The organism is Micromonospora sp. RHAY321 (assembly GCF_023896955.1).
GTDB lineage: Bacteria > Actinomycetota > Actinomycetes > Mycobacteriales > Micromonosporaceae > Micromonospora.
Genome location: NZ_JAMHIW010000011.1, coordinates 113898 through 170357 on the forward strand (window position 1 = coordinate 113898; position 56460 = coordinate 170357).

The 56460-nt window shown below is 73.3% G+C and carries 55 protein-coding genes and 1 pseudogene (2 of these 56 running past the window's edge); 14 read left to right on the plus strand and 42 right to left on the minus strand.

Translation table 11 applies throughout. From position 1 onward, the window contains the following. The 3 genes in view from M8C17_RS22045 to M8C17_RS22055 are tightly spaced (at most 25 nt apart) and all read left to right on the plus strand, a layout consistent with a single transcriptional unit that may run on beyond the window. Window positions 1–124, plus strand: partial view of an ABC transporter ATP-binding protein gene (locus M8C17_RS22045; RefSeq protein ID WP_252418427.1) — the end only. It extends 635 nt beyond the left edge of the window; the window shows 124 of its 759 coding nt (coding positions 636–759); its start codon lies off the left edge, out of view; it ends in the stop codon at window positions 122–124. Beyond that, window positions 121–876: an ABC transporter permease gene (locus M8C17_RS22050; RefSeq protein ID WP_252418428.1), complete on the plus strand. Its 756-nt coding sequence runs from the start codon at window positions 121–123 to the stop codon at window positions 874–876. The genes M8C17_RS22045 and M8C17_RS22050 overlap by 4 nt, the downstream gene beginning before the upstream one ends. A 25-nt stretch (window positions 877–901) precedes the next feature. After that, window positions 902–1498 (plus strand): TetR family transcriptional regulator, encoded by a 597-nt coding sequence (locus M8C17_RS22055; RefSeq protein WP_252418429.1) that lies wholly within the window; start codon window positions 902–904, stop codon window positions 1496–1498. A gap of 47 nt (window positions 1499–1545) precedes the next feature. Here M8C17_RS22055 and M8C17_RS22060 read toward each other — a convergent pair whose 3' ends face one another. The 3 genes from M8C17_RS22060 to M8C17_RS22070 all read right to left on the minus strand — a co-directional run bounded on the left by M8C17_RS22060 (window position 1546) and on the right by M8C17_RS22070 (window position 6061). Beyond that, entirely contained in the window at window positions 1546–2295 is a 750-nt protein-coding gene (locus M8C17_RS22060) for a DUF2470 domain-containing protein (RefSeq protein ID WP_252418430.1), read from the minus strand. Between the two features lie 98 nt (window positions 2296–2393). Then, window positions 2394–4172 (minus strand): ABC transporter ATP-binding protein, encoded by a 1779-nt coding sequence (locus M8C17_RS22065; protein ID WP_252418489.1) that lies wholly within the window; start codon window positions 4170–4172, stop codon window positions 2394–2396. A gap of 5 nt (window positions 4173–4177) precedes the next feature. Continuing rightward, entirely contained in the window at window positions 4178–6061 is a 1884-nt protein-coding gene (locus M8C17_RS22070; protein WP_252418431.1) for an ABC transporter ATP-binding protein, read from the minus strand. Between the two features lie 174 nt (window positions 6062–6235). Here M8C17_RS22070 and M8C17_RS22075 point away from each other — a divergent pair, with 174 nt between their 5' ends. The 3 genes from M8C17_RS22075 to M8C17_RS22085 all read left to right on the plus strand — a co-directional run bounded on the left by M8C17_RS22075 (window position 6236) and on the right by M8C17_RS22085 (window position 9905). Continuing rightward, complete coding sequence (locus tag M8C17_RS22075) at window positions 6236–6865, plus strand: TIGR03085 family metal-binding protein (protein WP_252418432.1); 630 nt, start codon at window positions 6236–6238, stop codon at window positions 6863–6865. 127 nt (window positions 6866–6992) lie between these two features. After that, window positions 6993–7940 carry a terpene synthase gene (locus tag M8C17_RS22080; protein WP_252418433.1) on the plus strand — a complete coding sequence of 316 codons (948 nt, stop codon included), beginning with the start codon at window positions 6993–6995 and terminating at the stop codon, window positions 7938–7940. A gap of 138 nt (window positions 7941–8078) precedes the next feature. Beyond that, on the plus strand, window positions 8079–9905 hold the full coding sequence (locus M8C17_RS22085) for a long-chain fatty acid--CoA ligase (protein ID WP_252418434.1): 1827 nt from the start codon (window positions 8079–8081) through the stop codon (window positions 9903–9905). Between the two features lie 82 nt (window positions 9906–9987). Here M8C17_RS22085 and M8C17_RS22090 read toward each other — a convergent pair whose 3' ends face one another. Next, a complete protein-coding gene (locus M8C17_RS22090; protein WP_252418435.1) occupies window positions 9988–11445 on the minus strand; it encodes a PLP-dependent aminotransferase family protein in 1458 nt (485 codons plus the stop codon). Between the two features lie 59 nt (window positions 11446–11504). Here M8C17_RS22090 and M8C17_RS22095 point away from each other — a divergent pair, with 59 nt between their 5' ends. Beyond that, entirely contained in the window at window positions 11505–12167 is a 663-nt protein-coding gene (locus tag M8C17_RS22095) for a YitT family protein (protein WP_252418436.1), read from the plus strand. A 101-nt stretch (window positions 12168–12268) separates the two neighbouring features. After that, window positions 12269–12730, plus strand: a complete 462-nt coding sequence (locus M8C17_RS22100) for a hypothetical protein (RefSeq protein WP_252418437.1) — start codon at window positions 12269–12271, stop codon at window positions 12728–12730. 6 nt (window positions 12731–12736) lie between these two features. Here the strand turns inward: M8C17_RS22100 and hisF are convergent, their stop codons facing one another. The 12 genes from hisF to hisD all read right to left on the minus strand — a co-directional run bounded on the left by hisF (window position 12737) and on the right by hisD (window position 21018). Continuing rightward, window positions 12737–13504 (minus strand): imidazole glycerol phosphate synthase subunit HisF, encoded by a 768-nt coding sequence (hisF, locus tag M8C17_RS22105; RefSeq protein WP_252418438.1) that lies wholly within the window; start codon window positions 13502–13504, stop codon window positions 12737–12739. 76 nt (window positions 13505–13580) lie between these two features. Further along, the gene (locus tag M8C17_RS22110) at window positions 13581–14579 is read right to left on the minus strand and encodes a zinc-binding dehydrogenase (protein WP_252418439.1); all 999 of its coding nucleotides are present in this window, start codon (window positions 14577–14579) and stop codon (window positions 13581–13583) included. Between the two features lie 46 nt (window positions 14580–14625). Beyond that, entirely contained in the window at window positions 14626–15057 is a 432-nt protein-coding gene (locus M8C17_RS22115; protein ID WP_256483130.1) for an organic hydroperoxide resistance protein, read from the minus strand. A 5-nt stretch (window positions 15058–15062) separates the two neighbouring features. Then, window positions 15063–15509, minus strand: coding sequence for a MarR family transcriptional regulator (locus M8C17_RS22120; protein ID WP_252418441.1), 447 nt, complete (start codon window positions 15507–15509; stop codon window positions 15063–15065). 78 nt (window positions 15510–15587) lie between these two features. Then, window positions 15588–15977 (minus strand): RidA family protein, encoded by a 390-nt coding sequence (locus M8C17_RS22125; protein ID WP_252418442.1) that lies wholly within the window; start codon window positions 15975–15977, stop codon window positions 15588–15590. After that, window positions 15974–16699 carry a bifunctional 1-(5-phosphoribosyl)-5-((5-phosphoribosylamino)methylideneamino)imidazole-4-carboxamide isomerase/phosphoribosylanthranilate isomerase PriA gene (gene priA / locus M8C17_RS22130; protein WP_252418443.1) on the minus strand — a complete coding sequence of 242 codons (726 nt, stop codon included), beginning with the start codon at window positions 16697–16699 and terminating at the stop codon, window positions 15974–15976. Before priA ends, M8C17_RS22125 begins: the two co-directional genes overlap by 4 nt. 14 nt (window positions 16700–16713) lie before the next feature. Next, a complete protein-coding gene (locus M8C17_RS22135; protein ID WP_252418444.1) occupies window positions 16714–17037 on the minus strand; it encodes a hypothetical protein in 324 nt (107 codons plus the stop codon). A gap of 39 nt (window positions 17038–17076) precedes the next feature. Further along, window positions 17077–17709 carry an imidazole glycerol phosphate synthase subunit HisH gene (gene hisH, locus M8C17_RS22140; protein WP_252418445.1) on the minus strand — a complete coding sequence of 211 codons (633 nt, stop codon included), beginning with the start codon at window positions 17707–17709 and terminating at the stop codon, window positions 17077–17079. Window positions 17710–17788: 79 nt separating this feature from the next. Further along, complete coding sequence (locus M8C17_RS22145; RefSeq protein WP_252418446.1) at window positions 17789–17962, minus strand: hypothetical protein; 174 nt, start codon at window positions 17960–17962, stop codon at window positions 17789–17791. Then, complete coding sequence (hisB, locus tag M8C17_RS22150; RefSeq protein WP_109820540.1) at window positions 17962–18573, minus strand: imidazoleglycerol-phosphate dehydratase HisB; 612 nt, start codon at window positions 18571–18573, stop codon at window positions 17962–17964. The genes M8C17_RS22145 and hisB overlap by 1 nt, the downstream gene beginning before the upstream one ends. A 55-nt stretch (window positions 18574–18628) precedes the next feature. Next, window positions 18629–19699: a histidinol-phosphate transaminase gene (locus tag M8C17_RS22155; RefSeq protein ID WP_252418447.1), complete on the minus strand. Its 1071-nt coding sequence runs from the start codon at window positions 19697–19699 to the stop codon at window positions 18629–18631. Then, entirely contained in the window at window positions 19696–21018 is a 1323-nt protein-coding gene (gene hisD / locus M8C17_RS22160) for a histidinol dehydrogenase (protein WP_252418448.1), read from the minus strand. Before hisD ends, M8C17_RS22155 begins: the two co-directional genes overlap by 4 nt. Window positions 21019–21115: 97 nt before the next feature. Between hisD and M8C17_RS22165 the strand changes: the two genes are divergently transcribed. Beyond that, window positions 21116–21826, plus strand: a complete 711-nt coding sequence (locus tag M8C17_RS22165) for an LON peptidase substrate-binding domain-containing protein (RefSeq protein WP_252418449.1) — start codon at window positions 21116–21118, stop codon at window positions 21824–21826. Here the strand turns inward: M8C17_RS22165 and M8C17_RS22170 are convergent. The 25 genes and pseudogenes from M8C17_RS22170 to mraZ form a co-directional block, all read right to left on the minus strand. Further along, window positions 21741–22589, minus strand: a complete 849-nt coding sequence (locus M8C17_RS22170; protein ID WP_252418450.1) for a DUF2567 domain-containing protein — start codon at window positions 22587–22589, stop codon at window positions 21741–21743. The two genes, M8C17_RS22165 and M8C17_RS22170, sit on opposite strands and share 86 nt — an antisense overlap. A gap of 56 nt (window positions 22590–22645) precedes the next feature. After that, window positions 22646–24373: an AAA family ATPase gene (locus M8C17_RS22175; protein WP_252418451.1), complete on the minus strand. Its 1728-nt coding sequence runs from the start codon at window positions 24371–24373 to the stop codon at window positions 22646–22648. A gap of 74 nt (window positions 24374–24447) precedes the next feature. Further along, window positions 24448–25476, minus strand: coding sequence for a hypothetical protein (locus M8C17_RS22180; RefSeq protein ID WP_252418452.1), 1029 nt, complete (start codon window positions 25474–25476; stop codon window positions 24448–24450). 42 nt (window positions 25477–25518) lie between these two features. Further along, a complete protein-coding gene (locus M8C17_RS22185) occupies window positions 25519–26463 on the minus strand; it encodes an RluA family pseudouridine synthase (protein ID WP_252418453.1) in 945 nt (314 codons plus the stop codon). Next, window positions 26460–27074, minus strand: coding sequence for a signal peptidase II (gene lspA / locus M8C17_RS22190; protein ID WP_252418454.1), 615 nt, complete (start codon window positions 27072–27074; stop codon window positions 26460–26462). Before lspA ends, M8C17_RS22185 begins: the two co-directional genes overlap by 4 nt. 64 nt (window positions 27075–27138) lie before the next feature. Next, window positions 27139–27558 carry a TraR/DksA C4-type zinc finger protein gene (locus tag M8C17_RS22195; RefSeq protein ID WP_074313014.1) on the minus strand — a complete coding sequence of 140 codons (420 nt, stop codon included), beginning with the start codon at window positions 27556–27558 and terminating at the stop codon, window positions 27139–27141. 225 nt (window positions 27559–27783) lie between these two features. Continuing rightward, complete coding sequence (locus tag M8C17_RS22200) at window positions 27784–29283, minus strand: potassium/proton antiporter (protein WP_252418455.1); 1500 nt, start codon at window positions 29281–29283, stop codon at window positions 27784–27786. Window positions 29284–29305: 22 nt separating this feature from the next. Then, window positions 29306–29611 carry a DUF167 domain-containing protein gene (locus M8C17_RS22205; RefSeq protein ID WP_252418456.1) on the minus strand — a complete coding sequence of 102 codons (306 nt, stop codon included), beginning with the start codon at window positions 29609–29611 and terminating at the stop codon, window positions 29306–29308. A gap of 9 nt (window positions 29612–29620) precedes the next feature. Beyond that, window positions 29621–30292, minus strand: coding sequence for a hypothetical protein (locus tag M8C17_RS22210; RefSeq protein ID WP_252418457.1), 672 nt, complete (start codon window positions 30290–30292; stop codon window positions 29621–29623). Window positions 30293–30371: 79 nt separating this feature from the next. Continuing rightward, window positions 30372–31172, minus strand: a complete 801-nt coding sequence (locus M8C17_RS22215; RefSeq protein WP_252418458.1) for a DivIVA domain-containing protein — start codon at window positions 31170–31172, stop codon at window positions 30372–30374. A gap of 44 nt (window positions 31173–31216) precedes the next feature. Then, a complete protein-coding gene (locus M8C17_RS22220) occupies window positions 31217–31522 on the minus strand; it encodes a YggT family protein (protein ID WP_030334503.1) in 306 nt (101 codons plus the stop codon). Window positions 31523–31552: 30 nt separating this feature from the next. Then, the gene (locus M8C17_RS22225) at window positions 31553–32245 is read right to left on the minus strand and encodes a cell division protein SepF (RefSeq protein ID WP_252418459.1); all 693 of its coding nucleotides are present in this window, start codon (window positions 32243–32245) and stop codon (window positions 31553–31555) included. 191 nt (window positions 32246–32436) lie between these two features. Then, the gene (locus M8C17_RS22230) at window positions 32437–33180 is read right to left on the minus strand and encodes a YggS family pyridoxal phosphate-dependent enzyme (RefSeq protein ID WP_252418460.1); all 744 of its coding nucleotides are present in this window, start codon (window positions 33178–33180) and stop codon (window positions 32437–32439) included. Between the two features lie 8 nt (window positions 33181–33188). Beyond that, window positions 33189–34304, minus strand: a complete 1116-nt coding sequence (gene ftsZ, locus M8C17_RS22235; protein ID WP_252418461.1) for a cell division protein FtsZ — start codon at window positions 34302–34304, stop codon at window positions 33189–33191. 255 nt (window positions 34305–34559) lie between these two features. After that, window positions 34560–35378, minus strand: coding sequence for a cell division protein FtsQ/DivIB (locus M8C17_RS22240; RefSeq protein WP_252418462.1), 819 nt, complete (start codon window positions 35376–35378; stop codon window positions 34560–34562). Next, window positions 35375–36940, minus strand: a complete 1566-nt coding sequence (gene murC / locus M8C17_RS22245; protein WP_252418463.1) for a UDP-N-acetylmuramate--L-alanine ligase — start codon at window positions 36938–36940, stop codon at window positions 35375–35377. Before murC ends, M8C17_RS22240 begins: the two co-directional genes overlap by 4 nt. Continuing rightward, the gene (gene murG, locus M8C17_RS22250) at window positions 36937–38043 is read right to left on the minus strand and encodes an undecaprenyldiphospho-muramoylpentapeptide beta-N-acetylglucosaminyltransferase (RefSeq protein WP_252418464.1); all 1107 of its coding nucleotides are present in this window, start codon (window positions 38041–38043) and stop codon (window positions 36937–36939) included. Before murG ends, murC begins: the two co-directional genes overlap by 4 nt. Then, on the minus strand, window positions 38043–39485 hold the full coding sequence (locus tag M8C17_RS22255) for an FtsW/RodA/SpoVE family cell cycle protein (protein ID WP_374558863.1): 1443 nt from the start codon (window positions 39483–39485) through the stop codon (window positions 38043–38045). The genes murG and M8C17_RS22255 overlap by 1 nt, the downstream gene beginning before the upstream one ends. Before the next feature lie 323 nt (window positions 39486–39808). After that, on the minus strand, window positions 39809–40933 hold the full coding sequence (gene mraY / locus M8C17_RS22260; protein WP_252418465.1) for a phospho-N-acetylmuramoyl-pentapeptide-transferase: 1125 nt from the start codon (window positions 40931–40933) through the stop codon (window positions 39809–39811). After that, on the minus strand, window positions 40930–42333 hold the full coding sequence (gene murF, locus M8C17_RS22265) for a UDP-N-acetylmuramoyl-tripeptide--D-alanyl-D-alanine ligase (RefSeq protein ID WP_252418466.1): 1404 nt from the start codon (window positions 42331–42333) through the stop codon (window positions 40930–40932). Before murF ends, mraY begins: the two co-directional genes overlap by 4 nt. After that, the gene (locus tag M8C17_RS22270; protein ID WP_252418467.1) at window positions 42330–43892 is read right to left on the minus strand and encodes a UDP-N-acetylmuramoyl-L-alanyl-D-glutamate--2,6-diaminopimelate ligase; all 1563 of its coding nucleotides are present in this window, start codon (window positions 43890–43892) and stop codon (window positions 42330–42332) included. Before M8C17_RS22270 ends, murF begins: the two co-directional genes overlap by 4 nt. A 52-nt stretch (window positions 43893–43944) precedes the next feature. Continuing rightward, complete coding sequence (locus tag M8C17_RS22275) at window positions 43945–46155, minus strand: penicillin-binding protein 2 (protein WP_252418468.1); 2211 nt, start codon at window positions 46153–46155, stop codon at window positions 43945–43947. A 2-nt stretch (window positions 46156–46157) separates the two neighbouring features. Beyond that, complete coding sequence (locus tag M8C17_RS22280) at window positions 46158–46769, minus strand: hypothetical protein (protein ID WP_252418469.1); 612 nt, start codon at window positions 46767–46769, stop codon at window positions 46158–46160. A gap of 62 nt (window positions 46770–46831) precedes the next feature. Continuing rightward, window positions 46832–47869: pseudogene (rsmH, locus tag M8C17_RS22285) on the minus strand (16S rRNA (cytosine(1402)-N(4))-methyltransferase RsmH); the annotation flags it as partial. 204 nt (window positions 47870–48073) lie between these two features. Beyond that, window positions 48074–48505 carry a division/cell wall cluster transcriptional repressor MraZ gene (mraZ, locus tag M8C17_RS22290; protein ID WP_252418470.1) on the minus strand — a complete coding sequence of 144 codons (432 nt, stop codon included), beginning with the start codon at window positions 48503–48505 and terminating at the stop codon, window positions 48074–48076. A gap of 355 nt (window positions 48506–48860) precedes the next feature. Here mraZ and M8C17_RS22295 point away from each other — a divergent pair, with 355 nt between their 5' ends. From M8C17_RS22295 to M8C17_RS22310, 4 genes are read left to right on the plus strand one after another with little or no spacing between them, the layout of a single operon-like run. Next, window positions 48861–50108, plus strand: coding sequence for a MurT ligase domain-containing protein (locus M8C17_RS22295; RefSeq protein ID WP_252418492.1), 1248 nt, complete (start codon window positions 48861–48863; stop codon window positions 50106–50108). Further along, a complete protein-coding gene (locus M8C17_RS22300) occupies window positions 50098–50817 on the plus strand; it encodes a type 1 glutamine amidotransferase (RefSeq protein WP_252418471.1) in 720 nt (239 codons plus the stop codon). The genes M8C17_RS22295 and M8C17_RS22300 overlap by 11 nt, the downstream gene beginning before the upstream one ends. After that, the gene (locus M8C17_RS22305; protein WP_374558855.1) at window positions 50718–51497 is read left to right on the plus strand and encodes a TVP38/TMEM64 family protein; all 780 of its coding nucleotides are present in this window, start codon (window positions 50718–50720) and stop codon (window positions 51495–51497) included. The genes M8C17_RS22300 and M8C17_RS22305 overlap by 100 nt, the downstream gene beginning before the upstream one ends. Window positions 51498–51499: 2 nt before the next feature. Beyond that, entirely contained in the window at window positions 51500–52285 is a 786-nt protein-coding gene (locus M8C17_RS22310) for an aminoglycoside phosphotransferase family protein (protein WP_252418473.1), read from the plus strand. Window positions 52286–52369: 84 nt separating this feature from the next. Here the strand turns inward: M8C17_RS22310 and leuS are convergent, their stop codons facing one another. After that, window positions 52370–55210: a leucine--tRNA ligase gene (leuS, locus tag M8C17_RS22315; RefSeq protein ID WP_252418474.1), complete on the minus strand. Its 2841-nt coding sequence runs from the start codon at window positions 55208–55210 to the stop codon at window positions 52370–52372. Between the two features lie 390 nt (window positions 55211–55600). Here leuS and M8C17_RS22320 point away from each other — a divergent pair, with 390 nt between their 5' ends. Beyond that, a protein-coding gene (locus M8C17_RS22320) for a MoxR family ATPase (protein WP_234590654.1) crosses the window boundary here: on the plus strand, window positions 55601–56460 show its 5' portion. The gene runs 193 nt beyond the window's last position; the window shows 860 of its 1053 coding nt (coding positions 1–860); its start codon is at window positions 55601–55603; the stop codon falls past the right edge of the window.

The following is a 56460-nucleotide window of genomic DNA, read 5'->3' on the forward strand; positions in this document are numbered from 1 at the left end:
GGCCGCGGTCCGCGCCGCCGCCGGGGTGGACGACCTCGACGAGGCGTTCCTGCGGCTGATCCGGGCCAGCGCGGCGAGCTCCGAAGACGCCCAGGCAGCACCGGGAACTGGAGGAATGTCATGAACCCGCGGATCCTCGCGGCCACCACCGGCCGCATCCTGCGTCAGCTCCGGCACGACCGGCGCACCATCGCACTGCTCGTCGTGGTGCCATCCGCCCTGCTCACCCTGGTCTACTTCATGTACGCCGACCAGCCGACCCCGCCCGGCCAACCATCGGCGTTCGACCGGATCGCGTTGGTGATGCTCGGCATCTTCCCCTTTGTGATCATGTTTTTGGTGACCAGCATCGCCATGCTCCGCGAGCGCACCTCCGGCACCCTGGAGCGGCTGCTCACCACCCCGCTGGGCAAGCTCGACCTGCTCTTCGGCTACGGCATCGCGTTCGGGCTCGCCGCCGCCGTGCAGGCCGCGGTCGCCGCCGGAGTGGCGTACTGGATCTTCGACCTGGACACTGCCGGCAGCAGCGGGCTGGTGATCGGAATCGCGGTGATCGACGCCGTGCTGGGTGTCGCCCTCGGGCTGTTCTGCAGTGCCTTCGCCCGCACCGAGTTCCAGGCAGTACAGTTCCTGCCAGTCGTGGTGGTCCCCCAGCTGCTGCTCTGCGGGCTGTTCGTGGCCCGCGACCAGATGGCCGGCTGGCTCCAGGCGCTGAGCGACGCCTTCCCCCTGTCGTACGCCATCGAGGCGTTGCAGGAGGTGGGCGCCAACGCCGAGCCGACCGGCAGGATGTGGCGGGACGTGGTGGTCGTGCTCGGCGCGGTGATGCTGGCGCTGGTGCTCGCGGCGGCCACCCTGCGCCGGCGCAGCGGCTGACCGGCAGGCGAGACGAAGGGCGGCGATGGCGCGGCGGACCGGCCGGCGACCCGGCAACCCGGACACCCGGGAGGCGATCCTCGACGCGGCGCGCGCGGCGTTCGCGGAGCGTGGCTTCGACGCCGCCTCGATCCGCGCCATCGCCGGCACCGCCGGCGTGGATCCGGCGCTGGTGCACCACTACTTCGGCAGCAAGGACCAACTCTTCCTGGCCGCGATGAACTTCCCGGTCGACCCGGGAGAGGTGGTGCCCAAGGTGCTCGCGGGCGGTCAGGACGGCATCGGTGAGCGGCTGGTCCGCACCTTCCTCGGCATCTGGGACTCTCCGGCCGGCACCGCCGGGATCGCGCTGATGCGCTCGGCCGTGAGCAACGAGTGGACGGCCCGGCTGCTGCGCGAGTTCATCACCACGCAGGTGCTGCGCCGGGTGCTCGACCAGCTCGACGTCGACCTGGCCGAGCTGCCGCTGCGCGGTTCACTGGTCGCCACCCAGCTGATCGGGTTGGCCATGATGCGGCACGTGATCCGGTTGGAGCCGGTGGCGTCGGCCGACCCGGAGACACTGGTCGTGGCCATCGGCCCGACCGTGCAGCGGTACCTGACCGGGCCGCTGCCGACCTAGGGCGGGGCCGATCCAGGCGGCAGCCGGTGGGGCGGGCTTGCCGGCGGTCAGCGGGGCGGACGGGCACCAGCCGGCCGGCGCAGCGCCGGCAGCAGTCCGCTCAGCTCGTCGGGATCGGCCACGGGGCACGGGAAGGCCAGCCGGACCCGACGGCGCGAGCCGGGACGGCCGAGGACGACCACCAGCCCGTAGCGGTCGATGCGGACCACCCGGGGCGGGCCGTCGGGCGTCTGCTCGGTCAGCCCGAGCTGCCGGCGCAGATACTCGGTCACCTGGGCGGCGTCACGCTCGGCGAGGTCGGCCAGCAGCCGCGCCTCGACCGGGTGCACCGGGTCCGGCTCTGCCTCGGCGTACTCCCCGGGGCCGATGCGCCGCACGGCGCCGGCGTGCTCCCAGCGGACCTCGACCACCTCGAAGCGGAACAGCCGGAAGCGGACGCCCAGGTCGAGCAGGTCGCCGGTCGGGTCCACCGCGGCGAAGTCGACCGCCGCGCTGCGGGCCTCGGCGCCCCGCAGCTCGGCGGCCCAGCCGGAGACCCAGGCCCGACCCAGACCCGGGGCGCCGGCCGCGGGCGGCAGGTCGAGTACGTCGAGCACCACCGCGACGTCGGCACCACCGGGGACCGGGCGCAGCGCGGCGGCCAGGTGGCTGGCCACCGGCACGAGCAGCAGCACCCGGCCGTCCGGATCGGTCACGTGCCGGGCGTGGTGCGGGCCCGGCCGGTGGGCCAGATGGACGAGACCGGGCAGCCGGCCGGCGACGAGGGTGCGAACGATCTCGGCGGGGCTGGGCCGCATGATGCGACCTCCTTCAGAGGTTAGGCTTACCTAACCCGGAGCGTAGAGCACCCGGCCGGCGGCGTCCACCCGTTCCGACGCTGGTGAACACCGGTTCGTTACCGGGTCTGCTCCAGCCAGGAGGCGTACAGCAGCCCGTAGATCGAATCGGGGTCGCGGACCAGCTCGTCGTGCGGGCCGCGCTGCACGATCCGACCCTTGTCCACCACGATCACCTCGTCCGCGGCCTGGGCGGTGGAGAGCCGGTGCGCGATCGCCAGGGTCGTCCGACCCCGGGTCACCGCGTCCAGGGTGCGCTGCAACCGCACCTCGGTCGCCGGGTCGACCGCACTGGTCGCCTCGTCCAACACCAGCAGGTCCGGATCGGCCACGTACGCACGGGCCAGCGCCACCAACTGCCGCTCCCCCACGCTCAGCGCCTCCCCGCGCTCGCCGACCGGCGTGTCCAGGCCGGCCGGCAGGCCGTCCAGCCAGTCCGCCAGACCCAGCTCGGTGAAGGCGGCGGTGAGCTGCTCGTCGGTCAGCTCCGGCCGGGCGAACCGGACGTTGTCCCCCACCGTCGCGTCGAACAGGAACCCGTCCTGCGGCACCATCACCACCCGCGAGCGCAGCGAGTCGAACCGGACCTCCGACAGCGGCACCCCGGACAGCAGCACCGCACCCGCCGACGGATCCATCAGCCGGGTCAACAGCTTCGCGAAGGTGGTCTTGCCGCTGCCGGTCTCGCCGACCACCGCCACCCGACTCTTCGCCGGGATCTCCAGGTCGATGTCCTGCAGCACCGGCGGCCCACCCGGATAGGCGAACCGCACCCCGGAGAACCGGATGTCCAACGGCCCGCCCGGCAGCTCCCGACCCTGCTCCCCCGGGTCCGCCACGTCCGGGGCGACGTCCAGCACGTCCAGCACCCGACGCCAGCCCGCGATCGCGTTCTGCGCCTCGTTGAGCACCTCGGTGGCGATCTGCACCGGCTGGATGAAGAGCGTCACCAGGAAGAGGAACGCGGTCAGCTGGCCGATCGACAGGGTGCCGTCCACCCCCAGCGTCACCCCCAGCACCACCACACCGGCCAGCGCCACGCCCGCGGCCAGCTCACCCACCGAGCTGCCCACGATGCTGATCCGGATCGCCCGCTGCTGCGCCACGCGCTGGCTGTCGATGGCGTCGTCCAGCCGCCGGGCGGTGCGGCCCGCGATGCCGTACGCCCGGATCACCGGGGCACCCACCACACTCTCGCCGATCGCGCCGAGCAGCGTGCCGGTGCGCTGACGCACCGTCGCGTACGCCGCGCCGAGGCGGCGTTGCAGCTGCCGGATGATGAACACCGCCGGCAGGAACGCCGCCAGCACCACCAGGGTCAACTGCCAGGAGTACGCGAGCATCACGGCCGTGGTGACCACCAACTGGCCGAGGTTGACGAGCAGGATCACCCCGCCCCACTGGAGGAACTGGGTGATCTGGTCGACGTCGCTGGTCACGCGGGACACCAGCGAGCCACGACGCTCCGACTGCTGGTGCAGCATCGACAGGTCGTGCACGTGCCGGAACGCCCGGGTCCGCACGTTCGCCAGCGCCGTCTCGCTGACCGTGAACAACCGGCGCATCATCAGGTAGCCGCAGAGCGTGGTGACCGCGAGGATCGCCGCGGTGATCACCACGACCGACCAGACCACGTCGAGGTTCAGGCCACCGACGATGCCGCGGTCGATGCCCTGCTGCACGGCGACCGGCACGGCCACCCGGCCGACCATGTAGACCAGCGCCAGACCCAGCGTGCCGGCCAGGCCGATCCGCAGCTCCGGCGAGAGCGCCAGACCCCGACGCAGCGTCTGCCAGGTCGTCTCCGTCCGCGACTCCTGCTCATCCGTCTTCGTCACCGCGCTCACCGGTCCACCTCGATCTCCAGGCCCGACGGCAGTGGGGCGACCTCGTCCTCGTACGGCTGTTCCTGCGCGCGGTCGACCTCCGCCTGCTCGTAGGCGGTGACCAGGTCGGCGTAGCCGGGCACGGTGGCCAGCAGCTCGCTGTGCGTACCCCGCGCCACCACCCGCCCCTGCTCCACGTAGATGACCTCGTCGGCCAACGCGATCGTGGCCCTTCGGTACGCCACCACCAGGATCGACGCGGCCGGCACCCCCGGCTGGGACGCCGACGAGCGCAGCCCCGCCAGGATGGCCGCCTCCACCCGCGGGTCCACCGCGCTGGTCGCGTCGTCGAGGACCAGCAGGCGCGGCCGGCCGGCCAGCGCGCGCGCCAGGGTGAGCCGCTGCCGCTGCCCGCCGGAGAGCGAGGTGCCCCGCTCGCCGACCATGGTGTCCAGCCCGTCGGGCAGCGCGGCGACGAACCCGTCCGCCTCGGCCAGCCGCAGCGCCGCCCAGACGTCCTCGTCGTCGATGCCCGGCCGGTCGAGGGAGATGTTGGCCCGGACGGTGTCGTCGAAGACGAACGGCACCTGGGCGACCAGGGCCACGGTGCCGGCCAGCGACGCGGCGGTCAGCTCGCGTACGTCCACCCCGTCCAGCTCGACGCGGCCGGCGTCCGGGTCGACCAGGCGCACCGCCAGGGAGGCGATGGTGGACTTGCCCGCGCCGGTCGGCCCGACCAGGGCCACCGTCCGCCCGGCGGGAACCGTGAAGCCGACCTCGCCGAGCACCTGCGCGCCGGGCTGGTGCGCCTCGGCGGGCGGGTAGGAGAAGTGCACGTCGGTGAAGGTGAGGGTGGCCGGCCCCGGGGTGGCCGGGTCGAGCACCCGCCGCCCGTACGGCATCTCGCCGGTGGCGTCGAGGACCCGGCGGACCCGGTCCCAGCCGGCGACGCTGCGCGGCAGCTCGGCCAGCACCCAGCCGATGGCCCGCACCGGGAAGGCCAGGACGGTGAAGAGGAAGGCCACGCTGACCAGTTCGGTGACGGTGATCGCGCCCTGCCGCAGCCGGAACGCCCCGACCACCAGCACGGCGAGGGTCCCGAGGCTGGGCAGCGTCTCCAGCAGCGGGTCGAAGACGCCGCGCAGCCGGCCGACCGAGATCAGCGCGTCGCGCAGCTCACCGGCGCGGCCGGAGAAGCGGGCGGTCTCCTGCGCCTCGCGGCCCATCGTCTTGACCACCAGCGCGCCGTCGAAGCTCTCGTGGGCGATCTCGCTGACCTCGGCACGCAGGCGCTGCGCCCTCGCCTGGCGGGGCGCCATCCGGCGGGAGTAGACCACGTTGAGCGCGAACAGCGCGGGAAAGACGGCGAGGCCGACCAGGGCCAGCGCCCAGTCGGTGGCGAAGAGCGAGACGATCGCGCCGACCAGCATGACCAGCGTGCCGACGGCGAACGGCAGCGGCGCGATCGGGTACCAGGCCGCCTCGACGTCGGAGTTGGCGTTGGACAGCAGCGTGCCGGTGGCGTTGCGGTGGTGCCAGGACAGCGGCAGGTCCAGGTAGCGGCGGGTGACCCGGCGGCGGTAGGCGGCCTGCAGGCGGTACTGCATGTAGCCGGCGCCGAGCCGGCGGCCGAAGATCCCCACCACCCGCAGCACGCTGATCCCGAACAGCGCGACCGCGGCCAGCGCCAGGGTTCCGGTGGCCACCTCCCCGCGGGCGATGGCCGGCACCACCACGTCGCCGACGACCCCGCCGACCACGTACGCGCTGACGATGACCATCGAGCCGAACAGCACGCTGCCGACCACCGCCACCGTGAAGATCCGCGGCTGCTCCCGGATCGCCTGCCGGAGGACCCCCAGCCCCCGGCCGAGCACATCCCGACTTGTCTTGCTCGCCACGCTCTCCCCCGCCGTAAGCCGCAATTATCTCCCTCATCCTTACCGGTCCCGACCACCCCCGCCGACCCGGACCGGATATGTCGACCGTCACGTACCGGCCGACGGCGCGGACCGCTATGGCGACGTGACATCCACTGCCGCGCGCCGGGGGACGACCCGGCCTACCATCGGGCCATGCCGCGGTACGCCCGAGCCGAGCGCGAGGCGCTGGCCGATCTCCTCCTGGCCTCCGGGCCGGACGCCCCGACGATCAACGAGGGCTGGGCGACCCGTGACCTCGCCGCGCACCTGGTACTGCGGGAACGTCGCCCGGACGCGGCGGGCGGGCTCCTGGTGGCGCCGCTGCGCGGGTACGCCGAGCGGGTCCGTCTCCGGCTGGCCGCGCGGCCGTACCCCGAGCTGGTGGCACAGGTGCGCCGGCCGCCGGTGTGGAGCCCGGTCAGCAATCCGGTGACCGACGAGCTGGCCAACACGATGGAGTTCTTCATCCACCACGAGGACGTGCGGCGGGCCGGCTCGGGCTGGCTGCCGCGCGAGTTGCCGCCCGGCCTGCAGGCCGCGCTCTGGAAGCGGGCCGCCCCGCTGGCCCGGCTGGCGCTGCGTCGCTTCCCGGCGGATCTCTATGTGCAGGCCCCCGGCTACGGCAAGATCTCCGTCGGCCGTGGCGGCGAGCCGCTGCGGGTGGTCGGCGCGCCGGGCGAGCTGGTGCTGTTCCTCTCCGGCCGGCAACGGGTGGCGCGCGTCCAGTTGGACGGTCCGGCGTCGGCAGCGCAGCGGCTGCGCAACGCCAGCCTGGGCATGTAACTGTCTGTGCTTAATCGGTCACTGACCCTCTGTGGAATGCGCCACACCCAGCGATCCGGACCGATCTCTGCTCCCGTACGCTTCACCGCGCCGTTCCGCGCCGGGGCGGCACGAGTGGGGGCGGACCATGCGGAGTTTCGCAATCTCGGCGCTGGAGGAGCCTCCCTTCGCGGCGGGGCGCCATGAGGCCACGGATCGGGTGGCGAGCGAGAGCGTCGAGTGGGCGCGCGTGTTCGGGCTGGTCGATACCGGACACAGGGTTCACCGGCTGGAGAGGGCGGATGCCGCCGGCCTGGCCGGCCGCGCCTGCCCGGACGGGCCGGTGGACGGGTTACGACTGCTCACCGACCTGATCTCCTGGCTCTTCGTCATGGATGACGCCTGCGACGAGGACGGCCTCGGCGCCGATCCGGGTCGACTGGCACCGGCGATCAGCACTCTGCTCGACGTGCTGGACCGGTGCGGCGACCCGGACGTCATCCCGCCGGCCGCGGGGCCGCTGGGTGACGCGCTGCACGACCTGTGCCGCCGCGCCCGGGCGCAGGGAAGCCCGGCGCTGCTGCTGCGCTTCGTCAGCCAGCTGCGTGAGTACCTGCTGGCGCTGCTCTGGGAGGCGACCAACCGGGAGCGCCGGCGGGTGCCCGAGGTGGCGGAGTACGTCCAACTGCGTCGGCACATCGGCGGCGTACACCCCTGCCTCACCCTGACCGACCTGGCGTCCGAGGAGCCGCCCGGGCCAGCCCGGCGTGCCGACCCGGCGATGGTCGCCCTGGATCTGCTGGCGGTCGACCTGGTCTGCTGGTGCAACGACCTCTTCTCGTACGGCAAGGAGAGCCGGGCCGACCCGGACGCGCACAACCTGGTGACGGTGATCGCCCAGGAGAGCGGCACGGACGAGTCGGACGCCCTGCAGGCGGCGGCCGACCGCTTCAACCGGGGGTTGGCGGAGTATCTGGCCGCGGAGCAGGCGCTGCTGGCCGGCGGGGACGACGGGCTGCGCCCGGCACTCGCCGCCCGGCGCAACTGGGTCCGGGCAACCTACGACTGGTCACTGGTGGCCGCCCGGTACGCCTGATCCGGTCGTACCGGTTGGTGGGACGGGTGGGCCGGACGATCACCGGGGCTAGCCGATGCCCGGTGGCAGGCAATACTCTTCGGTAACCACTATGACGTGACGATCGTCACGCCACCACCCCCGAAGGCGGCTACAGCGATGGCTCTCGATGTCCCGTACCGCTCCATCCCGGACATGTTCCTCAAGCGCGTGGCGGCCACCCCCGACCGGCACGCCTTCGCCTCACCGAACCCGGACGACTCGGGTCCCGTCTGGCTGACCTGGGACCAGGTCGGCCAGCGCGCCAAGGCCGTCGCCGCCGGCCTGCACGGCCTGGGCGTCGGCCAGGAGGATCCGGTCGCGATCCTCGCCAACACCCGGCTGGAGTGGGTGATCGCCGACCTCGGCATCATGTGCGCCGGCGGGGCCACCACCACGGTCTACCCGACCACCGAACCGGCGGACGCGACCTACATCATCGCCGACTCCGGCTCCCGGGTGCTGTTCGCGGAGAACCCGGCCCAGGCAGCCAAGATCGCCGGCGCCGACCTGCCCGCGTTGACCCACGTGGTGCTCCTCGACGGCGTCGCCGACGAGGCCGCCGCGGTCCCCCAGCTCACCCTCGCCGACCTGGAGGAGCGGGGCACCCGAGCGCTGGCCGCCGAGCCGGATCTGATCGACATGCTGGTGGCCGGCATCGGCCCGGAGCACCTGGCCACCCTGATCTACACCTCCGGCACCACCGGTCGGCCCAAGGGCGTCGAGCTGCTGCACGGCGGCTGGTGCTGGGAGGCCGTGGCGCAGGCCGAGGTCGGGCTGCTGCGCGACGACGACCTGCAGTACCTGTGGCTGCCGCTGTCCCACTCGTTCGGCAAGACGCTGCTCTGCGGTGCCATCCACGTCGGCCTGCCCACCTACGTCGACGGGCGGGTGGAGAAGCTCGTCGACCTGCTCTCGGTGATCCGGCCGACGTTGATGTGTGGCGCCCCCCGGGTGTTCGAGAAGGTCTACAACAAGGCCGTTACCACCGCGCAGGGCGCCGGCGGTGCGAAGGCGAAGATCTTCGCCTGGGGCGTCCGGGTCGGCAAGGAGAAGGTGGCCCTGGAGCAGGCCGGCAAGCCGGTGCCCGCCGGGCTGAAGCTGCGCTACGGGGTGGCCGAGAAGCTGGTGTTCAGCAAGCTCCAGGCCCGCCTCGGCGGCCGGATGCGGGTGCTGGTCTCCGGTGCCGCTCCACTCAGCCCCGAGATCGCCACCTTCTTCGCCGCCGCCAACCTGCCGATCTCCGAGGGCTACGGCCTCACCGAGACCAGCGCCGGCAACTTCGTCAACCCGCCCTCCGGGCTGCGGATCGGCACGGTCGGCAAGGCGATGGGCGACCTGGAGTGCCGGATCGACTCCGACGGGGAGATCCTGGTCCGTGGCCGGCCGGTGATGCGCGGCTACCACAACCTGCCGGAGGAGACCGCCGCCGCGTTCACCGAGGACGGCTTCTTCCGCACCGGCGACATCGGCAGCCTCGACGAGCAGGGCTACCTGCGGATCACCGACCGGAAGAAGGACCTGGTCAAGACCTCGGGCGGCAAGTACATCGCGCCCTCGCACATCGAGGGGATGTTCAAGGCGATCTGCCCGTACACCTCGCAGGCGATCGTCATCGGGCAGGCCCGCAACTTCTGCACGATGCTGGTCACCCTGGACCCGGACGCGATCCGGGGCTGGGTCGCCGGCGGCCCGCTGGAGGGCCGCGACTACACCGACATCGTCGCCTCGCCGGAGGCCCAGGCGATGGTCGAGGAGTACGTCGCCCAGCTCAACGCCAAGCTCAACCGCTGGGAGACGATCAAGAAGGTGGCGATCCTGCCGCGCGACCTGACCATCGAGCACGGCGAGATCACCCCGTCGCTGAAGATCAAGCGACGCGGTGTGGAGAGCAACTTCGCCGCCGAGATCGACCGGATGTACGCGGGCACCCTCGCCGAGCTCTGAGCCGAGCCCCGGTGGCCCCGCATCCGGTCGGGTGCGGGGCCACCGGCGTCTCAGTCGGCACCGCAGGCAGGCGCGGCCAGGTTCAGGCGATGACGGCGGGCTCGCGCCACCGCTGCCGGCCGGTGCGGTCCAGGTCGTAACGGACCGCGGCGATCCGCCCGACGGCCTCCACCAGGTCGGTCGCGGGCAGGGTGAACGGAAGCCGCAGGAAGCGTTCCAGGGTGCCGTCGAGACCGAATCGGGGGCCGGGCGCCAGCCGGACGCCGACCTCCTCGGCGGCTCGGGCCAGCGCGCTGGAGACCGGGCCGTCCAGCTCGGCCCAGAGCGTCACGCCCCCGCGCGGCACGGTGACCCGCCAGTCCGGCAGCCGGTGCTCCAGGGCGCCGAGCAGCGCGTCGCGCTGTGCGGCGAGCTGGAGGCGGCGGTCCGCGACGATGGCCGGCGCGTCGGCCAGCAGGTGCACCGCGACCAGTTGGTCCAGCACCGGGCTAGCCATGTCCACACCGACCCGGACGGCGGCCAGCCGCTGGACCTGCGGCGCGGAGGCGCGCACCCAGCCGATCCGCAGGCCACCCCAGTACGGCTTGCTCATCCCGCCGATGCTGATCACCCGGGAGTGCCGGTCGAAGGTGGCGGTCGGCGGGGGCAGCTCGGTGCCGTCCAGGGGCAGGTCCACGAAGGACTCGTCGACGATCAGGTCGGTGCCGGCGGCGTGGGCGGCGGCCACCACCCGCTCGCGCAGCGAGGCCGGCATCAGGTGACCGGTCGGGTTCTGGAACTCCGGTATCAGGTAGGCCAGCTTGGGCCGGGTCTGCCGGAGGCTGCCCAGCAGCAGGTCGGAGTCCCAGCCGCCGGCGTCGGCGGCCAGGCCGTGGGTGGTGATCCGGGCCCGTCGGCCGGCCAGCGCGGCCAGCGCGTTGGGGTAGGTCGGTGACTCGACCAGCACGCTGCCGCCGGGGACCAGGGCGAGCCGTAGCACCAGGTCCAGTGCGTGCTGGGTGCCACTGGTGACCATGATCTGGTCGGCCGAGGTGGGCAGACCCCGGGCGGTGTACCCGTCGGCCACCGCCTCGCGCAGCTCGATGATGCCGGTCGGGTGGTAGCCGGCCCCGCCCAGGTAGCGGGGCAGGTCCTCGGCGGCGGCCCGGGCGGCGGCCAGCAGTTGCGGCGGGGCTGCCAGGGCGGCGACGCCGAGGTCGATCATCTCCCGGTCGTCGAGCGGGGTCCACAGGCCGGTGCTGGCCACCCGGTGGTTGCCGGGCAGCATGGTCCAGCTGCCGGCGCCCCGACGGCTGGCCAGGTGCCCGGTCTCGCGCAGCTGCCGGTACGCGGCGGTCACCGTGGTCCGGCTGATCCGCAGGGCCTCGGCCAGCTCCCGCTCGGCCGGCAGGCGGACGCCCAGCGGCAGTCGGCCGTCGGCGAGCAACCCGCGAACCGTGCCGGCGAGGGCGGCGTAGTCGGGGCTGCGCCGACGGCCGGGCAGGGCGTGCCACTGCCCGAGCAGACGGGCCAATTGGACGCCGCGCACCTCACCCGTCACGACCACTCCTCGGATATTGGCTTCTTCCTCCGGGAGGATTGGCACCTAGGGTGGCATGCATGGCACTGATTGGCAATCTGCGGCACCGGCCGGTACGACGGCTGACCCAGCTCTACGTCGGGCTGGTCTTCTACGGGGTCAGCATGGCCCTGATGATCCGCTCCGGCCTGGGCCTCGACCCGTGGGACGTGTTCCACCAGGGGTTGTCCGAGCTGACCGAGCTCTCCTTCGGCACGGTCACCATCGGGGTCGGCGCGCTGGTGCTTCTGCTCTGGATCCCGCTGCGGCAACGGCCCGGCCTCGGCACGGTCAGCAACGTCGTGGTCATCGGCCTCGTGGTGGACGCCACCCTGGCCCTGCTGCCGTCCAGCAACCCGCTCGGCGTACGGATCGCGCTGCTGATCACCGGGATCGTCGCCAACGGTGCCGCCACCGCCATGTACCTCGGTGCCCGGCTGGGCCCCGGCCCGCGCGACGGGCTGATGACCGGCTTCGTGGCCCGCCGGCCGGGCTGGTCGATCCGGCTGGTGCGCACGGCCATCGAGGTCACCGTGCTGGCACTCGGCTGGCTGCTCGGCGGCACGGTCGGCCTGGGCACCGTCGCGTACGCGCTGGCCATCGGCCCGCTGGCGCAGTTCTTCATCCCGCTGTTCGCGGTGCCCGAACCGGGCGACACCGCGCCCGTTCCGGGGCCCGTCGCACCGGTCACCCCGACCGGCTGAACCCTCACCGACCGTTCGCGCACCCGTACGCCGTGGTGCTGCTGCGGGCAGGTTGGTGGGTGGGTGTTCCCTTCCTCGACGCTCGCCGTCATCATCTCTGCATGGGGGAGAACGGTTGGCGCTGGACGGACGCCTGGATCTTCGTGTCGCTGGTGATCGCGAGCGGGGCGGGGCGACACCGCCGGTCGGCGACCAGCCGCCGGCCGGAGGGCGTACGCCTGACCGACGTGCTCTCGACCGCCGACCACCTGAATCAGGCGATCCCGCAGCGCCACGAGGTGGAGGCCGCCGTCCAGCGGCTGGTCGGCGCCGGGCTCGTCAGCGTCACCGACGGGTGGTTCCGGATCACCGCTGACGGGGAGCAGCTCTGGCGCAGCCGGCCACGCGCCGGGGTGGCGACCATGGTGGACACCGTGCAGGGCGTCCTGAGCCGCCGACACGCGCCGGGCCGCGCCGACTGGAGCCTGGACGAGGCCGACCATGCCGCCGCCGTCCAGGAGTACGTGGTCCGCTCGATCCCCACGCCCCGGCGTTCGCCGGAGGGTCACCCCGGCGGGCACTGACCGGGCTCAGCGCACCGGATGGCCGCCGCGGCGCAGCGCGTCCTTGACCTCGGTCACGGTCAGCTCACCGAAGTGGAAGACGCTGGCGGCGAGCACGGCGTCCGCGCCGGCACCGATCGCCGGCGGGAAGTGCGCCACCTCGCCCGCGCCTCCGCTGGCCACCACGGGCACGTCCACCACCGCCCGCACCGCGGCGATCAGCTCCAGGTCGAAGCCCGCCTTGGTGCCGTCGGCGTCCATCGAGTTGAGCAGGATCTCCCCCGCGCCCAGCTCGGCACTCCGTCGCGCCCACTGCACCGCGTCGATCCCGGTGCCGCGCCGACCGCCGTGCGTGGTCACCTCGAAGCCGCTGGGCGTGCTGCCGGTCGGGGCGCGGCGAACGTCGAGGGAGAGCACCAGCACCTGCCGGCCGAACCGGTCGGCGATCTCGGCGATCAGCTCCGGGCGGGCGATGGCGGCGGTGTTCACGCCGACCTTGTCCGCGCCGGCGCGCAGCAGGGTGTCCACGTCCGCGACCTGCCGGACGCCGCCGCCGACGGTCAACGGGATGAACACCGACTCGGCGGTGCGGCGCACCACGTCGAGCATCGTGCCCCGGTCGCTGGAGGACGCGGTGACATCGAGGAAGGTCAGCTCGTCCGCGCCCGCCCGGTCGTAGGCGGCGGCCAGCTCCACCGGGTCGCCGGCGTCGCGGAGGTCGAGGAAGTTGACCCCCTTGACCACCCGCCCGGCATCGACGTCCAGACAGGGGATCACTCGCACCGCCACCGTCATGCCGCGAGCCTATCCTCCGCACACGCGGCGGCGACCGGCCTGTGAGGCCGGCCACCGCCCCGCGTCGGATCGGGACTCACACCCGGACGAGCATCTTGCCCAGGTTCTCGCCGCGCAGCAGGCCGAGGAACGCCGCAGGGGCGTTCTCGATGCCGTCCACGATCGTCTCGTCGTAGGACAGCGTGCCCTCGCGCAGCCAACCGGCGACGTCACGCACGAACGCCGCCCGCACGTCGTTGTGGTCGTTGACCAGGAAGCCGCGCAGGGTGAGCCGCTTGCCGATGACCAGCGCCAGGTTACGCGGAGCGGCCGGCGGTTCGGTGGCGTTGTACTGCGCGATCATGCCGCAGATGGCGACCCGACCGTGCAGGTTCATGGCCGAGATCGCCGCCTCCAGGTGATCGCCGCCGACGTTGTCGAAGTAGACGTCGACGCCGTCCGGGGCGGCCGCGCGCAACGAGTCGCGGACCGGCCCGTCGTGGTAGTCGAAGGCGGCGTCGAAGCCCAGCGCCCGCAGCCGCTCGACCTTGGCCGGCGAGCCGGCGCTGCCGACCACCCGGCCGGCGCCCTTGAGCTTGGCGATCTGGCCGACCAGGCTGCCCACCGCGCCGGCCGCGGCGGAGACGAAGACCGTCTCGCCGGGCTTCATCGCGGCCACCTCCAGCAGCCCGGCGTACGCGGTCAGCCCGGTCATGCCGAGCACGCTGAGGTACGCGCTGACCGGGGCGATGCTCGGGTCGACCGCGCGGGCGGCGGTGGCGTCGAGCAGCGCGTACTCCCGCCAGCCCAGCCCGTGCAGCACGGTGTCGCCGACGGCGATGTTCGCCGCCTCGCTGGCGACCACCTCGCCGATCGCGGCACCGTCGAGCGGCGCGTCGAGCGCGAACGGCGCCACGTACGACTTGACGTCGTTCATCCGTCCGCGCATGTACGGGTCGACGGACATGTACTGGTTGCGGACCACGATCTGGCCCGGCCCGGGTGTCGGGACGTCGGTCTCGACGAGCCGGAAGTTCTCCTCGGTGGGCCAGCCCTGGGGTCGGCTGGCCAGGTGGATCTCACGGTTGCCGGTCACGGGGTGGTCGTCCTCTCGTCCGCGGTCGGGGCCTGGGTCGCGGACGTCACGCGGCCAGGGTCTCGCGGACGGTCAGCGCGACGTCGATGTTGCCGCGGGTGGCGTTGGAGTAGGGGCAGACCTGGTGGGCCTGCTCGACGAGCTGCTCGGCGGCGTCGCGGGGCACGGCGGGCAGGTCGACGACGAGCTTGACGGTGAGCCCGAAACCGCCGCTGCCGTTCGGGCCGATGCCCACCTCGGCGGCGACGACCGAGCCGGTCACGTCGGCCTTCGCCCGGCGGGCGACCAGGCGCAGCGCACCGTGGAAGCAGGCCGCGTAACCGGCGGCGAAGAGCTGTTCGGGGTTGGCAGCGCCGCCGGCGCCACCCATCTCCTTCGGCACGGCCAGGTCGAGGGCGAACGTGCCGTCGGAGGTCTCGACGCGGCCGTCCCGGCCGTCGCCGCTGGCGGTGGCGGACGCGGTGTAGAGCACCTGCATGATGGTCACTGCTCCTTCTGTCGGTGGATGGTGTCGGTGACCTGGGTGAGGGTGTCGCGCAGCGCGACCAGCTCGGCGATGCCGAGCCCGGTGGCCCGGGCGATCTGCAGCGGGACGTCGTCCACCTGCTGCCGCAGCGCCCGGCCCTGCTCGGTGAGGCCCACCTCGACCCGCCGCTCGTCGCGCGCCGATCGCCGCCGCACCACCAGGCCCGCCCCCTCCAGCCGCTTGAGCAGCGGGGAGAGCGTGCCGGAGTCCAGCCGCAGTTCGGCGCCCAGCTCGGAGACCGTGGGGGCGTCGTCGGGGCGCTCCCAGAGCACCAGCAGCACCAGGTACTGCGGGTAGGTCAGCCCGAACCGGTCGAGGATCGGCCGGTAGACGTCGGTCAGGGCGCGCGACGCGGCGTAGAGCGCGAAGCACACCTGCCGGCGCAGCACCAGGTCATCGGTCACCGTTGAACCGTAGCCCACAATTAAGTTGTGCACAACTTATCGGGGCGGAGAACGGCCAGGACAGGGACCAACCCCGCCTCAGCGGTCGCCGAGGTACGCCTCCAGCTCCACCTCGACCAGGTGCTCCGGGTCCAGCAGACCCGCCACCACCACCAGTGTCGCCGCCGGCCGGACCGCCCCGAAGAGCGCGTTGTGCGCCCGACCCACCTCGTCAGCGTGCAGCCGGTCGGTCACATACATCCTGGTCCGCACCACATCAGCCGGCTCCGCGCCCACCTCGGCGAGCGCCGCCAGCCCGATCCGCAGCGCCTGCGCGGTCTGCGCGGCGGCGTCCCCGACATGCACCACCCGGCCGTCCACCGTGGCCGTACAACCGGCCGTCCAGGCCAGGTCACCGGCCCGGACCACCCGCGAGTACCCGTACCGCTGCTCCCACGGCCCGCCTGAGCCGAGGCGGGTGACCGTCACGCCTCGGCCAGCGTCCGCAGCGCCTCGGCCACCGTGAAGGCGCCCGCGTAGAGCGCCTTGCCGGCGATCACGCCCTCCACCCCGAGCGGCTCCAGGGTGGCCAGCGCCCGCAGGTCGTCCAACGTGGACACACCACCGGAGGCGATCACCGGGGCGTCGGTACGGGCGCACACCTCGCGCAGCAGCTCCAGGTTCGGCCCGCGCATCGTGCCGTCCTTCGTGATGTCGGTGACCACGTAACGGCTGGCCCCCGCCTTGTCCAGCCGCTCCAGCACCTCGTACAGGTCACCGCCGTCGCGGGTCCAGCCGCGCGCCGAGAGGGTACGCCCCCGCACGTCCAGCCCGATGGCGACCCGGTCGCCGTACTCCCCCACCACCCGGTCGCACCAGACCGGATCCTCCAGGGCGGCGGTGCCGATGTTCACCCGGGCCGCCCCCGTGCCCAGCGCCGCGCGCAGCGACTCGTCGTCGCGGATGCCGCCGGAAAGCTCCACCTTCACGTCGAGCTGACGCACCACCTCGGCGAGCAGGTGCGCGTTGGTGCCCCGGCCGAACGCCGCATCCAGGTCGACGAGGTGGATCCACTCGGCGCCGTCCTGCTGCCACGCCAGCGCGGCGTCCAGCGGGTCACCGTAGATGCTCTCGCTACCGACGGCGCCCTGCACGAGCCGGACGGCCCTGCCGTCAGCGACATCCACGGCGGGTAACAGGGTGATGCTCAACGTCTTCTCCTCGGTCAGGTACGACGGTCCAGGGCGATCACGACGATCGCCGGCAGTACGAGCAGCAGCAGCACGATCAGGGCGATCCGCAACGCCAGATCGTCGACGAACGTCCAGAGCAGGATCACCGCGGCAGCGGTGAGCAGCACGATCGCGGCCCGCTCACCGCGGGTGTGCCGAGCCAACCGGCCCGACCGCCCCCGACGCACCTGCGGCGTCAACCGTCGCACCAGCGCCCGGCGGCGCTGCCGGCGGGCCACCCGCCGCTGCCGGACCGCCCGCTCCCGGGCCAGCTCCGCCTCACGTACCGCTCGACGACGTGCCCGTTCCCGGCTCACCAGGACCACCGCCGGGCGGGCGCCGGGCGGCCACGACCCTCAGCCACCGCTGGACAGCGTGGCGAGCCAGTTGCGCAGCAGCGCGGCACCGGTGTCGGCGGACTTCTCCGGGTGGAACTGGGCCGCCGAGAGCGCTCCGCGCTCCACCCCGGCGACGAAGTCGGTCTCGTGATGGGCCGTGGTCACCACGGCGCCGGCAGCGGCCAGCGCCGCCGGGTCACCCATCGCGTACGAGTGGACGAAGTAGAACCGGCTCTGCTCCGGCAGACCCGCGAAGAGCACCGACTCCCGGGGCGCCCGGACCGTGTTCCAGCCCATGTGCGGCAACCGGGTGGCGGCCAGCCGGGTCACCCCGCCGGGCAGCAGCCCGAGCCCCTTGGTCACCACACCGTGCTCGTCACCGTGCTCGAAGAGCACCTGCATGCCCACGCAGATGCCGAGGACCGGCCGGCCGGCGGCCACCCGCTCGGCGATCACCGGACCGGCGCCGAGCGCCTCGATCCCGGCCATGCACGCGGCGAAGGCACCCACCCCCGGCACGACCAGACCATCCGCGGCGGCCGCGGCGGCGAGATCGTCGGTCACCCGCACGTCCGCGCCCGCGGCGGCCAGCGCCCGCTCCGCCGAGCGAAGGTTGCCCGAGCCGTAGTCGAGCACCACCACGTCGCTCATGTCGTCACCCGTCCCGCACTCACGCGGAGCCACCGTTCGCTCGCGACTGCGGGGCTCCGCTGCGCTGCACTCCTCGCGCTCACGCGTTCTCCCCCGGCAGCAGCCAGAGCACGCCACCGACCGTGGCGAGCACGGCGAGCACCGCGGTGACCACCACGGCGCCCTTCGACGCACCCTGCCGGTACAGCGACCAGGCACCACCCACCAGCACCCCGGCCAGGATCAGCAACAACGTCGGCAACGCCGCACCCATCAGAGGGCCCCCTTCGTGCTCGGGATCGCACCCGCCGCGCGGGGGTCGATCGCGGTGGCCTCGCGCAGCGCGCGGGACACCGCCTTGAACTGCGCCTCCACCACGTGGTGCGCGTCCGGGTGACCGCCCGGCCGGGCCGCCCGCAGCACGTCGACGTGCAGGGTGATCCGGGCCGCCTGGCCGAAGGACTCCCAGATGTGCCGGGTCATGCTGGTCGGGTACACCGGGCCGATGTACGGCGCGAGCGCCGGCTCGTCGTGCACCACGTAGGGCCGACCGGACAGGTCCACCGCGGCCCGGACCAGCACCTCGTCCATCGGGACGGTCGCCGAGCCGTACCGCCGGATGCCGGCCTTGTCGCCCAGCGCCTGGTCGAACGCGGCGCCCAGCGCGAGCGCGGTGTCCTCCATCGTGTGGTGCGCGTCGATCTCCAGGTCGCCCACGGTGCGCACGGTCAGGTCGTAGCCGCCGTGCCGGGCGATCTGGTGCAGCATGTGGTCGTAGAAACCGACGCCGGTGCTGATCTCGGCCGTGCCGGTGCCGTCGAGGTCGATCTCGACGAGGACCTTGGTCTCCTTGGTGATCCGCTCCACCCGGGCGGTCCGGCTCATTGCTTGCCTCTCGGTCGCGACTGCGGGGCTCGCAAGCTCACTCCTCGCGCTCCCACTACACACTCTCCATGGCAGAAAGGAAGGCGTCGGTCTCGGCGGGGGTGCCGGCGGTGACCCGCAGCCAGCCGGGCAGGCCGACGTCGCGGACCAGCACACCCTGCTCCAGCAGGGCGCGCCAGGCGGTGCCCTGGTCACCGCCGGTCTCGAAGAGCACGAAGTTCGCGTCGCTGTCGGCCACCCGCAACCCGCGCTCGCGCAGCGTCGCCACGATCCGGTCCCGCTGCGCCATGATCGCGCTCACCGTACCGAGCAGGGCGTCGCGGTGGGCCAGCGCCGCGCGGGCGGCGGCCTGGGTCAGCGCGGAGAGGTGGTACGGCAGCCGGACCAGCTGCACCGCCTGCACCACCGCCGCGTCGGCGGCCAGGTAGCCCAGCCGCCCGCCCGCGAAGCCGAACGCCTTGCTCATCGTCCGGGTGACCACCAGCCGCGGGTGCCCGGGCAGCACGGCGAGGGCGCTGACCGTGCCCGGCCGGGCGAACTCGGCGTACGCCTCGTCGACCACCACCATGCCGGGCGCCGCGTCGAGCACCGCGGCGACCACCGCCGGGTCCAGCGCCGTGCCGGTGGGGTTGTTCGGCGAGCAGAGGAAGACCACGTCGGGCTGGTGCTCGCGGACCTCGGCCACCGCCTCGTCGGCGGTCAACCCGAAGTCGACGCCGCGCCGCGCCGGCACCCACCGGGTGCCGGTGCCGAGGGCCAGCAGCGGGTGCATCGAGTACGCCGGCACGAAGCCCAACGCGCTGCGCCCCGGACCGCCGAACGCCTGGAGCAGTTGCTGCTGGATCTCGTTGGAGCCGTTGGCCGCCCACACCTGCTCGACGGTGAGCCCGTGCCCGAGGTAGCCGGCCAGGTCGGCGCGCAGCGCCACGGCGTCCCGGTCCGGGTAGCGGTTCAGGTCGCGAAGCTCCGCCGCGAGTGCCTTGCCGATCGCCTCGACCACCGGCTCCGGCACCGGGTAGGAGTTCTCGTTGGTGTTCAGCCGCACCGGCACGTCCAGCTGCGGCGCCCCGTACGGCGACAGCCCGCGCAGGTCGTCGCGGATCGGCAGGTCGTCCAGCGTGCTCACGCCGATCCCCCCGGGAAGCGGGCCCGGACCGCCTGGCCGTGCGCCGGCAGGTCCTCCACGGTCGCCAGGGTGACCACGTGCGGGGCAACCTCGCGCAGCGCGTCCTCGGTGTATTCGATCAGGTGCACGCCACGCAGGAAGGACTGCACCGACAACCCGGAGGAGTGCCGGGCGCAGCCGCCGGTGGGCAGCACGTGGTTGGAGCCGGCGCAGTAGTCGCCGAGCGACACCGGCGACCAGGCGCCCACGAAGATCGCCCCGGCGTTGCGGACCCGCAGCGCCCACGTCCGGGCGTCGACAGTCTGGATCTCCAGGTGCTCGGCCGCGTACGCGTCGACCACGCGCAGGCCGGCCTCCAGGTCGTCGACCAGGACCACCCCGCTCTGCTCGCCGGTCAGCGCGGTGGTCACCCGCTCGGTGTGCTTGGTGGCCGGAACCTGCCGGGCCAGCTCCCGCTCGACCGCCCCGACGAGCGCCTCCGACGGGGTGACCAGCACACTCGCGGCGAGCGGGTCGTGCTCGGCCTGGCTGATCAGGTCGGCGGCGACGTGCGCCGGGTCGGCGGTGTCGTCGGCCAGGATGGCGATCTCGGTCGGCCCGGCCTCGGCGTCGATGCCCACCACGCCCCGCAGCAGCCGCTTGGCGGCGGTCACCCAGATGTTGCCCGGGCCGGTGACCAGGTCGACCGGCTCGCAGCGCGCGTCGCCCGCCGGGTCGACGGCGGCGCCGTACGCCAGCATCGCCACCGCCTGGGCACCGCCGACGGCGTAGACCTCGTCGACGCCGAGCAGCGCGCACGCGGCGAGCACCCGGGGGTCGGGCAGGCCGCCGTTGTCCTTCTGCGGCGGGCTGACCACCACCAGCGAGCGCACCCCGGCCGCCTGGGCCGGCACCACGTTCATCACGACGGTCGACGGGTACATGGCCAGCCCACCGGGAACGTAGAGGCCCACCCGGTCGACGGGCAGCCACCGCTCGGTGACCGTGCCACCCGGCACCACCTGGGTGGTGTGCTCGGTGCGCCGCTGGTCGTCGTGCACACGGCGGGCGCGGGTGATCGACTCCAGCAGCGCGGCGCGCACCTCCGGGTCGAGCACCCCCTCGGCCTCGGCGATCGCCTCGACCGGCACCCGCAGCACCTCCGGGGAGACGCCGTCGAACCGCTCACTGGCCTCCCGGATCGCCGGGTACCCATGCTCCCGGACCGCCTCCACCAGCGGCCGGATCCGCTCGACGGCCACGGACACGTCGAGCTGGGCACGGGGCAGCAGGCGGCGCGGGTCACCGAGACCACCGCGCAGGTCGATCCGATTCAGCACCCTTGCGAGTCTAGGCGGCCGGTCGGGAGCCCACCCGGGCCGCCCGTCCGTTCCCACGGTGAGCCGGGCCACCGCCACCGGTACTAGGCTCGACCATGTGACCGTACGGCTGCCGGTGTTCCCGCTCGCAACGGTGCTCTTCCCCGGGTTGGTGTTGCCGCTGCACATCTTCGAGGAGCGCTACCAGGCCCTCGTCCGGCACCTTGTCGGCCTGCCCGAGGGCACCCCGCGTGAGTTCGGGGTGGTGGCGATCCAGGCCGGCTGGGAGGTCGCGGCACCGCCGGCCGGGCCGGGCGCCCGGGCGATGCCGGTCAGCGGAGACGTCACCCTGCACGAGGTGGGCTGCACCGCCGAGCTGCGCCAGGTGACCGAGCTGTCCGAGGGCGGCTTCGACATCGTCACGGTCGGCCGGCGCCGGTTCCGGATCGCCGATGTCGACGAGCGCTCCGCGCCCTACCTGACCGCCGAGGTCGAGTGGCTGCCCGAGCCGGCCGGGCCGGATGAGGTGGCCGACCTGCTCGCCGCCCGCGTGATCGCGGTGTTCCGGCAGTACCTCGGCCTGATCCGGTCGGATCCGGAGGAGATCTCCGAGCAGTTGCCGGAGGACCCCACCGTGCTCTCCCACCTGGTGGCGGCGACTGCGGCGCTCACGGTCGACGACCGGCAGCGGCTGCTGGCGATCGACGACACGGCCGCCCGGCTCCGTGCCGAGTTGCGGCTGCTCAATCGCGAGGCGGCTCTGCTGCGCGAGGTGCGGGCGGTTCCGGTGCCGTTGGCGGAGCTGGCGTCCCCTCCGACGCCCAACTGAACGGGGCCGGGTCGGGCTCCGGGCGCAGGGACGGCCAGCGCGACCAGCCGGCCAGCAGGGTGTACATGATCGCTGCGCCGAACGCCGGCAGCAGCAGGTTGCCGTGCGGCACCGGCAGCACGCCGAGCAGCCAGTCGACGCCGCCGGCCCGCAGGTCGGCGGGTTTGGTGAAGGCCTGGCCGGGCGGGGCGGTGTCCAGCAGCCGGTCGAAGGTGGCCAGGCCGATCCGCCGCCCGACCTGCCAGGCGACCGGCGCGGCGGCCAGCGCGCCCAGCACGGCGGAGAGCAGCCCGACCGGGCCGCGCCACCGGCGCAGCGCGAACCACAGGACGAGTGCCGCGAGCGCCCCGAAGGCGAGCCCCAGCAGGCTGAACCAGCCGTCGGCGGCGATCGGCTGCTCCGGCTGCGGCTGCGCGTAGATCGCCCCCTCGGCGGTCTTGAGCACCGGGGTGTCCGGTGCGAGCGCGGCCCAGAGCAGCCCGAGCAGCGCACCCAGCACGGCCAGCGTGAGCACGGTGCCGAGCACCGTCGCGGCGGCCCGCAGCGGGCGACGCGGCTGGTCGACGTTCTGCTCCGGCGAGCCCTCGTACGCCGTCGGGGACAGGGGATCTGCCGGATCGAACCCGGCCGGCGACGACGGTCGGTCCGGCGGCGGCACGGCCGTCGGCTCGGCGGACGACGGCGTCACCCCCGACGCGCCGGGCGGCGCGGGCCGGTCGGTCTCGTCGACGGGCCGCTCAGGGTCGGGGGTGTCCGTGCTCACCGGATGATCCTCTCAGGCCCCGTGGCGGGCCGGGGTGCCGGTGGCGGCAGACCAGCTCACCGGGCGAACGGCTCCACCATCATCGCCGCCGCCCGCAGCCACGCCTGCCGGGTCTCCGGTTGGAGCTGGTGGTACTCGATCGACGAGCCGGTCTCCAGCGCCGGGTCGTACGGCACCACGGCCACCCCACGGGTCCGGGTGGCGAAGTGCCGCTCCAGGTCGTCCTGAAGGGCCAGGCGACCCGGCGTCGGGCAGGAGATGAGGGTGATCGCGTTGTCGGCCAGCTCGCCCATGCCCTCCTCGTGCAGCAGGTCGAGCATCCAGTCGGCGCTGAACGCCGCGTCCTCACGGGGCACGGTGGTCACCACCAGCTGGTCGGCGGCCTGCATCACGGTGCGCCAGTTGGGGCTCTCCACGTTGTTGCCGGTGTCCACGCAGACCACGTCGTGGGTACGCCGCAGCAGCTCCAGCACCCGCCGGACGGTGAACTGGTCCAGCCGCTGGGCGAAGCGCGGGCTCTCCTCGCCGGCCAGCACGTCGTACGAGCCGTCGGAGGCGTGCCGCAGGTAGTCGTCCAGCCGCTCCAGCAGGGTCTCCCCCTCCAGGATCTCGATCTGGGCGAGGTCGGTGATGAGGTGGCGGATGGTCCGGGCGTGCCGGGCGCTGCCGGCGCGCAGGCCGAGGGTGCCGCGCAGCTCGTTGTCGTCCCAGGCCAGCACGCCCTGCCCGCGGACACTGCCGACCGTGGCCGCGGCGAGCACGGTCGCGGTCGTCTTGTGCACCCCGCCCTTGGGGTTGGCGAACGCGAACACCCGAGGGGTGCCCAGGTCCCGGCGGAGCACGCCGTTGGCCCGCTCCACCTCCGGGTCGGCACCCTGCGGGCGCCACTCGATCCGGGGCGGGAAGCCGCGCTCGGCGATCGCCGAGCCGACCGCCGGAGCGGGCGGTGGGGTGACCGGCGGCGCGGGGGGTACGACCGGCGGCGCGGGCGCGACCGGCGGCGCGGGTGCGACCCGAGGCGCGGGTGCGACCGGCCGGGGCGGTGCGGCGGGAGGCGGCGCGGGCACGGGATAGCCGGTCTCCGGCTGGTAGCCGGTCTCCAGCAGCGCGTACCGGGACTCCGCCGGCGGGTTGCCGTTCCGGTAGCCGTTGTCCAGCAGCGCGTAGCGCGACTCGACCGGCTCGGCCCGACGCGGCGGCGGCTCGGGCTCGGGCTCGGCCCGGTATCCCGGCTCCGCCCGGTACGCCGGCTCGGCCCGATAGGTCGGCTCCGGCCGGTACGCCGGCTCGGGTCGGTACGCGGGCTCCGCCCGGTAGTCCGGCTCGGCCCGGTACGCCGGCTCCGCCCGGTAGTCGGGCTCGGCCCGGTACGCCGGCTCCGCCCGGTAGTCGGGCTCGGCCCGGTACGCCGGCTCCGCCCGGTAGTCGGGTTCAGCCCGGTACGCCGGCTCCGCCCGGTAGTCCGGCTCCGCCCGGTATCCCGGCTCGACCCGGTAGGCGGGGTCGACCCGATAGGTCGCCTCGGCCCGGTAATCGGGCTCCGCACCGTACGACAGCTCGGCCGGATGCCCGATGGCCTGCGCCCGCCCGGCGTAGCCGTTGGGGGCCGCGCGCCGTGGCAGGTTCTCCGGCGGTGGTTCGTCGGCCGGGCGCTCGGACTCGGCCTGCTCCGCGGCGCGGCCGCCCCGGGCGCGGTCCAGCAATGCCCGCCACCGCGGCGCTGGTTCGGCCGGCCGGCCCCAGCCGGTCTCACTGCCCTCCACGGCCCGCCCTCCCAGCGCCATCGATCTCCGTCTGACAGGCTACGAAGGAAACCCTATTCGGACCACACCACCGAGCGCACACCACCCGGCGCTGATCACGACGGGGTGGGTGCCAACGGCGCGGAACCGGTGGCGTCCGGGGAGGTGGTGACGGTTGGCGGGGCAGACTCGGTGGGCGCCACCGACGACGACCCGGGTGACGGAATCGTCACGACCGGTGCGGGTTCCGACGATTCGCCCACCGGCGCCGAGGGCGCGGGCGTCACCGACGCCGGCTCCTCGCGCCGGTCCGGGGTCGGCTCCGGGGTCGGCCCGCTGTCGGCCGGCGGACGGACCACGTCGCGCTGCTCCGGCAGGGGCGGCGTGAAGACCGTGCGGTCCAGCCGGTACACCTCGGGGGCCGGGTCGACCGCCCGCACGTCCGGCCGGGCCGCCACACCGCGCAGCAGCCCCGGCGTCGCCCGCACCACGGCCGCGTAGACGCAGGCGCAGCCGCTGCGGTACGCCTCCGCCTCGGCGGCCGCCACGTCCGCACCGCTGACGTACCGCTCGCGCAACTCCCGCTCGGCGGCGCCGTCGCCGGTCACCGCGGCGGCCCTGGCCCGGTAGTCGGCGGCCTCGGTGTCCTTGCGGGAGGCGACCTGGGCCATCCCGGCGACCACGTCGTCCGGCACCAACAGCGCGGGAATCCGCACGATCTCGGTCTGCCGGCCGGGCAGCGGCACCCGCCCGAAGACCGTCGAGACGCCCACGTCGCCGAGCACCGCCGCGAGTCGCTGCGGTGGCAGGTACGCGTCCAGCGTGACCAGGGCGTAGGTGCCGTCCCCGCTGGTCGGCGCCGTCGTGGGCAGCGCGGCCAGGTCGGCGGCGGCGGACCGCAGGTAGCCGGGCACGGAGTCGCCGTCGACCACCCCGACCCGGGTCACCTCGCCCACCGTCCGGTCGCCGACCGGGGTGTCGTCGGCCGCCCAGACGGCGGTGGCCAGCACCGCCGCCGAGGAGACCAGAGCGGCCCAGGTGAGCACCCCGGACCGCGCCGACCGGTCACCCAACCGGGACACGGCCCGGGTCAGCGGCGGCAGCAGCCGTTGGTCCAGCTGCCGCAGCAGGTCGCCGGCGCGCACGGGCGGGATCCCCTCGTCGGATCGGTGTCGGGCGGTCGCCGCTCAGTCACGCAGGACCTGGAGCGCGCGTTCCAGGTCGTCAGGGTAGTCGCTGACGAACCGGACCTCGTCCCCCGTTCGGGGGTGCAGGAAGCTCAGTTCGCGGGCGTGCAGCCACTGTCGGGCCAGGCCGAGCCGGGCCGAGAGGGTGGGGTCGGCGCCGTAGGTGAGGTCGCCCACACAGGGGTGCCGCAGCGTGGAGAAGTGCACCCGGATCTGGTGGGTCCGGCCGGTCTCCAGCCGGACGTCGACCAGGCTGGCCGCCGGGAACGCCTCCAGCGTGTCGTAGTGGGTGATGCTGGGCTTGCCGCCGGAGACCACCGCCCAGCGGTAGTCGTGGGTGGGGTGCCGGTCGATCGGCGCGTCGACGGTGCCGCGCAGCGGGTCCAGGTGTCCCTGCACCACCGCGTGGTAGCCCTTGTCCACCTCGCGGTACTTGAAGGCCCGCTTCAAGGCGGTGTACGCCTGCTCGCTCTTGGCCACCACCATGATCCCGGTGGTGCCCACGTCGAGCCGGTGCACGACACCCTGCCGCTCGGCCGCGCCGCTGGTGGAGATGCGGTGCCCGATCGCCGCCAGCGCGCCGATCACGGTCGGGCCCGTCCAGCCCGGGCTCGGGTGGGCGGCGACGCCCACCGGCTTGTCCACCACCACGATGTCGTCGTCGGCGTACACGACCCGCAGGCCGGGCACCGCCTGCGGCACGACGGTCGGCGGCGCGACCGGCGCGGGGAGCGTGACGTCCAGCCAGGAGCCGGCCTTGACCTTGTGCGAGTTGGGCCGGGCAGCGCCGTCGACCAGGGCGTCCCCGGCATCGACCAGGGCCGCGGCGGCGGTGCGGGAGAGCCCGAACAGTCGGGACACCGCCTGGTCCAGCCGCATCCCGTCGAGGCCGTCGGGGACGGGCAGCGAGCGGTGGTCGCCGCCGCCGGCGAACGCGGAGGTCATGCCCGCTCCCGCTGGTCGACGCCCTGGGTGGCGCTCGTGTCGACAGGGTCGCCGTCGCGGCCGACCCGCCGGCCGTCACGCTGACGGCCGGTCAGCTCCAGCAACACGGCCAGCACCACGCCGCAGACCAGCGAGCTGTCGGCCAGGTTGAACACCGGCCAGACCTGGCCGTACGCGTCGAAGAGGCTGATCATGTCGACCACGTGCCCGTGGAAGGGGGCGGGCGCCCGGAAGATCCGGTCGACGAGGTTGCCCAGCGCGCCGCCGAGCACCAGGCCGAGGGAGACCGCCCAGGGCAGCGAGCGCAGCCGCAGCGCCATCCAGACGATCCAGCCGACCACGCCGATGGTGATCAGCGGGAAGACCCAGGTGTGGTCCGAGCCGATGCTCCACGCCGCACCGCTGTTGCGCGTCAGGCTCAGGTAGACCAGGCCGCCGAGCAGCCGGACGGGTTCCCGGTCCGTCAGCGCGGCCAGCGCGAGGTGCTTGGTGACCAGGTCGGCCAGCAGTGCCACCAGGGCGACTGCGGCGAGGATCCCGACGACCCTGGGCCGGGCCCTACCTCCGCCCGGGTCGGTGCGGCCGGGTTCGGCGGACGGTGCTGCGGTCATGCGCTCCCCATCGACAGTCTCGGCGGTGATCGCTCACCGTCTCATCGCCGCCGGGGAGCGGACCTCAGCGCCGCTCCTCCAGCTGCTTGCACGTCACGCACAGGGTGGCGGACGGGAAAGCGGCGAGGCGCTCGACCGGGATCGGGTTGCCGCACCGCTCGCACCAGCCGTATCCACCCTCGTCGAGGCGCTCCAGAGCGCGCTCGACCTGCGTGATCCGTTCCAGGATGCTGTTGGCGAGAGAGATCTCCTGCTCCCGCTCGAGCGTCTTGGTGCCCGTGTCGGCCTGGTCGTCCCCGGCCGAGTCGGTCAGCCGATCGCGCTGCAGCTCGGTGATCTCACTCAGAGTCTGATCGTACTCGGCGCGAAGCTCGTCCCGCCGAGCCGCCAGCGCCGCACGGATCTTCTCGGTCTCCGCCGCGCTGCGGGTGGCCTTGGCCACCGGCTTGCGGCCGGCGGTCCTGGTGTCGGCGGGCTTCGCCATGGGTCGCTCCCTCGGCCGCGGCACCGCATGGTCCGCGGCGCCTGGTCAGGGGGCGCCAACCAGGGCGTCCCCTATGTACGAAAAGGGGCGCGCAGCGACGATGGCCGCGCACTCCGGAGGTTGGCAAGAATACGGAACGTACAGGCGTCCGACAACGTGCCGCACCGTCGCACCGCTTAAGAGCCCCTAGCCTTGCCTAACTGGGGCAAAAGGAACGCTAGCAGATCAAGGCGGCACCTCATCCCCGTACTCACCAAACCACCGGGCCAGCCGACCCCGCCGGCTGACCGCCCGCAGCCGCCGCTCGGCGGCGTCGCGCACCCCGGCGGTCGCCACGATCAACAGGCTGTCGCCGGTCTTCAGCCGAGTGTCCGGACCGGGCACGAAGCCCACACCGTCGCGCAGCACCAGGGTGACCGAGGCGCCCAGCGGCAGCCGGAGCTCGTCGACGTGCACACCGGCCAGCCGCGAGCCCGGCGGCACCTCCAGTTGGAGCAGGTCGGCCCGCATCCGCTCCAGCGGGGCGGTCTCCACGTGGATCTCGGTGGCCTCGGCCGGCGCGGTCATCCCCAGCCGGCGGGCGAACGGCCCGAGCGTCCCGGTCTGCACCAGCGTGAAGATCACTACCAGGACGAAGACCGCGTCGAAGAGCCGCTCCGCGCCCGGCACCCGCTCGGAGAGCGGAATGGTGGCCAGCACGATCGGCACCGCACCGCGCAGCCCGGCCCAGGACAGGAACGCCTGCTCGCGGAGGCCGACCCGGAACGGCAGCGCCGACACGAACACCGACAGCGGCCGGGCCAGCAGCACCAGCGCCAGCCCGGCGACCACCGCCGGCAGGACCGCCGCGTCCAGCCGGCCCGGGGAGGCCAGCAGACCGAGCAGCACGAACAGACCGATCTGGGCCAGCCAGGCCAGCCCGTCGGCGAAGCCGAGGATCGCCTGCCGGTGCGGCAGCCGGGCGTTGCCCAGCAACACACCCGCCACGTAGACGGCGAGGAACCCCGAGGCGTGCAGCACCGCCCCGGCCGCGTACGCCAGCACGGTGATCCCCACGGCGGCAATGGGGTAGAGCCCGGAGGACGGCAGCGCCGCCCGGCGCAGCGCCCACGTGCCGCCCAGGCCGACGCCCACGCCCACCGCCGCTCCGACACCCAGCTCGTAGGTGACCAACCCGGCCTCGTACCACCACGGGTGCGCCCAGCCCTCATGGGACAGCAGCACCACCAGCAGCACCACCGGGGCGTCGTTCATGCCCGACTCGGCCTCCAGCGTGGCCACCGGCCGGGGCGGCAGGCGCAGCCGGCGCAGGGTGGCGAAGACCGCGGCCGCGTCGGTGGAGGAGAGCACCGCGCCGTAGAGCAGCGCCAGCCGCCAGTCCAGCCCGAGCAGCAGGTGCACGGCGACGCCGACCACCCCGATGCTGACCAGCACGCCGACCGTGGAGAGTGCGCTGGCCAGCCCGAGCACCGGGCGCAACGTGCTCCACCGGGCGGTCAGGCCGCCCTCCGCGATGATCACGATCAGCGCGCAGAAGCCGAGGGTCCGGGTCAGCTCGGCGTCGTCGAAGTTGATGCCCAGCCCGGACTCGCCGATCGCCACGCCCAGCGCCAGGTAGACCAGGAGGCTGGGTACGCCGAGCCGGGTGGAGAGCCGGACCGCGCCGACCGCCACCAGCAGCACGGCAGCGCCGAGCAGCAGCGCGATATCCAGCCCGGGCGTCACGGTTGCCTGGCCCGGGCGTTCCTCACCCGGCGGATCCGTCGCGCAGTCGGCGCAGCACGTCGGACAGCTCGGGGCCGGGACGGTCGACGAGGAAGAGCTTGTCGCGACTGGCCGCGCCGGTACGCAGCGACACCGCCGCCGGCCGGACACCCAACGCCCCGGCCAACGCCCGGCGGGCGGCCTCGGTGGCGCGACCGTCCACGGCGGGAGCGTGCACTGCGATCACCAGGGCAGGGCCGTGCGGGCCGTCGAACCGGCCACCGACCCGGTCCCGGGACGCGCCGGGCTTCACCCGTACCGCCACGGTGAGCGTGTCCTGCGCGGGCATGGGCGCGTTTCAGATCGGCCGGGCGTCGGCGAGCAGGGCGGTGGCCGGCGCGCAGTGCCCGCACGGGGTGAAGCCGAGCTCGACGGCCTCGGCGACCGGCAGCGTCTCGGGCACCCGGCCGACCAGGTGGGGGCATTCGGCGAGGTGGTACCGGGGCCGACCGTCCACGACCTCGACGGGGTCGGGCAACCGGGCCACCCGGGCCGCCTCGGCCGGGGTGATCGGTTGCGCGGTCGGCTCGTCGTCCGCCGCCTCGGCGCCCACGCGTGGATCCCAGTCCGCTGGCGCCGCGAAGGGCGACGCCGGAGTGACGGGTGCCGCCGGGGACGACTCGTGGTCGGCCGGCGGCTCGGGTGGTTGCCGCCACCCGGTGCCGCCGGTTCCGACCGTCGTGGGCACGTGCTGGACCGGCACGTCCGGCTCGACCAGCGGTGGCCCGTACGCGACACCCGGTCCGGCCTGGTTGGCCGTGCGGGGCGTTGCGGGATGCCGCCGGCCGGCCTGACCGGGATCCGCCGTCGCGCGGTTGGCGGCTGCCTGGCGGGCGCCCACCACCAACGCCACGGCGGCCAGCAGACTGGCCGCGATGGAGATGACCAACATGATGCTGGAGCCACCGGCCAGGCCGAGCACCAGCAGCACCACCGCGACGAGGATGAGCAGGAGACTTGCGACAATCACGGCTCACCCCCGCCGCGTCGTACCGTCCAGGCGGGGCCGGCGACCGTCACCATCGGCGGACGCGATCGCCGGCCGGTGCTCAGCGTCCGGCTTCGAGGGCGCCGGAGCGCCCGCCGCCGTACGAACCGGCGAGACCCGCGGCGGCCAGCCCGTTGCCACCGGCAACCCGGCCTGCCTCGGAGCGGGTCATCTCGGCCTCGAGGCCCTGGCCGCGACCGTCGAGGTCACGCAGCTGGCTCTCCAGGTACGCCTTGAGGCGGGTGCGGTACTCGCGCTCGAACTGCTTGAGCTCCTCGATGTGCTTCTGCAGCGCCGTGCGCTTGGCGTCCAGGCCGCCCATGGCCTCCTGGTGCCGCTGGCGGGCGTCCCGCTCGAGGGCGTCGGCCTTCGCGCGAGCCTCGCGGGTCACCTCCTCGGCCTTGCCGCGTGCCTCGGACAGGAGCTGGTCGGCCTCGCGGCGGGCGTCGGACACGTGGTCGTCGGCGGTGCGCTGGGCCATCATCAGCACCCGGAGAGCCTGCTGCTCACCGTCACCGGTGACCGCCGGGCCGCCGGTCGCGCGGACCTGCTCCAGCTCGGCCTGCATGGCGCGGGCGGCCTGCTCGGCCGATGCCTTGTCGCGCTGCACCCGGTCCAGCTGGGCCTTGACGTCGTTGAGCTCCGCCGCAAGTCGGGCGTCGCCGCCGGGGCCGGCGGGGGCACCGCCACGGCCGCCGCGCTCCACCTGGGCGCGCAGCTCGTTGTTCTCCTCGATGAGACGGGCGAGCTCGCGCTCGACCTCGTCCAGGAAGGCGTCGACCTCCTCCTCGTCATACCCCCGCTTGCCGATCGGCGGCTTTTTGAAGGCGACGTTGTGGACGTCGGCCGGGGTCAGCGGCATCGAAACTCCTCGGGTCAGTTGCGGCCGCGAAAGCGCGTCGGTCATCAGGCAGATGCCCTGATCGACGGCCCTAACACGAACTCCATCAGCACGAACAGGATAACCAGGAGCACAAGGGAGGCCAGGTCGATGCTCACGGTACCAATTCGCAGCGGAGGGATCACACGCCTCAACGCGTTGAGAGGGGGATCAGTGACGCTCCACACGGATTCCAGTCCTGCCGATGCTCCACGCCCCGGTTGCCACCGGCGGCCGTACTGCAGGACGGCGCTCAGCACGAACCTGGACAGAAGAAGGAGCAGGAAGACATAAAGGATCAGGTACAACACTTGCAGTAAGATCGACAACACGGTCAGCGACGTCCCTCGGGTCGGGCGGGATCAACTCAGACTGAAAAAGCCGCCCTCAGCGATCTTGGCCTTGTCCTCCGCGGTGACCTGGACATTGGCCGGTGAGAGCAGGAACACCCGATTGGTCACGCGCTCGATCGTACCGCGCAGCCCGAACGCCAGACCGGCGGCGAAGTCAACCAGACGGCGGGCGTCGGCCTCATCCATTTCGGTGAGGTTGATGATCACGGGAACACCGTCGCGGAAGTGCTCACCGATGGTGCGCGCCTCCCGGTAGGTGGTCGGGTGCAGCGTCGTGATCTGGTAGCGCTGCTCCTCCTCGGGCACCGCACGCTCACGCACGCTGGCCTGCGGCGCGAGGGCGAGGTTGTCCCGGGTGTGGTAGGTCAGCGCGCCGGAGGTCTCGCCGGCCGACGACCGGGTGATCGACCGGACGCTGGACCGCTCGGCCCGCTCCGGACGCTCGCCGTCGCCCCGGTCGGAGTCGCCGAGCCGCCCGTTCGCACGCTCGGAGAGCCGACCGCGCTCACTGGCCCGCGGCCGGGGAGCCGGTGGCTCCTCGGCGTCCTCGTCGTCCTCGTCAGCGAACTCCTCGGAGTACCGGCTCTGCCGGTACCGCGAGTCGCGGTAGCCACCCTTGTCGTAGCCACCGTCGTCGTAGGCCCGCTCGTCGTCCTCTTCGACCAGACCGAGCCAGACCCCCGCCTTGCGCAGTGCACCCATCCCGCGCCCTTCCGTCCGCCGTGCGGCACGCGCCCCCGTGCCATGTCGCCCGTCGCGAGTGGACAACTCATGCCCATCGGACCGGAACGGCAATCCCCTGGCGCGCGATTCGCGTCGCGCGCCACGACCCCCGACAAGGAGACGCCGTCCCTGAAACAACACTGATGTAATTTGCTTCTTTCGCGGTCAGGCTACCGCAGCGTGGGGCGCATTCCGAGTAACGCGCTACCGACGCGGACATGTGTCGCGCCGTATCGGATCGCGATTTCCAGGTCGCCGCTCATTCCAGCGGACAACGCGCTCGCTCCCGGGTGGACCGTGCGAAACGCCTCGGCCACCTCGGCCAACCGGGCGAAGGCCCGCTCCGGCGCCCAACCCAGCGGCGCCACCGCCATCAGGCCGGCGAGCCGCAGCGCCGGCGAGCCGGCCACCGCCTCGGCCACCGGCTCCAACCCGACGCCCGGGTCGGCCGAGTCGGGCAGCGCGCCGCCCCGGGCCGGGTCGCCGTCGATGCTCACCTGCACCAGGGCCGCCAACGGTCGCTCCCGGTCGGCCGCAGCCGTGCCCAGCGCCCGGGCCAGCCGGACGCTGTCGACGGAGTGCACCACATCGGCGTACCGGACCACCGAGCGGGCCTTGTTGCGCTGCAGCTGACCGATGAAGTGCCAGCGCGGGCTCACCCCGGCCGCCGCCACCTCGGCGGCCTTGCCGGCCGCCTCCTGGTCGCGGTTCTCCCCCATGTCGGTCACCCCGAGCCCGGCCAGCGCCAGTACGTCGCCGGCCGGGTAGGTCTTGGTCACCGCGATCATCGTGACCTCGGCACGGTCCCGGCCGGCGTCGGCGCAGGCGTCGGCGATCCGGGCCCGGACCTGGGCCAGGCCGGCCGCGAGTTCGGCACGCCGGTCGGGTCGTACCGTGGCTGAGCTGTCGGTCACGGCGGTGCTCAGGACCCGTTCTTGAGGAAGTCGGGCACGTCCACGTCGTCGAAGAGCACCCGGCGCGGGGACTGGGTCGGTGCCGGCATGGTGACCGGCGCCGCGACCGGAGCGCTCTGCGGCGCCGGCTGGTTGGTGTTGGTCTTGCGGGCCGGCTCGGCCGCCTTGTAGGCCGGGGTGCCCCCGTCGAAGCCCGCCGCGATGACCGTCACGCGCACCTCGTCGCCGAGCGCGTCGTCGATCACCGCGCCGAAGATGATGTTGGCGTCCGGGTGGGCCGCGTCGGTGACCAGCTGGGCCGCGTCGTTGATCTCGAACAGACCCAGGTCGGAGCCGCCGGCGATGGAGAGCAGCACGCCGCGCGCGCCGTCCATGCTCTGCTCCAGCAGCGGGCTGGAGATGGCCGCTTCGGCCGCCTCGACGGCGCGGTTCTCGCCGCGGGCGCTGCCGATGCCCATCAGCGCGCTGCCGGCGCCGCTCATGACGCTCTTGACGTCGGCGAAGTCCAGGTTGATCAGACCCGGGGTGGTGATCAGGTCGGTGATGCCCTGCACACCGGAGAGCAGCACCTGGTCGGCGGTGCGGAACGCGTCCATCATGCTGATGCCGCGGTCGCCGAGTGCCAGCAGCCGGTCGTTCGGAATGACGATCAGGGTGTCGCACTGGTTGCGCAGCTCGTCTATCCCGGTCTCGGCCTGCACCTGGCGGCGCTTTCCCTCGAAGGAGAACGGCCGGGTCACCACGCCGATGGTCAGCGCGCCGAGCTTGCGGGCGATGTTCGCCACGACGGGCGCGCCGCCGGTGCCGGTGCCGCCGCCCTCGCCGCAGGTCACGAAGACCATGTCGGCGCCCTTGAGCACCTCCTCGATCTCGTCGCGGTGGTCCTCGGCGGCGTTCTTGCCGACGTCCGGGTTGGCCCCGGCGCCCAGTCCACGGGTCAGCTCGCGGCCGACGTCGAGCTTGACGTCGGCGTCACTCATCAGCAGCGCCTGGGCATCGGTGTTGATCGCGATGAACTCGACGCCCTTGAGCCCAACCTCGATCATCCGGTTGACGGCGTTGACGCCGCCACCCCCGATGCCGACGACCTTGATGACCGCCAGGTAGTTGTGCGGAGGTGTCATCTCCGGTCCTTTCCCTTCGAGATTGGCTTCGGCCGACCGGGTACGGCGTGGCCTGCCCAGCGGCCGACGACAGCTGCAACCATGAGGATCAGAGCTGAACCCTCACCCTCTACTAGAGGCTTACAGTTATGTCAACCACTGATCCTCTTCGGGGCAACGTAAGCGCCGCCGCCCGATGAGCCAAGGACCCGACCGGCGTGTCGCCCGCCGGAGCGCGATGAGTCACGTCCCCGCACCTCGCGGGCCGCCCCCCGGTCAGCGGAAGGTCACCACGTCCGGCGCGCTCACGTCGATCCGGTCGGTGTCCTCACCGAGCAGTGCCGTGGCCACCCGTGCCTTGTCCGTACCCCGGGTCGCGTCACCCCAGACGACCGTCCGGTCCCCGCGCAGGCGCAGGCTGATCCGTGCCAGACCCTCCACACTCACCTCCACCAGCTCGGAGCGCAACTGCGGGGTCAGCGCGACGAGCACCTCCAGCGCGGCGCGGGTGCCCGGGTCGTCGACGGCCGGCCGGGCCACCCGCACCAGCGGCAGCTCGGCGGGGCGCCGGGGCACCGTCCGGAACGCCACCCCGGTCCGGTCGACCAGGGCGAACGCCTCCCCCTGCGGCACCGCCGCGACCGGGGTCCGCTCGGTCACCCGGACCACGAGCGCGCCCGGCCAGTCCCGGGACACCGTGGCCCGCTCCACCGGCGCCAGCGTGCCGACCCGGCGGGCCGCGGCGGCCAGGTCCACCCGGGCCAGCGGCACCCCGTCGGCCACCCCGACCGCGTCGCGCACCTGCACGGGGCTGACCAGGACGGCACCCTCCACCTTCACCTCACGAACCCCGAACAGCCCGGTGCCGAGCACCGTCCAGGCGACCAGACCGACCAGGGCCAGCACACCGGCGGCCACCGCCCACGGCAGTGCCGCGCGCATCCGACGCTGCCGGGCGCGGGCCATGAACCGCCGGGTCGACGGCGGCACCGCGTCGCTGCCCGCCCGGACCAGCTGCCAACGCCGGACCGGACCGCGTCGCGGAGCGCCGCCGTCGGCGGCGCTCGTCCGCCCTCGGGCCGGGCCGGGACTCATCCGGCCGTGGGCGCCGCGCCGTCCGGTGCGGCGGTGCCACCGAGGGCCGCTCCGTCGCCACCGGCGGTGGAACCGCCGGCCACCGCGCCACCGACCACCCCGGTGGAGCCCACCGGGTCGACGGTCGCCGTCGGCGCGGAGCCGGCGGTACGCGCGAGCAGGGCGGCCAGCAGCTCGTCACCCATCAGCGAGATCGGCGGGGCGCCCATGGTCACCACCACGTCCCCGGGGCGGGCCCGGCGGACCACCTCGACCGGCGCCGCCTCCCACGAGTCGACGAAGACCTTCCGCTCCGCGGGCAGCGCCACCGCCTCGATCAGCGCCGCCGAGCCCTCACCGGGCTGGCGCAGCTCACCCGGCCCGAAGACCTCCAGCAGCACCACCTCGTCGGCGATGGCCAGCGCCTCGGCGATCTCCGCCTGCGAGTCGCGGGTGCGGTACAGCCGGTACGGCTGGAAGACAACGATCAGCCGCCCGTCCCCGGCCACCTCGCGCAGCGTCTGCATCGCCAGCGTCATCGAGGTCGGGTGGTAGGCGTACTCGTCGTAGACCAGCACGCCGTCCGCGACGCCCTTGCGCTCGAAGCGCCGCCGCACGCCGGGGAAGACCGCCAGCGCGGCCTCCGCCGCCTGCAACGGCAGGTCCAGCAGGTACGCGGTCAGCACCGCGGAGGCACTGTTGAGGCCCATGTGCCGCCCCGGCACCGGCAGCCGGAACTCGCCCAGCGACCGGCCGTCGATCGCGGCCAGGTACCGCACCCCGCGCGCCGACGAGACGATGTCGCTCAGTCGCAGGTCGGCGTCGGCCGCCTCGCCGTACGTGTACACCCGCCGCCCCTCGGCGCGCAGGGTCTCGGCAAGCCGCCGCCCGCCCGGGTCGTCGGCACAGGTGATGATGAAGCCGTCCGGGTCGGTGAGCCGGGCGAACTCGACGAACGCCGCCTCCAGCGTCGCGTAGTCGCCGTAGGTGTTGAGGTGGTCCGCCTCGACGTTGGTGATGATCGAGACGTACGGGCGGTAGATGAGGAACGAGCGGTCGCTCTCGTCGGCCTCGACCACGAAGTGCTCGCCGGTGCCGTGGTGGGCGCCCGAGCCGACCTCGGAGATCTCCCCGCCGATCACGAAGGACGGGTCCACCCCGGCCTGCTGGAGCACCATGGTCACCATCGAGGTGGTGGTGGTCTTGCCGTGGGTGCCGGCGACCGCCACCGCGCGGCGGCCGGTCATCGCCGCGGCGAGCGCCTCCGAGCGGTGCAGCACCCGCAGGCCACGCCGGCGCGCCTCGACCATCTCCAGGTGGTCCTGCGGAATGGCCGAGGAGTAGACGACGGTGTCCACGCCATCGAGGTTGGTCGCCTCGTGGCTCATGTGGATCGTCCCGCCCAGCGCGCGCAGGCCGGCCAGCGACGGCCACTCGCGCAGCTCACTGCCGGAGACCGGGATGCCCCGGGTGAGGAAGAGCCGGGCGAGCCCGCTCATGCCGACCCCGCCCACCCCGATGAGGTGGATGGTGCCCAGGTCCTCGGCCGTGAGCGTGCCGGCGGGGGTGAACTGCGCGGTCATCGGGCCACCGCCTCGATGACGAACGCCCGCAGCGCCTCGTCGCCGTCGCGCCGCCCGTACGCCGCCGCCGCCGCGCCCATGCCGTACAGCCGCTGCGGGTCGCGGATCAGCGGGATGACGGTGCGCTCCAGCCAGTCCGGGGTCAGCTCCGCGTCGTCGACGAGCAGGCCACCACCGCTCTCCACCACGGGCAGCGCGTTGCGCTTCTGCTCCTGGTTGCTGTGCGGGTACGGCACGTAGATCGTGGGCAGCCCGATCGCGGCCACCTCGGCGACGGTCATCGCCCCACCCCGGGCCAGCATCAGGTCGGCGGCGGCGTAGCCCAGCTCCATCTCCGACAGGTAGGGCAGCGTCACGTACGGCACCGGCAGGTCGGTGGGGATCGGCACCGGCTCGTTGCGGGCACCCATCACGTGCAGCACCTGCACGCCGTTGCGGGCCAGCTCCTTGGCGGCCCCGGAGACCGCCAGGTTGATCGAGCGGGCGCCCGACGAGCCGCCGGCGACGAAGAGCACCGGCAGGTCGGGGCGGAGCCCGAAGTGGGAACGTGCGGCGTTGCGCAGCGCGTACCGGTCCAGCCCGGCGATGGTGCGGCGCAGCGGCACCCCGACCACGCGGGCGTCGCGCAACGACTCGGCCTGGCTGGGCTGGTGCGGGAAGCCGACCGCGATGTTCTTGGTGAACTTCATGCCCAGCCGGTTGGCCACCCCCGGCGGCACGTTCACCTCGTGGATCACCATGGGCAGCTCCCGGCGCCAGGCGGCCAGGTAGGCCGGCACCGAGACGTACCCGCCGAAGCCGACCACCGCGTCGGCCTGGACCTCGTCGATCACCTTGCCCGCGGCGCGGGCCGCGGTCCACATCCGGCCCGGGGTACGGACCAGGTTCATGTTCACCGACCGGGGCAGCTGGTACGCCGGGATCTGGCGCAGGTCGTAGCCGTGCGGCGGGATGAGCTCGTTCTCCATGCCCTTGGGTGTGCCGAGGCAGGTGATCCGGACGCCCGGGTCGTGTCGGCGCAGGCAGTCGGCGAAGGCCAGCAACGGGTAGATGTGACCCCCGGTGCCACCTCCCGCGAGCACTACCGAACGCAGCGGACCCATCAGCGTCTCCTCTCGTTCGCCGAACCCGCGCGACTCCGGCCCTGCCGGACGCCGCGCGGTGCGGCCTGGTCGTCCTGTCGCCGCTCGCGGGACCGGGGCACGGACCCTCGGCCAGCCGGCGGCGTCGCCGGCCGGCGACGCCGGCCGGGAAGCGGCGGCAACGGGGCCCAGAGTAGTCGGACCCACCGGGCCGGCGGACGGGCATGCAGTGCTCTGGCCGCATCGGGTTCGGCGCGCGCGAACGACGCCAGCATCCCGATCGCGGCCAGCGTCACGACCAGGGCACTTCCGCCGTCGGAGATGAACGGCAGCGGCAGGCCGGTGATCGGCAGCAGCCCGACCACCCCACCGATGTTGATCACGGCCTGGCTGACCAGCCAGGTGGTCACCGCGGCGGCGGCCAGCCGGCGGAACGGATCGTCGACCCGCCGGGCGATCCGCAGCCCGGTGTACGCGAGCACCGCGAAGAGGGCGAGCACCACGCCGCAGCCGATCACGCCCAGCTCCTCGGCGATGATCGCGAAGATGAAGTCGTTGTGCGCCGCGGGCAGCCAGTCCCACTTGAGGCTGCTCTTGCCCAGGCCGACGCCGAACCAGCCGCCGTGCTCGATCGCCAGCCGGCCCTGGTAGATCTGGTAGCAGGGGTCACCGCACTCCTGCGGCGGCGGCGGGTTGAGAAAGTAGGTGAGCCGGGCGAAGCGGTAGTTCTCCTTGCCCTGCTCGCCGGAACCGGCGCCCAGCGAGGCCACCGCGATGAGCAGGCCGATCCCGGCCAGGCCGGCCACCGAGAGCGCGCCGAAGACCCGCATCCGCACCCCGGCGGCCCAGAGCAGGCCGACCACCAGGGCCAGCAGGCACAGCATGGTGCCGACGTCGTTGTAGCCGACCAGGACGAAGAGCAGGCCGATCACCGGGAAGAGCGGGGTGGCCAACTCCCGCCACCAGCCCAGCGCCGCACCCTTGCGAACGATCACGTGCGCGCCCCACAGCACCAGCGCGAACTTGGCCAACTCGGAGGGCTGGAGCTGGATCCCGCCGACGAACAGCCAGAGCAGCTCGGCGCGCAACGGGCCGAGCTGGGCCGAGTCCTGCCCGGTCAGCCGGGCGTAGGCGAGCAGCAGGTTGAGCACCAGCAGCAGTCCCACCGAGGTGAACAGCAGCGGGCGGCCCAGCGCCCGGTACGTGCTGGCGGGGAGCCGCTGGCAGGCCCAGAAGGCGCCGATGCCGATCACCGCGAAGATCGCCTGCTTGGTCGCCGAGGCGGTCGCGTTGCCGTCCTCGGCGAAGTCCCGCACGCTGGTCGCCGAGAAGACCATGGTCAGCCCGATCAGCAGCAGCAGACCGGCACTGGACAGCAGCAGGTAGTAGGAGGCCAGCGGCCGGTCCAGCAGGCCGCGCAGCGCGGCCAGCCCGCCGGCGGCGTCCAGCCCGCGCAGCGGCACGGCAGCGGCCGGTTCCGGCTCACGCGCCGCCGCGCCCGGTGCCGGTCCGCGCCTGTCGTCCTGGCCGCGCGGGTCGTCCGGCCCGCGCCTGCCGTCCGGTCCGCGCGGCGACGCGGTACGCGACGCGCCCGGTGACCGTCGCGGCCGGCCGCCTGTCCTGTCCTCGGTGCCTGGTTCCTCCCCCACCCGGACATCATCACCGCTGTGCGCGCCGGGCACGCCCACAACGGCGCCTCCGGCGTGTCGGGCGGACACGCCACGGCCCCCGGTGGTCCGCCGCGGGCGGGACCGGGGGCCGAGGTGTGCTGGCCGGCGTGCGCCGGTCAGGTCATGTTGGCGAGGAACTCGCTGTAGAACAGGCCCAACGCGATGGCCACGCCGATGCCGGCGATGATCCAGAATCGGACCACGATGTTGACCTCGCTCCAGCCGGCCAACTCGAAGTGGTGCTGCAGCGGCGACATCCGGAAGACGCGCTTGCCGGTGGTCCGGAAGGAGATGATCTGGATCACCACGGACATCGTGATGATCACGAAGAGCCCGCCGATGATCGGCAGCAGCAGGATGGTCCGGGTGGACATCGCCATGCCGGCGATCAGGCCGCCCAGCCCCAGCGCGCCGGTGTCACCCATGAAGATCCGCGCCGGGGACGTGTTCCACCACAGGAAGCCGACACAGGCTCCCGCGGCCGCTCCGGCTATCAGGGCGATCTCCAACGGGTCACGCACCGAGTAGCAGTACGGCTGGGTGTAGTTCGGGTCGGCGCACCAGTGCCGGTACTGCCAGAACGCGATCAACGCGTACGCGGCGAGCACCATCACCGAGGCGCCGGTGGCCAGACCGTCCAGGCCGTCGGTGAGGTTCACACCGTTCGTCGCGCCCATCACCACGAAGATGAAGATGATGACGGCGCCGATCTTGCTGACCTCCAGGGCGTCGATGTCCCGGATGAAGCTCAGCGTGGTGCTGCCCACCGTCTCGGTGTTGGTCACCGCACCCGACGCGTCGGTCATCGTGCTCGGGAAGTAGAGCGCGACCACGCCGAAGACCGCGCCGACCAGGATCTGGCCGAGGAGCTTGCCGCGCTTGTTCAGCCCCGCGCTGTTGCGCTTGCGCACCTTGAGGAAGTCGTCGAGGAAGCCGACCGCACCGGAGAAGACCATCAGCCCCAGCAGCACCAGTGCGGTGATGGTGGGCTCCACCTGGGCGATCTGCGCGTCCGGCAGGGTCGTGAGAGCCAGGTGCCCGGCCACGTACGCGATCACCGTGGCCAGGATGAAGACCACGCCGCCCATCGTGGGCGTGCCCTTCTTGGTCTGGTGCATGGCCGGGCCCTCGGCCCGGATCGGCTGGCCGGCCTTGAGCCGGGTGAACACCTTGATCGCGATCGGGGTGCAGAAGAGCGACACGAGGAACGCCACCCCGACGGCGACGATGACCGCCCTCACGCGGCAGCTCCGTTCCCGGAGGCGGCGTCGGCGCGCAGGGCGTCGGCCACCTCCCACGTCCGGTACCGGGAGCCCTTGACCAGGACGACATCGCCCGGCCGTAGCTCGCCCCGCAGCACCTCGACGGCCGCCGCCTGATCGGTGAGCAGCACCGACTCTCCTCCCCAGTTCCCTACCGCTGTCGCGCCCTCATGGATCGGCGCTGCCGGCTCGCCCACCACGAGCAGCCGGTCGACACCCAGCTCGGCCGCGAGTTGGCCGACCTCAGCGTGGCCGTCCCGCTCGAACGGGCCCAGCTCGGCCATGTAACCGAGCACCGCGACGGTACGCCGACCCCGGCCGAGCGTGGCGAGCGCCTTCAGCGCCGCCGACATCGACGCCGGATTGGCGTTGTACGAGTCGTCGATGACGGTCACCCCGTCGGGGCGGTCGAAGACGTCCATCCGCCGGGTCGATACCAGCCCCAGCTCGCCGAGCGCCGTGGCCAGGTCGGCCAGCGGCATGCCCAGCTCCCGGGCGACCGCCGCCGCGGCGAGGGTGTTCGAGACCTGGTGGCGGCCGGTCAGCCCGAGCCGCACCGGCGCACTCCCCTCCGGGGTGACCAGGGTGTACGACGCGCGCCCCCGGTCGTCGAGCGTGACGTCCTCGGCCCGCACGTCGGCGTCCGGTGCCTCGCCGTAGCGGACCACCCGGGCCCGGGTGCGGCTCGCCATCGCGTCCACCCGCGGGTCATCGGCGTTCAGGACGGCCAGGCCGTCGGACGGCAGCGCCTCGACCAGCTCCCCCTTGGCCAGGGCGATGGTCTCCTGCGAGCCGAACTCTCCGATGTGCGACGTCCCGACGTTGAGCACCACGGAGATCCTCGGGGGCACCACCTCGCACAGGTAGCGCACGTGCCCCACCCCGCGGGAGCCCTTCTCCAGCACCAGGTAGCGGGTGTCCGGCCCGGCCTGCAACGCGGTGTACGGGTGCCCCAGCTCGTTGTTGAACGAGCCGGGCGGCGCCACCGTGGCCCCGAGCCGGGCGGTGAGCTGGCCGATCAGGTCCTTGGTGGTGGTCTTGCCGGACGAGCCGGTCAGCCCGACCACGGTCAGCCCGGGCAGCCGGTCCACCACGGCGCGGGCCAGCCGGCCCATCGCGGTCAGCGCGTCGGCGACCAGCACCATCGGCACCCCGGGCACCTCGCGGGTGCCGAGCACCGCCACCGCACCGGAGGCCACCGCCGCCGCCGCGTAGTCGTGCCCGTCGACCTTCTCCCCCGGGAAGGCCACGAAGAGCGAGCCGGGGGCAACCTTGCGCGAGTCGAACTCGACCGGGCCGGTGACGGTGGCGGCCGGGTCGGCGGCCACCAGCCGCCCGTCGACCGCCGCGGCCACCTCGGCCAGGCTCAGCGCGATCACCGCTGACCCGCCAGGTCACCGAAGCGGGCGCGCAGCGCGTCGGCCAGCTCGCTTCTGTCGTCGAACGGGAGCACCTCGCCGTCCACCTCCTGGCCACGCTCGTGGCCCTTGCCGAGCAGGGCGATCACGTCGCCCGGGTCGCTCAGCCGGACCGCCTCGTCGATCGCGGCCCGCCGGCCGGCCACCTCGATGATCCGGGCGGCGGTGCCTGCCCGGTACGCCCCGGCGAGCACCTCGGCGCGGATCTCCGCCGGGTCCTCGGTGCGCGGGTTGTCGTCGGTCACCAGCACCACGTCGGCTCCCTCCGCCGCGGCGGCGCCCATCACCGGCCGCTTGCCCCGGTCCCGGTCCCCACCGGCCCCGATCACGCAGATCAGCCGGCCCGCGCTCAGCTCACGCAGCGCGGCCAGCGCGGCGACGATCGCGTCCGACTTGTGCGCGTAGTCGACCACCCCGCGCACCGGCCCGACGACGTCGACGAGCTCCAGCCTGCCGGGCACGCCCCCGCACGCGGCCACGCCGGCCGCCGCCGTCGCCGGGTCCACCCCGGCGCCGACCAGCGCGGCGATCGCCAGCAGGGCGTTGGCCACGTTGTGCCGCCCCGGCAGCGCCACGGCGGCGGGCAGGACCAGCCCGTCCGGGCCGTGCACGGTGAACCGCTGGGCGTAGCCCTCGCCGTTCACGCCGTCGGCCCACCACGTCGCCTCCGGGTCGCCGGCCGCCGAGTAGGTGACCGTCGCCGGCTTGTACAGCGGCTTCAGCGCGGGATCGTCGTGGTTGAGCACCTCGACCGCGCACCGGCCGTCGAAGAGCTGCGCCTTCGCGGCGAAGTAGTCGGCGCTGTCGGCGTGGAAGTCCAGATGGTCGGAACCGAAGTTGGTGTAGCCGCCGACGGCGAACCGGACACCGCCCACCCGGCCCATGGCCAGAGCGTGGCTGGAGACCTCCATGACCACCGCGGTGACCCCACGCTCGCGGGCCGTGGCCAGCATGGCGTGCAGGTCGGTCGCCTCCGGGGTGGTGCGCACGCTGTCGATCACCAGGTCACCGAGCCGGGTCTCCACCGTGCCGATCAACCCGGTGGTGTGCCCGGCGGCGCGCAGCCCCGACTCGATCAGGTACGCGGTGGAGGTCTTGCCGGCGGTGCCGGTCACGCCGATCACGGTGAGCCCGGCGGTCGGGTCGCCGTAGACGGCCGAGGCCACCTCGCCGAGCGCCGCGCGCGGGTCGGGGACCACCAGGACGGGCAGGCCCGTCCCCGCCACCAGCTCCGCGCCGGCCGGGTCGGTCAGCACCGCCACGGCGCCCGCCTCGGCGGCGCCGGCAGCGAACTCCGCGCCGTGCCGGCGAGCGCCGGGCAGGGCCGCGTACAGGTCGCCGGGCCGGACCTCCTGGCTGGCGTGGGTGGCCCCTGCGACGACCACACCGGCGGCGTCCGCCGGAAGGTCGACGGCGAGCCGGACGGCGAGATCGCCGAGCCGGACTCCGGTCACGGTACGTGGACGTGGATTGCCGGGCACGGCGTCAGACCCTACCCGGTCGTCCGGTTCCGGCCGCACAGCCGCCCCGGTGGTTCGTCGGCACTCACCGATGATGTCCCGCCGTCGCTGCTCAGCGCGGATAGACCACGAACTTGGGCGCCGAGCCGCCGGTGGACGGGGGTACACGGTAGTGACGCAGCGTGAACTGCATCATGTCGCGGAACGCCGGCTGAGCGGCGGCGGCACCCCCACCGCCGGGCGCGTACACGAAGACCGCGATCACGTACCGGGGCTTCTCCGCGGGCGCCATCCCGATGAAGGAGGACACCTCGCCGGGCTGCTTCTTGCCGTCCACCAACCGCCAGCCGGTGCCGGTCTTGCCGGCGACCCGGTAGCCGGGGACGGCGGCGGTCACGCCGGTGGCGTCCTCGACCGTGGTGACCGCCTCCAGCATGTGGCGCAGCGCCGCCGCGTTCTGCGGGCTGAGCACCGAGCGGGTCACCGGGGCCGGCGCGGGAGTGACCTTGCCGTCCGGGCCGATCGTCTCCTTGAGCAGGTGCGGCTGGACGTAGGTGCCGTCGTTGGCGATCGCCGCGTAGGCGGCCGCCATCTGCAGCGGGGTCGCGTCGACGCTGTGCCCGATCGGCACCGACCCTTCCGAGGACTCGCTCCACTCCTCGGCCGGCAACAGCCGTCCGCTGGCCTCGCCGGGCATCCCCTCGCCGGTGGGCTGGCCGAGCCCGAACCGCTTCTGGTAGTCGATCAACCGGTCCCGGCCGAGCCGGTCGGCGATCGTGATCGTGCCGACGTTCGACGAGTAGGCGAGCATCCCGGGCACGCTCATCCGCCGGCCGTTGGCCTGGTGGGTGTCGGAGAACCAGGTGTCGCCCTTCTTGATGCTGTTCGCGATGGGCAGCGTGGTGTCCGGGGTGATCACCCCCTCCTGGAGCGCCGCGCCGAAGGTGATGGCCTTGTGCACCGACCCGGGGTCGACCACGAAGCTGGTCGCCGCGTCCTCCCGGGCGACCGGGTCGCTGGGGATCGGCTTCGCCGCGTCGTAGGTGGGATGGCTGGCCTGGGCCAGCACGTCACCGGTGGGCACGTCGATGATCACCGCCGCCGCGGTGCTGCCCGGGTGCGTGGCCAACGCCGCCTTCATGATCTGCTGGGTACGGAACTGCAGGTCACGGTCGATGGTGAGCTTCATCGAGCTGCCCGGCTTGGCCGGCGTCGTCTTGCTGTAGCCGCCCGGGATCGGCGCCGCGAGGTCACCGAGGCCGGCCTCGTACACCCGCCTGCCGTCCTGCCCGGCGAGCAACTCGTCGTAGCGGGCCTCCAGCCCCTCCAGCCCGTCCATGTCCTGGCTGGTGAAGCCGATCAGGTTGGCCGCGAGGTCACCGCCGGGCACCTCCCGGCGCTCGTCGCGGTGCACCCCGATGCCGGGCAGCTCCAGCGCCATCACCTGCTTGGCCGTCTGGATCTCCACCCCCCGGGCCAGGTACTCGAACCGGGACGGGACGCCGTTCTCCAGCTTGCGGGGCTTCATCAGCTCGGTGAGCTTCGACACCGGGATGCCGAGCAGCGGGGAGAGTGCCTTCGCGGTGGCGGCCCCGTCCTTGATCTCGGTCGGGTCGACGAACACGTACCGCGCCTCGACGCTGTGCGCCAGCGGTTCGCCCTTGAAGTCGTAGATCGCGCCGCGCGGCGCGGGCAGTTCGACCGTGCGGGTCCGGTCGGCGACGCCGCCGCCGGCGTACGCCGGGGTGTCCACCGCCTGGAGGAAGATCAGCCGGATACCGATGGCGGCGAACAGCGCCAGGGTGAGGGCGGTGCCCAGTCGCAGCCGCAGCCGGGGGTCGGCCAGCTTCGGCGGGCGTGGCGGCTTGCGCGACGGCCGGCGGGCCGCCGGACGGTCGGCGCGGCGCGGCGCACGCGGCGTGGTCCGGCGACGCGGCGGCGGCTCGTCGTCGCCCGGGCCGCGTGGGGTACGCGGCGCGACGGTGCGCACGACCCCGCCACGCCCGGCCGCCGGGGAGTCCCGTCGGCCGGCCCGGGCGGCCGCGGCACGACCGCCGTCGAGCACCTGCAACGCCGGCCGGAACGGGTCGCCGGACCGGGTGCTGCGCGGGGTACGCCGCTGCTCGGCGCCCCCGCTGCGCGCCGGTGTGCCGCGCTCCTCGCGAACCGTCCGGCCCCGGGGGGTGTACGCCCGGGCGCCGGAGATGCCGCCGATACCCGGCTCGTCGGTGCGCGACTCCCCGTCGACGGGCCCGCTGTCACGCGAAGAACCGCGCCGGGACCCCGTGGGGTTCCGGCGCGGCTCGTCCGACCTCGGTGGCACGGTCAGCCTCCCGCACCCTGCTGGCTGGTCACCGACGGCTCACCCGTCGCCGGCTTCGGCACGCCGAGCGGCAGCTTGCCGTCCGGCAGCCGGACGTACCCCGGCTCGCCCGCGTCCACCAGACCCAGCCGGCGCGCCTCGGCGGTCAGGTTGCCCGGTGCCTCGGCGTCGGCGATCTGCTTGTCCAGCTGCTGCTTCTCCAGGTCCAGCCGGGCCTGCTGCTGCTGCAGCTTCTCCAGCCGGAACGCGTTCTCATTGATCTTGGTGTTGACCGCCAGGATGCCCAGCACCCCACCGACCACCAGCACCACGATCAGCGCCGCGAACGGCGCGCGCGGCACCGAGACCGGCGGCGGCGGTGCGACCCGCAGCCGCGGCGGACGAGCGCTCGCCGCGACGCCGGCCTTCTCGGCCGGCCGCAGCGCGGCGGTGCCCTGGGTGGCGAACTCGCGCGCCCCCCGGGCGCGAGCCTCCCCCTGCTGCTTCACTCGATCGATGCGTGGCGTACCGTTCCCCACGCGCGTGGCCCGCTCCGCCGCGGTCCGGCCCCCCGACCGCGGTGCGCGCTGCCCGCCGCCGGTGACGTCCCGGCGGTCGCGCTTGTCAATGTTCATGTCCCCTCCCCCTCAACGTCCGTCCCTCTACCGTCCCGGCACCGCTGACCCCCCACGGATCACGCGGAACCGGTGCCCGGTTGGTGCATCCCCTTCACCCGTCGGCGGGACCGTTCGCGGTCGGCCCGCCCCTGCTCTGCCGCGTTCGGGTCGAGTCGTTCCGCGGCCCGCAGCCGCACCGAAGCGGCTCGCGGGTTCGCGGCGACCTCCACCTCCCCGGCCAGTTCGGCGCCCCGGCTGAGCAGCCGGAACGTCGGACCGGACCCGGGCAGTTCGACCGGGAGGTCGACCGGGCCCTTACTGCGGACCCGGTCCGCGAGCGCCGCCTTGGTGAGCCGGTCCTCCAACGAGTGGTAGGACAGGACCACCATGCGACCGCCCACGGTCAGTGCGTCGAGCGCGGATGGCAGCGCTGTCTCCAGCGCTGCCAGCTCTTTGTTTACCTCGATCCGTAAAGCCTGAAACGTTCTCTTTGCCGGGTGTCCGCCCGTTCGTCGGGCTGGCGCCGGAATGGAGTCCCGAACCAGCTCCGCCAGCCGCGCGGACGAGGTGATCCGGGCGCGTTCCCGCTCCCGGATGATCGCCGAGGCGATCCGGCCGGCGAACTTCTCCTCGCCGTAGACCCGCAACACCCGGGCCAGGTCCGGATGCCCGTAGGTGTTGACCACCTCCTCGGCGGTCACCCCCCGGGTCTGGTCCATCCGCATGTCCAGGGGCGCGTCCTGGGCGTACGCGAACCCGCGGTCGGGCGCGTCCAACTGCAGCGACGAGACACCCAGGTCGAACAGGATCCCGTCGATGCCCGGATAACCCAGACGGTCGAGGACCTCGGGCAGCTCGTCGTAGACGGCGTGCTCCAGGTGCACCCGGTCGGCGAACCGGGCCAACCGGACCCGCGCGTGGGCGAGTGCCTCGGTGTCCCGGTCGAGCCCGATCAGGACCGTCTCCGGGTGCGCCTCGAGCACCGCCTCGGCGTGCCCGCCAAGGCCGAGTGTCGCGTCCACGTGGACCGTCCGGCCGCCTCGACCCAGCGCGGGGGCCAGCAGCTCGAGACACCGCTCGAGCAGCACCGGCACGTGCGTGCCGCGCAGCTCCCCCATGTTGACCCCCACTGGTTGAAACGTCCGTTCGCTCATGCGCCTGTCGTCAGGCGACGCTGCCGTCATACCGCCAGATCCCCATCCGCTCCCGCCGGTCACCGGGCTCCCGCCCGATGACTGGATCGTGCGCCTGGCACCGGGGAAGGGATGCCAGGAACTCGAAAGCGGCTGGAGATCTCGCAGTACGTCGGGCGTCGTTCCGCCCTACAGACCGCCGGGCAGCACCCCCTCCTCGATGTCGGCGAAGTCGTCTTCGCTCTCGGCGAGGTAGGTCTCCCAGGCGACCTTGTCCCAGATCTCCACCCGCGTGCTCGCGCCGATGACCACCAGATCGCGATCCAACGCGGCATACTCCCGCAGGTGGGCCGGGATGGTCACCCGGCCCTGCTTGTCCGGAACCTCGTCGTGCGCGCTGGCGAAGAAGACCCGGCTGTAGGCCCGGGCCGCCTTGTGCGTCATCGGCTGCGCGCGCAACTGCTCCGCGATCCGCTGGAACTCGGGGGTCGGGAAGACGTAGAGGCAACGATCCTGCCCTTTGGTGACCACGACACCCCCCGCCAGCTCATCCCGGAACTTCGCCGGAAGGATCAACCGGCCTTTGTCGTCCAGGCGTGGAGTGTGGGTGCCGAGAAACACCGGCCCTACCCCCTCGCCCTTGAACGGCGTTCGCGGCGCCGCTGACCCCCCGGGCCGGTGAGCCCTCCCGGCCTCACCATTGGTCCCCACTCTACTCCACTTCCCTCCACCTGCAACCAGAATCGCCCGCGTGGCGCGTCCGACCCGGGAGCAAAACAGCACGTCACAGGGGGTGGAGCGGAGTGGAGGGCTACGGCGACCGCCCGGCGTGGTCCGCTTTCCGACATAGATCGACTCCGTCCGGGGGAAGCGGACGTGGCCGCGCGCGCGGGCACCACGGCCGAACGGTTCGCCGTCGGCGGCGATCTGGTGGGGTGCGCGGTCCGGTAACCTCGCTCGCGTGACGGACGCGAAAATGCCCCTACGGGCCAAGGTGGCCAGCTCCGTGTCACGGACCGCCGCGGCGCTCTCGCGGGCGGCCGGGCGCGGCGACGGTTCGGTGATCGGCGGCTGGATCGGCCTGAAGATCGACCCGGACCTGCTGGCCCACCTGTCGGCCGGACGCGCCATCGCGCTCGTCTCCGGCACCAACGGCAAGACCACCACGACCCGCCTGACCGCCGCGGCGGTCGGCGTGCTCGGGCGGGTCGCCACCAACTCCTTCGGCGCCAACATGCCCACCGGGCACACCTCGGCGCTGGCCAAGGCCGGCAGCACCCCGTACGCGGTGCTGGAGGTCGACGAGCACTACCTCGCCCAGGTGCTGGAGGCGACCGAGCCGCACGTGGTCGCGCTGCTGAACCTCTCCCGCGACCAGCTCGACCGGGCCAAGGAGGTCGCCATGATGGCGCAGCTCTGGCGCGCGGCGCTGGTCCGGCACACCGACGTGCGGGTGGTGGCCAACGCCGACGACCCGATGGTGGTCTGGGCCGCCACCCCGCCGGCCGACCCCGCCCGCGGCATCAACCCGCCGCACGTGACCTGGTTCAGCGCCGGCCAGCGCTGGCACGACGACTCCTGGGTCTGCCCCGAGTGCGGCTCCACCATCCAGCGCAACGGCGACCAGTGGTGGTGCACCGGCTGCGCGCTGCGCCGGCCGGATCCGCAGTGGGTCGTCGAGGACGAGGGCGTGCTCGACCCGACCGGCGCCTGGCACAAGGTGTCCCTCCAGCTACCCGGCAAGGTCAACGTGGGCAACGCGGCGACCGCGCTTGCCGTGGCCGCCGAGTTCGGTGTACGCCCCGTCGACGCGGTGTCCCGCCTCGGCATCGTCACCTCGGTGGCCGGCCGCTACGCGCAGGTGGACAAGGACGGGCGCAACATCCGGCTGCTGCTGGCCAAGAACCCGGCCAGCTGGTTGGAGGCCTTCGACATGGCCGACGACGCGCCGACCCTGCTCTCCATCAACGCCCGCGACCCCGACGGGCTGGACACCTCCTGGCTCTTCGACGTCGACTTCGCCCCGCTGCGTGGCCGGCAGGTGTTGATCACCGGCGACCGGGCGTACGACCTGGCGGTCCGCCTGGACGTCAACGACGTGCCTTTCCAGCACGTCCGCACATTCGAGGACGCCATCCGGTCGGTCCCGCCCGGGCGGCTGGAGGTCATCGCGAACTACACCGCGTTCCAGGACATCCGAGCGGAGTTGGACCGTGTCAACTGAGAGCCTGCGCATCGTCTGGATCTACCCCGACCTGCTCTCCACCTACGGCGACCGGGGCAACGCGCTGATCCTCGCCCGGCGGGCCCGCCAGCGCGGCATGCCGGTCGAGGTCATGGAGGTCCGCTCCGACCAGCGGCTGCCCGCGACCGCCGACATCTACCTGGTGGGCGGCGGCGAGGACGGTCCGCAGGCGCTGGGCGCGCAGCGGCTGATCGCCGACGGCGGGCTGCACCGGGCCGTCGCCCAGGGCTCGGTGGTGTTCGGCGTCTGCGCCGGCTACCAGCTGCTCGGCATGTCCTTCTTCGCCAAGGGTGTGCAGTGCCGCGGCCTGGAGCTGCTCGACCTGCAGTCCGACCGGGGTCCGAGCCGTGCCGTCGGCGAGCTGGCCGGCGAGATCGACCCCCGGCTGGGCCTGCCCGCGCTGACCGGCTTCGAGAACCACGGCGGCCGCACCCACCTCGGCCCCGAGGTCTCCCCGCTGGCGCGGGTCAGCGCCGGGGTGGGCAACGACGGCTCCACCGAGGGTGCCTGGCGGGGCAAGCTGCTCGGCACCTACTCGCACGGTCCCGCGCTGGCCCGCAACCCGGCTCTCGCCGATCTTCTGCTGCGTTGGGCCACCGGGGCGCACCAGCTCCCGCCGCTGGACGACACCTGGTCGGACCGGCTCCGGAGCGAGCGTCGCGCCGCCGTGGCCGCCGCCCGGGCATGATCCCTGCCGTCCGGCGGCTGTTCCGGCAGCCGTCGGCCGCGCGGTTCACCCTGCTCGTGCTGCTGATCGGCGGCTGCGCGCTGCTGCTGCTCCTGGTGCCCCGACCGGACCCCGAGCAGCTGCCGCGACTGGCCGACCGGTTGGGCGATCTCGCCCCGGTGGCGGCGATCCTCGGCGGTGCGCTGCTGCTGGTGGCGTTGGTCCCCCGGACCTTCATCACGCTCGCCTCGGGTGCCATCTTCGGCCCGCTGGAGGGCGCCGCGTACGCCCTGGGCGCCGCGCTGGTGGCGGCGGCGATCGGCTTCACGGTCGGTCGGCTGCTCGGCCGGGAGTTCGTGGCCGAGCGGGTCCGCGGTCGGCTGGCCCGGCTCGACGGCTGGTTCGCCCGGCAGAGCGTGCTGGGCGTGGTCACCGTCCGGCTGCTGCCGATCGCCGGCTTCGGGCTGGTCAGCTACGGCTACGGCACCACCGCCGCCCGGGTGCTGCCGTTCCTGGCCGGCAGCGTGATCGCCTCCGCGCCGACCGCCTTCGGCTACGCCGCGATCGGGGCGGCCGTCAGCTCGCCCGGCCACATCAACTGGTACGCCGCCGCCCCGGCCAGCCTCGGCCTGATCGCCAGCGTCGTCCTGATCCACCAGTGGTGGCGCGCCGAGCGGCGCCGCCGGTCGATGCCGGTCTGAGGATGACCGAGTCGACCGACCTGACCGGCGAGGAGCGACTCGCCGGCGGCTTCATCGCCGACGTGGTCCGGATCGGTGACACGGTACGACGTACCGCACCGGCCAACCTGGACTTCGTCGGCGCGCTCCTGGACCACCTGGCCGCGGTGGGCGCGGACATCGCCCCCCGGCACCTGGGTGTCGACGCCCTTGGCCGGCAGATGCTCAGCCACGTGCAGGGGCGGGTGCCGTGGCGGGAGCGGGAGGACGAGAGCTTCTTCGCCGACCCGGCCCTGGTGCGGCTGGCCGAGCTGATCCGGCGGCTGCACGACGCGTGTGCGGGCACCGCGCTGGCCGGCGACGCCGAGACGGTCTGCCACCGCGACCTGTCACCGAAGAACACGGTCTACCGGGACTTCCCCTCCGGTCCCCTGCCGGTGGCCTTCCTGGACTGGGACCTGGCCGCGCCGGGCCCCCGGATCGCCGACGTGGCGTTCGCCGGCTGGCACTGGGCCGCGTTGGGTGAGGGTGCCGACCCGGCCGAGGTGGGTCGGCGCTGCCGCGTGCTCTGCGACGCCTACGAGGCCGCGGCGACCGGACCGGACCCGGCGCCACTCGCCCGGGAGGAGTTGGTGGACGTGATGCTCCACCAGATCGAGGACACCTGGCGGGGCATCGACGCGGGCGCCGACCGCGACGAGCCGGGGATGCGCCGGCTGCGCGACGGCGGCGCCGTCGAGGGAGTACGCCACTGGCAGGACTGGCTGCTCGCCCACCGCCGCACCGTGGTGACGGTGTTGACCGCCTGAGTCGGTGTGTCCCGCCGGACGGCGGATGCGCCAGTGAACGTGATGACTCAGGGGCATATTCATACCCCTGAGTCATCACGCTCGTCAGGCGACGACGGAGACCATCCGGCCCTTCACGACGATGACCTTGCGGGGTTCCTTGCCGGCCAGGGCGGCGGCCACCGCGTCCAGCGCGGCGGCACGGACCGACTCCTCGGACGCGTCGGCGGCGACCTCGATGCGGCCACGGACCTTGCCGTTGACCTGCACCGGATAGGTCACCGTGTCCGCCACCAGCAGCGCCGGGTCGGCCGTCGGGAAGTCCACGTAGGTCAGCGAGGTCTCGTGACCCAGCCGCCGCCACAGCTCCTCGGCCAGGTGCGGGGCGAACGGCGCCACCATCAGCACCAGCGGCTCGGCCACCTCACGCGGCGTCGCCGACAGCCCGGTCAGCCCGTTGGTCAGCTGGATCAGCTTGGCGATCGCCGTGTTGAACCGGATGCCGTCCATGTCGCCGCGGACGCCGTCGATCACCTTGTGCAGCAGCCGGCGGGTCGCCTCGTCGGCCGGGTCCTCGGTGATCCGCAGCGCGCCGGTCTCCTCGTCGACCACGGCCCGCCAGACCCGCTGCAGGAACCGGTACGACCCGACGACCGCCCGGGTCTCCCAGGGCCGGGACACCTCCAGCGGGCCCATCGACATCTCGTACACCCGGAAGGTGTCCGCGCCGTACGCCGCGCACATGTCGTCGGGGGTCACCACGTTCTTCAGCGACTTGCCCATCTTGCCGTACTCGCGGTTGACCACCTCGTCGCCCAGGTAGTAACCGCCGTCGCGCTCGATGACGTCCTCGGCCTGCACGTAGCTGCCGCGCGAGTCGGTGTACGCGTACGCCTGGATCATGCCCTGGTTGAACAGCTTGCGGAAAGGCTCGAACGACGACACGTGACCCAGGTCGAACAGCACCTTGTGCCAGAACCGCGCGTACAGCAGGTGCAGCACGGCGTGCTCGGCGCCGCCGACGTACAGGTCGGTGCCCCCGCAGTCGCCGTCGGCGCGCGGGCCCATCCAGTACCGCTCGTTCTCCGCGTCGACGAACCGCCCGCTGTTGGTCGGGTCCAGGTAGCGCAGCTCGTACCAGCAGGAGCCGGCCCACTGCGGCATCACGTTGGTCTCCCGCGTGTACCGCTTCGGCCCGTCGCCCAGGTCCAGCTCCACCTCGACCCAGTCGCGGCGGCGCGACAGCGGGGTCTCCGGGTTGGAGTCGCCGTCGTTCGGGTCGAACGTCTTCGGCGAGAAGTCGTCGACCTCGGGCAGCTCGACCGGCAGCATCTCCTCCGGCAGGGCGATGGCCGCGCCGGTGGAGTCGTAGACGATCGGGAACGGCTCACCCCAGTAGCGCTGCCGGGAGAACAGCCAGTCCCGCAGCCGGTAGGTCACCGCGCCGGCGCCGTGCCCGTTGGCCTCCAGCCAGGCGATGATCGCCGCCTTGGCGTCGGCGACCCCCAGGCCGTCCAGGTCCAGGCCGCGCTCGGGCGCAGCGCTGTTGATCGCCGGGCCGTCCCCGGTGTACGCCTTGCCGTCGAACCCCTCCGCCGGCTGCACGGTACGCACGATGGGCAGCTCGAAGACCTCGGCGAACGCCCAGTCCCGCTCGTCCTGGGCCGGCACCGCCATGATCGCGCCGGTGCCGTAGCCGGCCAGCACGTAGTCCGCGATGAAGATCGGGACCTGCCCGCCGGTGACCGGGTTGGTGGCGTACGCGCCGATGAAGACGCCGGTCTTCTCCTTGGTGTCGGACTGCCGCTCGACGTCGGTCTTGGCCGCCGCCGCCTTGCGGTACGCCTCGACGGCCACCCGGGGGCTGGCGTGCCCGCCGGTCCAGGCGTCCCGCGTCCCCTCCGGCCAGGCGGCCGGCACCAGCGTGTCGACCAGCTCGTGCTCGGGTGCCAGCACCATGTAGGTCGCCCCGAAGATGGTGTCCGGCCGGGTGGTGAACACCCGGATCGGCTCCCGCCCGGTGGGGAAGTCGATGTGCGCGCCGGTGGATCGGCCGATCCAGTTGCGCTGCATCAGCTTGATCGGCTCGGGCCAGTCCAGGCTGTCCAGGTCGTCCAGCAGCCGGTCGCCGTACGCGGTGATCCGCATCATCCACTGCTTCAGGTTGCGCTTGAAGACCGGGAAGTTGCCCCGCTCGGAGCGGCCGTCGGCGGTGACCTCCTCGTTGGCCAGCACGGTGCCCAGGCCCGGGCACCAGTTCACCGGCGCCTGCGAGACGTACGCCAGCCGGTGGTCGTCGACGACCTGGCGGCGCTCGGCGACGCTCAGCTCGGCCCAGGCGCGCCCGTCCGGTGTGGGCCGGTTACCGCCCTCGAACTCGGCGATCAGCTCGGCGATCGGGCGAGCCCGGCCCGCCTCCCGGTCGTACCAGGAGTTGAAGATCTGCAGAAAGATCCACTGCGTCCAGCGGTAGAAGTCGGTGTCGATGGTCGCCACCGAGCGGCGCTCGTCGTGCGCCAGCCCCAGCCGGCGCAGCTGCGCCTTGTACCGCTCGATGTTCGCCACCGTGGTGGTCCGCGGGTGGGTGCCGGTCTGCACCGCGTACTGCTCGGCGGGCAGGCCGAACGCGTCGAAGCCCATGGCGTGCAGCACGTTGCGACCGGCCATCCGCTGGTAGCGGGCGTAGCAGTCGGTGCCGATGTAGCCCAGCGGGTGGCCGACATGCAGGCCGGCGCCGGACGGGTACGGGAACATGTCCAGCACGTACAGCTTCTCCGCGCCGGCCCGGGGGTGGTCCGGGTCGGCCAGCGGGCCGGTCGGGTTCGGGGCGTGGAAGGTGCCCTCGCGCGCCCAGATGTCCTGCCAACGGTTTTCGATCTCGTCGGCCAGGGCCGCGGTGTACCGGAACGGGGGAATGTCGCCCGCCGGTGCGGCTGCCTCACTCATCGTCTCTCCTCGCTTCGCTTCGCTTCGTCTCGGCACCGCCGGGCCGGGCCGGCGACGGGCACAAAAATGCCCCTCACGCAGGAGGGGCCGCCGTGCTGTCGCGCGTTCAGCGCATCAGCACGGCCCGATAAGAAGCAGGAAGACTCCGGCCATGTCCGGCAGTGTACCCCGCCGCCGGCACGGGCCGGGGCCGGCGGGCCCGTCCCCCAACCCGGCGAATATCGGTGCGTAACCGACGGACTACCTGCGGGGGTCGGCGAGAACGACAAACATGGTTAGCCTGAGAGGCCAGTGAGAATTCTGCGGCAAACGAGGCTCGGCGTCGCGAACCCAACGGCGGGTCCAGGTGCTCTATTCAGAGCTGCCGTGACGGCGACGAGGAGGAGGCCCGTGACACAACAGACCTGGGACGAGGTCGGCGGCCTGTTGCCGCATGACGAGTTCCGCGCCGCCAGCGAGGCCATCGTGGCCAACATCGAGCAGGTCATCGAGGGTAAGACCGCCACCGTGCGGCTCGCCCTGGCCGTCCTGCTCGCCGAGGGTCACCTCCTCATCGAAGACGTACCCGGCGTCGGCAAGACCAAGCTGGCCAAGGCCCTGGCGCGGTCCATCGACTGCACCGTGCGGCGGATCCAGTTCACCCCCGACCTGCTGCCCAGCGATGTCACCGGGGTCAGCGTCTACAACCAGGAAACGCACGACTTCGAGTTCCGCCCCGGCGCCGTCTTCGCCAACCTGGTCGTCGGCGACGAGATCAACCGCGCCTCGCCGAAGACCCAGTCGGCGCTGCTGGAGTGCATGGAGGAGCGACAGGTCACCGTCGACGGCGTGACCTACCAGCTGCAGACCCCCTTCATGGTCATCGCCACCCAGAACCCGATCGAGATGGAGGGGACGTACCCGCTGCCCGAGGCGCAGCGCGACCGGTTCACCGCCCGGATCGCCATGGGTTACCCGGACGCCGGCGCCGAGCTGGCGATGCTGGACGGGCACGGCGGCACCGACCCGCTGAACGAGCTGCGCCCGGTCTCCGACGCGGACATCGTCCGGCAGCTCATCGCCACCGTCCGGCAGGTGCACGTCGCGGACGCGGTCAAGCAGTACGCCATCGACCTGGTCACCGCCACCCGCGAGGCCCCCGACCTGCGCCTGGGCGCCTCCCCCCGGGCGACCCTTCAGCTGCTGCGCACCGCCCGGGCGGTCGCCGCCCTGGAGGGGCGCGACTACGTCCTCCCCGACGATCTGCAGGC

Excerpts from the sequence above, each read along its gene's own strand:
- M8C17_RS22050 (WP_252418428.1), top strand. The coding sequence starts at position 121 with ATGAACCCGCGGATCCTCGCGGCCACCACCGGCCGCATCCTGCGTCAG.
- M8C17_RS22055 (WP_252418429.1), top strand. The coding sequence starts at position 902 with ATGGCGCGGCGGACCGGCCGGCGACCCGGCAACCCGGACACCCGGGAG.
- M8C17_RS22060 (WP_252418430.1), bottom strand. The coding sequence starts at position 2,295 with ATGCGGCCCAGCCCCGCCGAGATCGTTCGCACCCTCGTCGCCGGCCGG.
- M8C17_RS22075 (WP_252418432.1), top strand. The coding sequence starts at position 6,236 with ATGCCGCGGTACGCCCGAGCCGAGCGCGAGGCGCTGGCCGATCTCCTC.
- M8C17_RS22080 (WP_252418433.1), top strand. The coding sequence starts at position 6,993 with ATGCGGAGTTTCGCAATCTCGGCGCTGGAGGAGCCTCCCTTCGCGGCG.
- M8C17_RS22085 (WP_252418434.1), top strand. The coding sequence starts at position 8,079 with ATGGCTCTCGATGTCCCGTACCGCTCCATCCCGGACATGTTCCTCAAG.
- M8C17_RS22095 (WP_252418436.1), top strand. The coding sequence starts at position 11,505 with ATGGCACTGATTGGCAATCTGCGGCACCGGCCGGTACGACGGCTGACC.
- M8C17_RS22100 (WP_252418437.1), top strand. The coding sequence starts at position 12,269 with ATGGGGGAGAACGGTTGGCGCTGGACGGACGCCTGGATCTTCGTGTCG.
- hisF (WP_252418438.1), bottom strand. The coding sequence starts at position 13,504 with ATGACGGTGGCGGTGCGAGTGATCCCCTGTCTGGACGTCGATGCCGGG.
- M8C17_RS22115 (WP_256483130.1), bottom strand. The coding sequence starts at position 15,057 with ATGCAGGTGCTCTACACCGCGTCCGCCACCGCCAGCGGCGACGGCCGG.
- hisH (WP_252418445.1), bottom strand. The coding sequence starts at position 17,709 with ATGAGCGACGTGGTGGTGCTCGACTACGGCTCGGGCAACCTTCGCTCG.
- M8C17_RS22145 (WP_252418446.1), bottom strand. The coding sequence starts at position 17,962 with ATGGGTGCGGCGTTGCCGACGTTGTTGCTGATCCTGGCCGGGGTGCTG.
- hisB (WP_109820540.1), bottom strand. The coding sequence starts at position 18,573 with ATGAGCCGGACCGCCCGGGTGGAGCGGATCACCAAGGAGACCAAGGTC.
- M8C17_RS22175 (WP_252418451.1), bottom strand. The coding sequence starts at position 24,373 with ATGGCGCTGGGAGGGCGGGCCGTGGAGGGCAGTGAGACCGGCTGGGGC.
- M8C17_RS22185 (WP_252418453.1), bottom strand. The coding sequence starts at position 26,463 with ATGACCTCCGCGTTCGCCGGCGGCGGCGACCACCGCTCGCTGCCCGTC.
- lspA (WP_252418454.1), bottom strand. The coding sequence starts at position 27,074 with ATGACCGCAGCACCGTCCGCCGAACCCGGCCGCACCGACCCGGGCGGA.
- M8C17_RS22195 (WP_074313014.1), bottom strand. The coding sequence starts at position 27,558 with ATGGCGAAGCCCGCCGACACCAGGACCGCCGGCCGCAAGCCGGTGGCC.
- M8C17_RS22205 (WP_252418456.1), bottom strand. The coding sequence starts at position 29,611 with ATGCCCGCGCAGGACACGCTCACCGTGGCGGTACGGGTGAAGCCCGGC.
- M8C17_RS22215 (WP_252418458.1), bottom strand. The coding sequence starts at position 31,172 with ATGCCGCTGACCCCGGCCGACGTCCACAACGTCGCCTTCAAAAAGCCG.
- M8C17_RS22225 (WP_252418459.1), bottom strand. The coding sequence starts at position 32,245 with ATGGGTGCACTGCGCAAGGCGGGGGTCTGGCTCGGTCTGGTCGAAGAG.
- ftsZ (WP_252418461.1), bottom strand. The coding sequence starts at position 34,304 with ATGACACCTCCGCACAACTACCTGGCGGTCATCAAGGTCGTCGGCATC.
- M8C17_RS22240 (WP_252418462.1), bottom strand. The coding sequence starts at position 35,378 with ATGAGTCCCGGCCCGGCCCGAGGGCGGACGAGCGCCGCCGACGGCGGC.
- murC (WP_252418463.1), bottom strand. The coding sequence starts at position 36,940 with ATGACCGCGCAGTTCACCCCCGCCGGCACGCTCACGGCCGAGGACCTG.
- murG (WP_252418464.1), bottom strand. The coding sequence starts at position 38,043 with ATGGGTCCGCTGCGTTCGGTAGTGCTCGCGGGAGGTGGCACCGGGGGT.
- M8C17_RS22280 (WP_252418469.1), bottom strand. The coding sequence starts at position 46,769 with ATGAACATTGACAAGCGCGACCGCCGGGACGTCACCGGCGGCGGGCAG.
- M8C17_RS22295 (WP_252418492.1), top strand. The coding sequence starts at position 48,861 with ATGCCCCTACGGGCCAAGGTGGCCAGCTCCGTGTCACGGACCGCCGCG.
- M8C17_RS22310 (WP_252418473.1), top strand. The coding sequence starts at position 51,500 with ATGACCGAGTCGACCGACCTGACCGGCGAGGAGCGACTCGCCGGCGGC.
- leuS (WP_252418474.1), bottom strand. The coding sequence starts at position 55,210 with ATGAGTGAGGCAGCCGCACCGGCGGGCGACATTCCCCCGTTCCGGTAC.